This is a genomic window from Duganella kummerowiae, assembly GCF_053572355.1.
Genome location: NZ_JBKFEH010000005.1, coordinates 112,529 through 170,199, shown reverse-complemented (window position 1 = coordinate 170,199; position 57,671 = coordinate 112,529). Strand labels below are relative to the sequence as shown.

43 protein-coding genes (2 of these 43 running past the window's edge) are annotated in these 57,671 nt (G+C 66.9%); 15 read left to right on the top strand and 28 right to left on the bottom strand.

Annotation, left to right across the window (positions count from 1 at the left end; all coding sequences use genetic code 11):
* The 3 genes from ACLB1G_RS05400 to ACLB1G_RS05390 form a co-directional block, all read left to right on the top strand.
* Positions 1-466 carry the 3' portion of an S-(hydroxymethyl)glutathione dehydrogenase/class III alcohol dehydrogenase gene (locus ACLB1G_RS05400; RefSeq protein WP_491626164.1) on the top strand. Its footprint begins 641 nt before the window's first position, so only the last 466 of its 1,107 coding nucleotides appear in the window; its start codon lies beyond the left edge, outside the window; it ends in the stop codon at positions 464-466.
* A 166-nt stretch (positions 467-632) separates the two neighbouring features.
* Entirely contained in the window at positions 633-2,357 is a 1,725-nt protein-coding gene (locus ACLB1G_RS05395; protein WP_491626163.1) for a rhamnogalacturonan lyase B N-terminal domain-containing protein, read from the top strand.
* Between the two features lie 49 nt (positions 2,358-2,406).
* The gene (locus tag ACLB1G_RS05390; protein ID WP_491626162.1) at positions 2,407-3,078 is read left to right on the top strand and encodes a PEP-CTERM sorting domain-containing protein; all 672 of its coding nucleotides are present in this window, start codon (positions 2,407-2,409) and stop codon (positions 3,076-3,078) included.
* Between the two features lie 10 nt (positions 3,079-3,088).
* On the opposite strand, the gene ACLB1G_RS05385 is transcribed toward ACLB1G_RS05390, so the two are convergent.
* Complete coding sequence (locus tag ACLB1G_RS05385) at positions 3,089-4,501, bottom strand: MDR family MFS transporter (protein WP_491626161.1); 1,413 nt, start codon at positions 4,499-4,501, stop codon at positions 3,089-3,091.
* 256 nt (positions 4,502-4,757) lie between these two features.
* Between ACLB1G_RS05385 and bcaP the strand changes: the two genes are divergently transcribed.
* On the top strand, positions 4,758-6,155 hold the full coding sequence (bcaP, locus tag ACLB1G_RS05380; RefSeq protein ID WP_491626160.1) for a branched-chain amino acid transporter BcaP: 1,398 nt from the start codon (positions 4,758-4,760) through the stop codon (positions 6,153-6,155).
* A gap of 430 nt (positions 6,156-6,585) precedes the next feature.
* Here the strand turns inward: bcaP and ACLB1G_RS05375 are convergent, their stop codons facing one another.
* The 9 genes from ACLB1G_RS05375 to ACLB1G_RS05335 all read right to left on the bottom strand — a co-directional run bounded on the left by ACLB1G_RS05375 (position 6,586) and on the right by ACLB1G_RS05335 (position 22,845).
* Positions 6,586-8,265, bottom strand: a complete 1,680-nt coding sequence (locus tag ACLB1G_RS05375) for a methyl-accepting chemotaxis protein (protein ID WP_491626159.1) — start codon at positions 8,263-8,265, stop codon at positions 6,586-6,588.
* 226 nt (positions 8,266-8,491) lie between these two features.
* Complete coding sequence (locus tag ACLB1G_RS05370) at positions 8,492-11,350, bottom strand: glycoside hydrolase family 31 protein (RefSeq protein WP_491626158.1); 2,859 nt, start codon at positions 11,348-11,350, stop codon at positions 8,492-8,494.
* A 46-nt stretch (positions 11,351-11,396) separates the two neighbouring features.
* Positions 11,397-13,073 (bottom strand): GH35 family beta-galactosidase, encoded by a 1,677-nt coding sequence (locus tag ACLB1G_RS05365; protein ID WP_491626157.1) that lies wholly within the window; start codon positions 13,071-13,073, stop codon positions 11,397-11,399.
* A gap of 11 nt (positions 13,074-13,084) precedes the next feature.
* The gene (locus tag ACLB1G_RS05360; RefSeq protein ID WP_491626156.1) at positions 13,085-16,102 is read right to left on the bottom strand and encodes a TonB-dependent receptor; all 3,018 of its coding nucleotides are present in this window, start codon (positions 16,100-16,102) and stop codon (positions 13,085-13,087) included.
* 92 nt (positions 16,103-16,194) lie between these two features.
* Positions 16,195-18,390 carry an exo-alpha-sialidase gene (locus tag ACLB1G_RS05355; RefSeq protein WP_491626155.1) on the bottom strand — a complete coding sequence of 732 codons (2,196 nt, stop codon included), beginning with the start codon at positions 18,388-18,390 and terminating at the stop codon, positions 16,195-16,197.
* 73 nt (positions 18,391-18,463) lie between these two features.
* Entirely contained in the window at positions 18,464-19,429 is a 966-nt protein-coding gene (gene xylF / locus ACLB1G_RS05350; RefSeq protein WP_491626186.1) for a D-xylose ABC transporter substrate-binding protein, read from the bottom strand.
* Positions 19,430-19,582: 153 nt separating this feature from the next.
* Positions 19,583-20,626 carry an aldose epimerase family protein gene (locus tag ACLB1G_RS05345; RefSeq protein ID WP_491626154.1) on the bottom strand — a complete coding sequence of 348 codons (1,044 nt, stop codon included), beginning with the start codon at positions 20,624-20,626 and terminating at the stop codon, positions 19,583-19,585.
* Complete coding sequence (locus ACLB1G_RS05340; protein WP_491626153.1) at positions 20,623-21,828, bottom strand: XylR family transcriptional regulator; 1,206 nt, start codon at positions 21,826-21,828, stop codon at positions 20,623-20,625. Before ACLB1G_RS05340 ends, ACLB1G_RS05345 begins: the two co-directional genes overlap by 4 nt.
* 147 nt (positions 21,829-21,975) lie before the next feature.
* Complete coding sequence (locus ACLB1G_RS05335; protein ID WP_491626152.1) at positions 21,976-22,845, bottom strand: LysR family transcriptional regulator; 870 nt, start codon at positions 22,843-22,845, stop codon at positions 21,976-21,978.
* 100 nt (positions 22,846-22,945) lie between these two features.
* On the opposite strand from ACLB1G_RS05335, the gene lldD reads away from it, so the two are divergent.
* Positions 22,946-24,097, top strand: a complete 1,152-nt coding sequence (gene lldD / locus ACLB1G_RS05330; protein WP_491626151.1) for an FMN-dependent L-lactate dehydrogenase LldD — start codon at positions 22,946-22,948, stop codon at positions 24,095-24,097.
* On the opposite strand, the gene ACLB1G_RS05325 is transcribed toward lldD, so the two are convergent.
* The 5 genes from ACLB1G_RS05325 to ACLB1G_RS05305 all read right to left on the bottom strand — a co-directional run bounded on the left by ACLB1G_RS05325 (position 24,080) and on the right by ACLB1G_RS05305 (position 31,379).
* The gene (locus tag ACLB1G_RS05325) at positions 24,080-24,877 is read right to left on the bottom strand and encodes a DeoR/GlpR family DNA-binding transcription regulator (RefSeq protein WP_491626150.1); all 798 of its coding nucleotides are present in this window, start codon (positions 24,875-24,877) and stop codon (positions 24,080-24,082) included. The two genes, lldD and ACLB1G_RS05325, sit on opposite strands and share 18 nt — an antisense overlap.
* Before the next feature lie 216 nt (positions 24,878-25,093).
* Positions 25,094-25,900: a DeoR/GlpR family DNA-binding transcription regulator gene (locus ACLB1G_RS05320; protein WP_491626149.1), complete on the bottom strand. Its 807-nt coding sequence runs from the start codon at positions 25,898-25,900 to the stop codon at positions 25,094-25,096.
* A 61-nt stretch (positions 25,901-25,961) separates the two neighbouring features.
* Complete coding sequence (locus ACLB1G_RS05315) at positions 25,962-29,663, bottom strand: TonB-dependent receptor (RefSeq protein ID WP_491626148.1); 3,702 nt, start codon at positions 29,661-29,663, stop codon at positions 25,962-25,964.
* 358 nt (positions 29,664-30,021) lie between these two features.
* Positions 30,022-30,936, bottom strand: coding sequence for a DUF2145 domain-containing protein (locus ACLB1G_RS05310; protein WP_491626147.1), 915 nt, complete (start codon positions 30,934-30,936; stop codon positions 30,022-30,024).
* Positions 30,933-31,379, bottom strand: coding sequence for a hypothetical protein (locus ACLB1G_RS05305; RefSeq protein WP_491626146.1), 447 nt, complete (start codon positions 31,377-31,379; stop codon positions 30,933-30,935). The genes ACLB1G_RS05310 and ACLB1G_RS05305 overlap by 4 nt, the downstream gene beginning before the upstream one ends.
* 140 nt (positions 31,380-31,519) lie before the next feature.
* Between ACLB1G_RS05305 and ACLB1G_RS05300 the strand changes: the two genes are divergently transcribed.
* The 3 genes from ACLB1G_RS05300 (at position 31,520) to ACLB1G_RS05290 (ending at position 35,662) form a co-directional block, all read left to right on the top strand.
* Complete coding sequence (locus tag ACLB1G_RS05300; RefSeq protein ID WP_491626145.1) at positions 31,520-31,915, top strand: hypothetical protein; 396 nt, start codon at positions 31,520-31,522, stop codon at positions 31,913-31,915.
* Between the two features lie 70 nt (positions 31,916-31,985).
* The gene (locus ACLB1G_RS05295; RefSeq protein ID WP_491626144.1) at positions 31,986-32,837 is read left to right on the top strand and encodes a phosphate/phosphite/phosphonate ABC transporter substrate-binding protein; all 852 of its coding nucleotides are present in this window, start codon (positions 31,986-31,988) and stop codon (positions 32,835-32,837) included.
* Complete coding sequence (locus ACLB1G_RS05290; protein ID WP_491626143.1) at positions 32,834-35,662, top strand: putative bifunctional diguanylate cyclase/phosphodiesterase; 2,829 nt, start codon at positions 32,834-32,836, stop codon at positions 35,660-35,662. Before ACLB1G_RS05295 ends, ACLB1G_RS05290 begins: the two co-directional genes overlap by 4 nt.
* 50 nt (positions 35,663-35,712) lie before the next feature.
* Here the strand turns inward: ACLB1G_RS05290 and ACLB1G_RS05285 are convergent, their stop codons facing one another.
* The 9 genes from ACLB1G_RS05285 to ACLB1G_RS05245 all read right to left on the bottom strand — a co-directional run bounded on the left by ACLB1G_RS05285 (position 35,713) and on the right by ACLB1G_RS05245 (position 44,718).
* Positions 35,713-36,393, bottom strand: a complete 681-nt coding sequence (locus ACLB1G_RS05285) for a TetR/AcrR family transcriptional regulator (protein ID WP_491626142.1) — start codon at positions 36,391-36,393, stop codon at positions 35,713-35,715.
* A 31-nt stretch (positions 36,394-36,424) separates the two neighbouring features.
* Positions 36,425-37,858: an efflux transporter outer membrane subunit gene (locus tag ACLB1G_RS05280; protein WP_491626141.1), complete on the bottom strand. Its 1,434-nt coding sequence runs from the start codon at positions 37,856-37,858 to the stop codon at positions 36,425-36,427.
* Between the two features lie 10 nt (positions 37,859-37,868).
* Positions 37,869-39,437, bottom strand: coding sequence for an MDR family MFS transporter (locus ACLB1G_RS05275; RefSeq protein ID WP_491626185.1), 1,569 nt, complete (start codon positions 39,435-39,437; stop codon positions 37,869-37,871).
* 146 nt (positions 39,438-39,583) lie between these two features.
* The gene (locus ACLB1G_RS05270) at positions 39,584-40,711 is read right to left on the bottom strand and encodes an HlyD family secretion protein (RefSeq protein ID WP_491626140.1); all 1,128 of its coding nucleotides are present in this window, start codon (positions 40,709-40,711) and stop codon (positions 39,584-39,586) included.
* A gap of 81 nt (positions 40,712-40,792) precedes the next feature.
* A complete protein-coding gene (locus ACLB1G_RS05265) occupies positions 40,793-41,284 on the bottom strand; it encodes a hypothetical protein (protein ID WP_491626139.1) in 492 nt (163 codons plus the stop codon).
* Between the two features lie 35 nt (positions 41,285-41,319).
* Positions 41,320-41,898 carry a hypothetical protein gene (locus ACLB1G_RS05260; RefSeq protein WP_491626138.1) on the bottom strand — a complete coding sequence of 193 codons (579 nt, stop codon included), beginning with the start codon at positions 41,896-41,898 and terminating at the stop codon, positions 41,320-41,322.
* Positions 41,899-41,956: 58 nt separating this feature from the next.
* Positions 41,957-42,649, bottom strand: a complete 693-nt coding sequence (locus ACLB1G_RS05255; protein ID WP_491626137.1) for a pentapeptide repeat-containing protein — start codon at positions 42,647-42,649, stop codon at positions 41,957-41,959.
* A gap of 33 nt (positions 42,650-42,682) precedes the next feature.
* On the bottom strand, positions 42,683-43,027 hold the full coding sequence (locus ACLB1G_RS05250) for a hypothetical protein (protein WP_491626136.1): 345 nt from the start codon (positions 43,025-43,027) through the stop codon (positions 42,683-42,685).
* A gap of 113 nt (positions 43,028-43,140) precedes the next feature.
* Complete coding sequence (locus ACLB1G_RS05245; protein WP_491626135.1) at positions 43,141-44,718, bottom strand: methyl-accepting chemotaxis protein; 1,578 nt, start codon at positions 44,716-44,718, stop codon at positions 43,141-43,143.
* Between the two features lie 365 nt (positions 44,719-45,083).
* Between ACLB1G_RS05245 and ACLB1G_RS05240 the strand changes: the two genes are divergently transcribed.
* The 4 genes from ACLB1G_RS05240 (at position 45,084) to ACLB1G_RS05225 (ending at position 51,992) form a co-directional block, all read left to right on the top strand.
* The gene (locus ACLB1G_RS05240; protein ID WP_491626134.1) at positions 45,084-46,001 is read left to right on the top strand and encodes a TauD/TfdA family dioxygenase; all 918 of its coding nucleotides are present in this window, start codon (positions 45,084-45,086) and stop codon (positions 45,999-46,001) included.
* 3 nt (positions 46,002-46,004) lie between these two features.
* Positions 46,005-47,396, top strand: a complete 1,392-nt coding sequence (locus ACLB1G_RS05235) for an MFS transporter (RefSeq protein WP_491626133.1) — start codon at positions 46,005-46,007, stop codon at positions 47,394-47,396.
* Between the two features lie 65 nt (positions 47,397-47,461).
* Positions 47,462-49,576 carry a TonB-dependent siderophore receptor gene (locus ACLB1G_RS05230; protein WP_491626132.1) on the top strand — a complete coding sequence of 705 codons (2,115 nt, stop codon included), beginning with the start codon at positions 47,462-47,464 and terminating at the stop codon, positions 49,574-49,576.
* A gap of 91 nt (positions 49,577-49,667) precedes the next feature.
* Positions 49,668-51,992 (top strand): TonB-dependent receptor domain-containing protein, encoded by a 2,325-nt coding sequence (locus tag ACLB1G_RS05225; RefSeq protein WP_491626131.1) that lies wholly within the window; start codon positions 49,668-49,670, stop codon positions 51,990-51,992.
* A 58-nt stretch (positions 51,993-52,050) separates the two neighbouring features.
* On the opposite strand, the gene ACLB1G_RS05220 is transcribed toward ACLB1G_RS05225, so the two are convergent.
* Positions 52,051-52,347 carry a BrnA antitoxin family protein gene (locus ACLB1G_RS05220; protein WP_491626130.1) on the bottom strand — a complete coding sequence of 99 codons (297 nt, stop codon included), beginning with the start codon at positions 52,345-52,347 and terminating at the stop codon, positions 52,051-52,053.
* Positions 52,307-52,600 (bottom strand): BrnT family toxin, encoded by a 294-nt coding sequence (locus ACLB1G_RS05215; RefSeq protein ID WP_491626129.1) that lies wholly within the window; start codon positions 52,598-52,600, stop codon positions 52,307-52,309. The genes ACLB1G_RS05220 and ACLB1G_RS05215 overlap by 41 nt, the downstream gene beginning before the upstream one ends.
* Positions 52,601-52,719: 119 nt before the next feature.
* Here ACLB1G_RS05215 and ACLB1G_RS05210 point away from each other — a divergent pair, with 119 nt between their 5' ends.
* On the top strand, positions 52,720-53,127 hold the full coding sequence (locus ACLB1G_RS05210; RefSeq protein WP_491626128.1) for a GFA family protein: 408 nt from the start codon (positions 52,720-52,722) through the stop codon (positions 53,125-53,127).
* Here ACLB1G_RS05210 and ACLB1G_RS05205 read toward each other — a convergent pair.
* Both ACLB1G_RS05205 and ACLB1G_RS05200 read right to left on the bottom strand, forming a co-directional pair.
* Positions 53,124-53,303, bottom strand: coding sequence for a hypothetical protein (locus ACLB1G_RS05205; RefSeq protein WP_491626127.1), 180 nt, complete (start codon positions 53,301-53,303; stop codon positions 53,124-53,126). The genes ACLB1G_RS05210 and ACLB1G_RS05205 overlap by 4 nt on opposite strands.
* 64 nt (positions 53,304-53,367) lie before the next feature.
* The gene (locus ACLB1G_RS05200) at positions 53,368-55,257 is read right to left on the bottom strand and encodes a hybrid sensor histidine kinase/response regulator (RefSeq protein ID WP_491626126.1); all 1,890 of its coding nucleotides are present in this window, start codon (positions 55,255-55,257) and stop codon (positions 53,368-53,370) included.
* Between the two features lie 157 nt (positions 55,258-55,414).
* Here ACLB1G_RS05200 and ACLB1G_RS05195 point away from each other — a divergent pair, with 157 nt between their 5' ends.
* Positions 55,415-57,472, top strand: coding sequence for a putative bifunctional diguanylate cyclase/phosphodiesterase (locus tag ACLB1G_RS05195; protein ID WP_491626125.1), 2,058 nt, complete (start codon positions 55,415-55,417; stop codon positions 57,470-57,472).
* Positions 57,473-57,560: 88 nt separating this feature from the next.
* On the top strand, positions 57,561-57,671 hold the 5' portion of the coding sequence (locus ACLB1G_RS05190; protein WP_491626124.1) for a sensor histidine kinase. The gene runs 2,877 nt beyond the window's last position; only the first 111 of its 2,988 coding nucleotides appear in the window; the start codon lies at positions 57,561-57,563; the stop codon falls past the right edge of the window.

The window sequence follows — 57,671 nt, the reverse complement described above, 5'->3', positions numbered from 1 at the left end:
CATCGGGGTCGATATCAACCCGGCCCGCGAAGCCATGGCGCGCCAGTTCGGCATGACCCACTTCATCAATCCCAAGGAGGTGGAAAACGTGGTCGACACCATCATCGGACTGACCGATGGCGGCGCCGACTACAGCTTCGAGTGCATAGGCAACACCACCACCATGCGCCAGTCGCTGGAGTGCTGCCATAAGGGCTGGGGCCGTTCGATCATCATCGGCGTGGCGGCGGCCGGGCAGGAAATCTCCACCCGCCCGTTCCAGCTGGTCACCGGACGCAAGTGGGAAGGCTCGGCCTTCGGCGGCGCGCGCGGCCGCACCGACGTGCCGAAAATCGTCGATTGGTACATGGAGGGCAAGCTCAATATCGACGACCTGATCACCCACCGCCTGCCGCTGGAGCGCATCAACGAAGGCTTCGACCTGATGAAAACCGGGGAATCGATACGCTCCGTGGTCCTATACTGATTTTGATATCGGTCGGCGCGCGGCCGCAACGCGCGCTGCTCAACTCCGTGATTTATTGGCCATTGTTGCAGGTAGCCGGTTGACCGCCCGGGCTGGAAATATCAATACTGGCCTGGCGTTATCGAACGCACAAAAAAACATACCAATAAATCACGGAGACGACAACATGACCTCATGGACTCTGCGCGCCCTGTGCCTGGGCGCGGCGGGCACCCTATTGCTCGCCGGTTGCGGCGGCAACCTCGACGCCAACACTTCCTCCACTTCCGCCAAGCTGCTGGCCACCACGGCCGACACCAGCACCTTCGGGCTCAGCTCCGATACCAACTTCTACACGGTGGACACGGGCGCCGGCCTGGTGTTCAAGATACGCCGCACCGACAATGGCGTGAGCACCCAGTCGGCCGGCGACATCGCCTCGCTGGTGTACAACGGCGTGCAGTACCAGGACCAGTCGCGCGGCAGCCAGCTCAACTCCGGCTTCGACTACCTGTACAGCGGCGTCTCGGCCGTCACCGTGACCGCCGCCACCGTGGGCACCGACTATATCAAGGTCACGGTACAGGCCGGGAACCTGACCCACTACTACATGGCCAAGAAGGGCGAGCCCAGGATCTACATGGGCACCTACTTCACCACCGAGCCGGACACACTGAACCTGGCCCGCTTCATCGTGCGGGTGCCGATCGCCGCCCTGCCCAACGGCCCCACCCCGTCCGACATCCGCAACAATACGGGCGCCATCGAATCGAGCGACATCTTTGGCCTGGCCAACGGCCAGACCCGCTCCAAGCACTATTCCAACCAGCGCCTGAAGGACTGGAGCTATATCGGCGCCACCAGCAGCACCGCCGGCCTGTGGATAGTCCGCGACAACAACGAGGGCAACTCGGGCGGCCCGTTCTACCGCAGCCTGCTCAACCAGGGCACCGACACCAACCAGGAAATCACCTACATCATCAACTATGGCGAGGGCCAGACCGAGGCCCTGCGCACCGGCATCCTCAATACCTACACCATGGTGTTTACCAATGGCGCCGCGCCCGGCGCGGTGGACACGTCCTGGTTCTCCGGCATGGGCCTGACCGGCTACGTGGCGCCGAATGCGCGCGGCGCCGTGGCCGGCGTGGGCATCAACGGCCGCGACACCAACTACACCTACACGGTGGGACTGTCCAACAGCAAGGCCCAATACTGGACCACGGCGGCCGCCAGCAACGGCTATTTCAACCTGGGCGGCGTCATCCCCGGCACCTACACCATGACGATCTACAAGAACGAGCTGGCGGTGGACACCCGCAGCGTCACCATCTCCGCCGGCGGCACCACCGCGCTCAACACCATCACCATCACGGGCGACCCCAGCGCCACCGCCGCACAGTGGCGCATCGGCAACTGGGATGGTTCGCCGGCAGAGTTCCTGAACGGCGACAAGGTCACCAGCATGCATCCGTCCGACGTGCGCATGGCGTCCTGGACCCCGGGCGACTTCATCGTCGGCAGCTCGTCCGCCGCCACCGGCTTCCCTGCCTACCAGTGGAAGGATATCAACGGCAACATCGTGATCCGCTTCAACCTGACTGCCGCCCAGGTCAAGGCCTACACCCTGCGCGCCGGCATCACCACCGCCTATGCCGGCGGCCGGCCCAAGCTGACCGTCAACAGCTGGACCTCGTCCAATCCGTCGCCATCGACCCAGCCCAGCACGCGCAGCCTGACGGTGGGCACCTACCGTGGCAACAACACCACCTACAGCTTTGCCGTGCCGGCCAGCGCCTTCGTGGCCGGCACCAACGTCGTGACCCTGACCGCCATCAGCGGCAGCGGCGCGTCGCAATACCTCAGCGCCGGCTATGCGTATGACGCGGTCGACCTGATCCCCACCCCTTGATGCAACCCGGGCCGGCGCCCCGCCGGCCCATCCCACCGATAGGAATAAAATGAAACACGCACTGACCCGATGCGCCCTGGCCATCGCCGCCGCCGGCGCCCTGCTGGACGCCAGCGCCGCCGTGAACGTCACCACCGGCACCACGCCCCTGGCCGCCTACAGCAACCGCGCCGATTTCGAACTCAACAGCACGGTTGCGACCAGCTACACGGAAAACGGCCTGCTGTTCAACATCGTCAACGGCGTCGCCGCCGACAGCACCAACGGCTGCGGCTTTGGCGGCCTCGATTGCTACGACAACGTCAGCAGCGAGATCAGCTCCGCCTTTGCCGGCAATTACTTCGCCGCCTCCGGCAACAACGCCTACATCAGCATCGCGCTGGCCAGCGGCCGCGACTTCCAGGCCATCCAGTTCGCGGTGGCTTCCGGCTACCTGACCGCAAACGGCTACTGGCAGACCTATAACGACGGCGTGCTGACCGGCAGCGGCAACCTCACCGGCGGCAACGGCACCCTGCTCAGCCTGGCGGACGCCAGCGGCATCGACGAAGTGCGCTACTACTCCTTCGCCACCGCCAACAAGAGCAGCGGGTGGAGCGCGCCCGACATCGACGCCGTGCGCGTCTCGGCCGTGCCGGAACCGTCCACCTGGGGCATGCTGGCCGCCGGCCTGGGCTTGCTGGGCTGGATGCGCCGCCGCGGCGGCTCACGCCAGGCTTGAGGCGGCAAGCCTAGGCCGCCGGCCTGCGGGCGACATGGTCGCCCGCGCCATCGGCCAGCTTCCAGGCATCCCACAGGCCCGCAAGACTGGCGGCCGCCACCAGCACGAAGGCCAGCCGGAATTCCAGCGCCGGCACCGCCTCCCATCCGGCCTGCGCCGTCAGCCACTGCCCCAGCCTCACCCCCACCGCGCCCAGCGCCACGCCCAGTCCCATGGCCACCTGGAAGGCGGTGCTGAACAGGGTATTGGCGGCCGCCATGCGCGCCTGCGGCATGTCGGCAAAGGCGATGGTGTTCAAGGCCGTGAACTGCATGGAGCGGGTCAGCCCGCCCACAAACAGGACCAGCACGATCACCCACAGCGGCGTGGCCGGGGTCAGCAGGCAGCATGCAAACAGCGCAGCCACGTTCACCAGGCCGTTCACCAGCAGCACGCGCTTGAAGCCGTAGCGGCGCAGGATGGGCGTGGTGGCCGGCTTCATGCCCAGGTTGCCGGCAAAGACGGCGATCACCAGCAGGCCGGAATGAAAGGCGTCCAGGCCGAAGCCGACCTGGAACATCAGCGGCAGCAGGAAGGGCACGGCGCCGATGGCCATGCGGAACAGCGAACCGCCATGGATGGTTACGGCAAAGGTGGGGATGGCCAGCGTATCCAGGTCGATCAGCGGGTGGGCGGCGCGCCGCCAGTGGCGCACGGCGCATGCCAGCAGCGCCAGTCCGATGGCCAGCAGCGCGAGCGCCACGCTCCACGGCGCCTGCGGGTGGCTGAGCAGCTCGGACGCCCAGGTCAGGCCCAGCACCGCGCCACCACCCAGCGCGAAGCCGGGCCAGTCGAACGGACGGCGTTCGGCTTTCATCCCTGGCGGCACCAGCCACCAGGCCAGCGCGAAAGCGATTACGCCCAGCGGCAGGTTGAGGTAGAAGATCCAGCGCCACGAGGCATGGCTGGCGATGTAGCCGCCGATGGGCGGCCCCAGCACCGGCGCCACCAGGGCCGGCCAGGTCAGGGTGGCGATCACCGCCATCAGCCTGTCCTTGGGCGTGTTGTTGAGCACCACCAGCCGCCCGACAGGCACCATCATGGCCCCGCCCGCGCCCTGCAGGGCGCGCAGCAGCACGAATTCGGCCAGGCCGTCCGCCATCCCGCACAGCACCGAGGCGATGGTGAACACGGCCAGCGCGGCCGCGAACACCTGGCGCGCACCGTAGCGCTGCGCCACCCAACCGCTGACGGGGATGAACACGCCCAGGGTCAGCAGGTAGGCGCTCACGCCCACGCCCAGGTCCAGCGGCAGCACGCCAAAGGAGCGCGCGATATCGGGTACCGCCGTGGTGATCACGGTGCCGTCCAGGTTTTCCATGAAGAAGGCGGCGGCCACCAGCAGGGCCAGCCACAGGCTGCGGCGCGAGGGGGAAGCGGTCATGGTTTCGGCATAAGAGGACGTTTCAACATGGGCGTGGCCAGGCGCAGCTCCGAACACAGTGCACTTGCACGGCGAGGAGCTGCAACGACACCATGGTCATGTTGAAACGTCCTCTGATTGCAACGGAAGCAAGCCTGACATTATAGAACGGTGCCACCAGCCACGCTGGCCGTGCTAGTATCCCGCAGCGCCCGGCTACCGCCAGGTCTGGTTGCTAAAAATTTATTACAACGTCAACTCGTGGAGAAGAACTGAAGTGGGTATTTTCAGAACAAAAAATCTGGATGAGATGGTCGCCGCCAGCCACAAGCCGGGCGGACTGGCCAAGGTCCTGGGACCATTCGACCTGGTCCTGATGGGCATAGGCGCCATTGTCGGCACCGGCATCTTCGTGTTGACGGGCACCGGCGCCGTGACGGCCGGGCCGGCCCTGACCCTGTCCTTCGTGGTGGCGGCCATCGCCTGCTGCTTCGCGGCCCTGTGCTACGCCGAATTCGCCTCCACCGTGCCGGTGGCGGGCTCCATCTACACCTATACCTACGCCACCCTGGGCGAGCTGGCGGCCTGGATGATAGGCTGGGACTTGCTGCTGGAATACGGCCTGGCCACCTCGGCGGTGTCGGTGGGCTGGTCCGGCTACTTCCAGTCGCTGATCGCCGGCTTCGGCGTCAAGCTGCCCGTGGTGCTGACGGCGGCGCCCGGCGCCATCCCCGGCGTCACGACCTGGATCAACCTCCCGGCGCTGTGCATCATGCTGGTGCTGACCGCCATGCTGAGCTGGGGCGTGCGTGAATCGGCGCGCCTGAACAACATCATGGTGGCCATCAAGATCGGCGTGGTGCTGCTGTTCATCGTGGTGGGCGCGCGCCATGTGCAGCCGGCCAACTGGCAGCCCTTCATGCCCTATGGCACCCACGGCATGCTGAGCGCGGCAGCGCTGGTGTTCTTCGCCTTCATCGGCTTCGACGCCGTGACCTCGGCGGCGGAGGAAGTCAAGCGTCCGGCGCGCGACCTGCCGATCGGCATCATCGGCTCACTGGCCGCCTGCGCCGTGCTGTACGTGGTGGTGTCGGCCATCATGACCGGTATCGTGCCGTACAAGCAATTCCTCGGCATCGACCATCCCGTCACCCTGGCCCTGCAATACGCGGGCGAGAACTGGGTGGCCGGCTTTGTCGACCTGGGCGCCATACTCGGCATGACCACCGTGATCCTGGTAATGGCCTATGGCCAGACCCGCGTGATCTTCGCCATGTCGCGCGACGGCCTGCTGCCCAAGCGCCTGTCGTCGGTGCACCCGCGCTTCCAGACCCCGTTCTTCGCCACCTGGATGGTCGGCATCGTGTTCGGCCTGATCGGCGCCGTGGTGCCGCTCAACGTGCTGACCGAGCTGATCAACATTGGCACCCTGGCCGCGTTCTGCCTGGTGTCGGTGGCGGTGGTCATCATGCGCAAGAAGCGCCCCGACTTGAAGCGCGCCTTCCGCTGCCCCGGCGTGCCGGTGATCCCGGCGCTGGCGGTGGTGTTCTGCGTGGTGCTGATGGCCTACCTGACCCTGACCACCTGGATCGCCTTCGCCATCTGGCTGGTGATCGGCCTGGCCGTCTACTTCGGCTACTCGCGCCACCGCTCGGTGCTGGGCCAGCAGGGCTGACCCCTCCTGGCGTCCAGCCCGCCGGTGTCTGACCTCCCCTGGTGTCCCCCGGTGTCCGCCCCCCGGTGTCAGATCTGCCATTGGTACATGAGTCCGCTTTTCCAGACGAGGTCATGTACTATTGGCAGACCTGACACCCGTGGTGGCAAGACGAGGTCATGTACTATTGGCAGACCTGACACCCGTGGTGGCACGGTGCTGGGCCAGCAGGGCTGATACTCCCGGCGCCCAGCCCCCCGGCCTGTCGCGCCCCACCCGGTGTCCACCCACCCGGTGTCAGATCTGCCATTAGTACATGGGTCCGCCTTCAGAGGCGAGCTCATGTACCATTGGCAGACCTGACACCGGGGTGACACCTGACACCGGGGTGACACCCCGGGGTGACACCGGGGTAGATACCGACGCCAGGGTTATTGGCCTGGCTGCGGCGTCAGAACTCTTCCCACTCCTGGCTGCGCGCTGCGGCCGGGGCCAGGCGCGGCGCGGACTTGCCGGGCAACGCGGCGCGGGCCGGCGCCGCTGGCAGTGCCACCGGCAGCGCCTGGCCGGTACGGAATGCGCCAACCGCCTGGTTCAGGTTGTTGACCTGCACCTGCATCGCCTGCGCCGCGGCCGCCGCTTCCTCCACCAGCGCCGCGTTCTGCTGGGTCACATCATCCATTTGCATCACCGCCTGGTTGATCTGCTCGATCCCGGCCGACTGCTCGCGGCTGGCCATCATGATCTCGGCCATGATGTCCGTCACCCGCCGCACGCTGCCCACCACGTCCTGCATGGTGGCCCCGGCCTGCTCCACCAGCCGGTTGCCGATCTGGACCTGGTTGACGGAATTGCCGATCAATTCCTTGATTTCCTTGGCTGCCGCCGCGCTGCGCTGCGCCAGCGTGCGCACCTCCGAAGCCACCACGGCGAAGCCGCGCCCCTGCTCTCCGGCGCGGGCCGCTTCCACCGCCGCGTTCAGCGCCAGGATATTGGTCTGGAAGGCGATGCCATCGATCACGGCAATGATGTCGACGATCTTGTGCGCCGAGGTATCGATGGCGGCCATGGTATGCACCACCTCGGCCACTACCGCGCCCCCCTTGGCGGCCACGTTGGAGGCGGATTCCGCCAGGCCGTTGGCCTGGCTGGCCCGGTCCGAATTGAGGCGCACGGTGCTGGTCAGCTCTTCCATCGACGAGGCCGTCTCCTCCAGCGTGCTGGCCTGCTGCTCGGTGCGCGCCGACAGGTCCAGGTTGCCGGCCGCGATCTGCTGGGCCGCACTGGAAATGGTGGCGCTGCTCTCCTGCACCTGGCTGACTATGCGCAGCAAGCCCTCACGCATGGCGTGCATCGCGTACAGCAGGCTGCCACGGTCGTCCGGCCCAACGCTGATGGGCACCACCAGGTTGCCACCCGAGATCTCGGCGGCGATGGCCGCCGCGTCGCCCGGCTCGCAGCCGAGCTGGCGCACCACGCCGCGCGTGATCAGCCACGCCGATACGGCGCTGCACAGCAGCGCCAGCGCTCCCACCAGCAGCATCAGGCGGCGCGCCGACTCGTAGGCTTCATCGGCATTCTGCACCGCCTCGCTGTTCTGCTGCTCCTCCAGCGCCACCAGCTTGCGTATCAGTTCCCACCACTGCTTCTGCACCGGCCGGAATTCAAAGCGCAGCAGCTTGTAGGCCTCGTCCTGCTGCTGATTGAGCGCCATGTCCTGGGCGCGCTGTATGTAGGGCGCGGCCAGTTCGCCCTGCTTGCGGATGGCGTCCAGCAGGCCGCGCTCCTCATCCGTGGTACCCTGGGTCTCGCGAAACATCCGCGCCAGCTTGTCGAGCGCGTCGCCGTACTTGGCGCTCTGGTCGCCGATGCGCTTGGTTTCGATCTGGATTTCCTTGGCGTCCTTCAGCAGGATCAGGTTGCGCAGCGCCAGGGCGCGCTCGGTGACGGTCAGGTCCATGGTCTGCGCGAGGCGCGTCTCGACCCCGTTGACCTTGGTGATTTCCACCATCCGCCCCTGGATCTGGCGCATGCTGCTCAAACCCAGCGCTATCACCACCAGCAACAGCAGCGACACCAATCCAAACCCTATGCCCAGCCGTTTGGCCACGCTTAAATTACTCAGTTTCATACTTTCCCCCGCTTCAGGCATCCATGGACATGAAATCGTTATCGACTTCCATGGTAGCGGGTGAAAACACGGGAATAGTCACCAATAATCACGATTTGCGCAGCTGCAACACGCCAAATAAACTTGACGCAAGGCATGACATGCGCTGCGGGCGCCATTGTCCCGGCAAGCAGCGCCGGCGCGGCGGCCGCCGGCTTGCGGACTGCAAGCCAGCGCTACCGTTGCGTCAGCGCTTCACCACCACGGCGTGGCCGTCGTAGCGCACCTCGCGGCCGCCCTGGTCCAGTTGCGCGGCAGGGGCCTGGCCGGGGCCGATGAACTGCACCCGGAACACCCGCCGCTCGGGCATGCCACGGTAGGCGCCGCTGCGCGCACCGATGGTCAGGGTGCCGCTGGCCTCCTGGTAGCGGAACGGGATGCGGCTCGCTTCGCCCTTGAGGTAGGCATTGCTGACGCCGTCGTCCTCGTACAGGCTGGCCTGGCCGTCGGCGCCAGTGTAGACCTGCAGGGTCAGCGGCGCGTCCGGCTGCTCATCGACGTACTGCATGACCGGCCCCAGCGGGACAATGGCGCCGGCCCGCACCAGCAGCGGCATGCGCGCCAGCGGCGCCGGTATGGTCACGGTGGCGCCGCCCGCGTAGCGCCGTCCGCTATGGAAGTCGTACCAGGACGCGCCCTTGGGCAGATACACGCTGCGCTCGCGCGCGCCGTACACATACACCGGCGCCACCAGCAGGTCATGCCCGAACAAATACTGGTCCTTGATGTCCTTGGCCTTGTCGTCGCCCGGGAAGTCCATCACCAGGCCGCGCATGATGGTGCCGGAGTCGTAGTGCGTCGCGGCCGCCGCCGTGTAAATATAGGGCATCAGGCGGTAGCGCAGCTGGTCGTACCACACCATGGTGTCGCGCATCTCCGAGCCTTCCGGCGAAATCTTGTGGATCTCGCGCTTGACCACTTCCCCATGCGAGCGGAACAGGGGCGAGAAGGCGCCGAACTGGAACCAGCGCACATTCATCTCCTGCCATTCCTTCACGTCGGCCGGATTGACCACCTTGGCGCCCGTGCCGCGGTTCTCCTGCGCGCTGCCCACCTCGCCGAACTGGAAGCGCTCCTCCTGCGCATAGCCGCCGATATCGTGTGTCCAGTTCGGAATCCCCGACATGGAGAACGACACGCCCGCCGAAATCTGGTCGTACAGGTTGTTCCAGCGCGCCACCGTGTCGCCGCTCCACACCGCCGCCGCATTGCGCTGTATGCCGGCAAAGCCGGAGCGCGACAGGATGAACTGGCGCGTGTCCGGCTGGTCGCGCTTCAAGCCGTCATACATGGCTTGCGTGTGCACCAGGCTGTAGGGATTGAAGGTGATTTCGCCGGCGCCATACACGGTGGGCCCGATCAGCTTCTTGAAATCCTCAGGGCGCGAGTTGGACAGCACATCAGGCTCGCTGTTGTCCATCCACCAGGCGTCAAAGCCCAGGTCGACCAGCTTGGTCTTCATCTGGCGGTAGTAGATGTCGCGCGCCTCCTGGGTGTAGGGATCGTAGTGGCTGTTCCTGTAGCCCGGCCCGACCCAGTCCAGCGCCCCATCCTCCACGTTCCTTGTCCACATATGGCCCTTGGCAAGCAGTTCCTTGTAGTTGGCGGTACTGTCGTAGAACTTGCCCCAGACCGACAGCATGATGCGCGCATGGTTGCGGTGCACCTCGTCCACCATGCCTTTCGGATCGGGGAAGCGCTTCTGGTCGAAGTCATGCGAACCCCAGGCGTTTTCCGGCCAGTAGAACCAGTCCTGCACGATGTTATCGAGCGGCCAGCCGCGCTTGCGGTATTCGCGCACCGTCTCCAGCAACTGCTCCTGGGTCTCGTAGCGCTGGCGCGACTGCCAGAAGCCGTAGGCCCACTTCGGCATCATGGGCGCCTGGCCGGTCAGCAGGCGGTAGCCGGCGATCACCTGGTCCATGCTGGGCGCCGAAATCACGTAGTAATTGATGGCTTCCGCGATCTCGGACGACATGGTCAGCGAATGGCGCTCCGGCGCCGGCAGCGGGTTGTTGTGGGTGATGGCCACCATGCCGCCGGCCGGCTTCCATTCCAGGTGCAGCCGGACCGGCTTGTCCTTCTCGAACTTCACCTCAAAATTGTGGTACCAGGGATTCCAGCCCTGACGCCATACGTCCAGCACCTGCTTGCCATCGATGCTGAGGGTCGCGTAGTCGGAAGAATACAGCTGCAGCTTGTGCTCGCCCGGCTGGTCCGAACTGAGAGTGGCGTCCCATACCACCTTCACATCCTTGAGCTGCTTGATGTCGCCCAGTTCCTTGGCCGGCCAGTTCTCGGCCACGTCCTTCAGGTACTGGTAGGCGATATCCTTCTCGTGGCGCGTCAGCATCAGCTTGCCACCCACGTAGTAGCGCGCGGTCAGGCCGCCTTCCCTGCCCTCGCTGTCCACCACCTTCAGGTCGCGCACCAGCGGGCCGTAGGGTTTGGGGTCGCCAAAGCGCGAGATCGAGTTGTTATCCCACAGCAGGCCGTAGTTCTTGTCCGAGACCAGGAAGGGCACCGCCACGTCCATGTTGTGCTGGGCCAGCAGCACATCCTCGCCGTTCAAGTTCATCTGCCCGTTCTGGTGCTGACCCAGGCCGTAGTACGCATCGCGGGTGCCGTGGTTGAAGCCCTCTTTGATGGCCAGGAAGGGCTTGCCGCCGACGTCGACCGGCGCCAGGCTTTCCGACGCCTGCCGCAGGAACACCTTGCCGCCGGCGTCGCGGAACTGCAGCTGTCCGTCCGCCAGCGCCACCGTGGCAGAGATGGCGCCGGCCTTCAGGGTCACCGCGCCGGCCGCCTTCTCCACCGTGAACCGGCAGGCGCAGGGCTGGGCGATGGTCATCAGCGAGGGCGTCAGCTGCTTGCCGGCGCGGTCGGTCTTGACCACGTGGATGATGTTATCGGCCATCAGCTCCAGCCGTACTTCCTTCACCGCGCCCTGGTCGGGCTGCACCACCACACCGCTGGCGGTTTTTTCCACGCTGGACGCCAGCGCCAGGCTGGATGCGGCCAGGGCCAAACAGGTCACCGCGGACATAGGGATGTATCGCACTTGCTGTCTCCGTTCTTGTGTGATGGCGGGCTTACCAGGTGCCTACCTTGACCTTCAATACCGTGGGCTGCGCGGGCAGGTTGAGGCCATAATCGGTCTGGTCGCCATTCCAGTTGCGCTCCATGACCCATTTCCCCTGGGCGTTGAATTGCCCCTCCTCCACCCGCGCCCACAGCACTTCCTTGCCGCCGTTGGCGCCCAGACCCTCGATGCGCACGCGCGCATTCTGGCCGGCGATGATGAATTCATTGTCGGCGATCTGCGCGATGGCCACGCCGCCGTTGGGCGACTCGGTCCCGGCCTGCATTTCCTTGACATCCTTGAACCAGGAGCGGTCGCCGAACTGCCATTCGCGGAAAGTGACGTTGGCTTTCCAGTTCTTCATCTCCACGCTCTGCGCGGCGCGGTCGTCGCCCTCGGCCACGCCGTAGGTGCGGCCTTCCGCCACCCAGCGCGCCCACTGCCGCTCCATGGGCCGGAACACGGCAAAGATTTTGCCGAACGGTTCCACCATGCTCTTGTCCTTGGCCTTGGAGCCGAGCGGGAAATTGCTGTAGTCGGCGTAGTCGATGCCGAACGGCGCGAAACCCAGCGCACCGCGTCCCAGCACCAGCCAGCTGTAGCGTACATAGTCGGCGCCATTGCTCATTTCCGGCACCACCAGCGGATTGTCGGGGCGCTGGAACTTGTCCAGCGTGGCGTGGAACTTCTTCGAGTCCGGGCTGTAGACGTCCGGACCGGCGAAATCGATGTGGGGCGCGGCCGCCTTGTAGATGTCGATCACGTCATAGGTCGGGCCGCCGCTGGAAAAATCGTTGTTCCACGGGGCCATGGGCGTGAGCGGATTGCGCAGCGAGTTGTTGACGTACATGGGCAGGTCGTACACGGCGCGTCCCGCCTTGGCGATCTCCTCGATGTAACTGGCGATGGCCCAGGTGTGGAAGTACTGGTCGGCATAGTCGCCATACACCTGGGACCAGCTGCCCGACGCCGCCAGCGGCACCGGCGATTTTTTATGGTCCAGCACCGCCTGCGGCACCGGCTGCTGGAAGGCCGCCTGCGCCTTCGGACTGAAGTCGCGCACCCAGCCATAGGTGCCGACCTCGTTCTCGACCTGCATCATGATCACCGTGCGCTGCGCCTCGTCGATCTTCTTGATGTGCTTCATCAGCTCGACAAACGCCTTGCGGTCGGCCTTGAGCGTTTCCTCGCCATGCGGCGACAGGCAGTAGATAGGCTTGCCGTCCTTGTCCAGCATGCGCGGGAAGCGCGCATTGTCGAACTTGACCCATTCCGGGGTGTAGGACGGCCCGGTGTTCTTCCAGGTGCCGAACCACAGCAGCACCAGGCGCACCTTGTTCTCGCGCGCCTCCTTGACCAGGGTATCGACAAAGCTGAAGTCAAACTTGCCCTCCACCGGCTCGATCTGCTCCCACGCGACCGGCACCTCCACCGTGTTGGCGTGCATGTCCTTCACGGCCGGCCACACCTTCTTCAGCGCGGCCGGATAATTGCTGGAGTTGTGCACCTGGGCGCCCAGCATCACGAACGGCGCGCCATCGACCATGAAGGCGTAGCGCCCGTCCTGCTTGACGATGCGTGGAAGTTCGGACGCGCCCGCGGCGGCGGCGCCGGCAGCGGCCAGCGCCGCCAGGGTCAGGGTGGCCAGGGTCAGGATCGACAGCCTGCGGCCGGTGGACTGCTTCATGTGTGCGCCTTTCAGAAGGTGTATCGGAGCTGGGCAGTATAGCGCGGGCCGGACACGAACCAGGCCCGTCCCTTGGTGCCGATATGCTGGTCCATCAGCTGGGTGTAGCGGGCGTCGGTCAGGTTCTGTCCCTCCAGGCCAATCGACAGATTGTCGTTGATCTGGTAGAAAATGGATGCGTCCAGCTGGCCGTAGGAACCGGCGTAGGTCGGCAAGCCCCAGGTGACCACGTGCTGGCCGTAAGTGGGGCTGGCCGGATTGGTGTCGGTGCCGTCGCTGCCCTGGGTGCCGTTGACGTTGACCGCCTGCAGGCTCTTGGAGCGCCAGTTGTAGGCCACGCGGGCCGACAGCTTGCCCTTGTCGTACATCAGCGCCAGGTTGTAGGCGTTGCGCGACAGGCCTTGCAGCGGCAGGTTGCCGAAGGTCTGGCCGTTGGTGTCGCAGCCGTTCAGATTCAGGTTCAGGTTGGCCGCCGTGTTGGAACCGGTGCAGTAAGCCTGGTACACCGGGTTGTACAGGTCCTGCTTGCTGTCCACGAAGGTGTAGTTGGCCTGCACGCCAAAGCCGGACAGCCAGCCCGGCAGCTTGTCGAAATACTGCTGGTAGGCCAGCTCCACGCCGCGCGCGCGGCCACGGGCGCCGTTCACCGGGCCGGTGATGGTGAAATTCTGGGCATTGCCGTTCACGTCCGGCAGCTGGTAGTTATAGGTCTGGTTGATGATGATGTCCTTCAGCTGCTTGTTGAACACCGCCATCGTGATCGCCCCGGCCGGCGCGAAATACCATTCCGTGCTCAGGTCCATCTGCCGCGAAGTGGTGGGGCGCAGCAGCGGGTTGCCGGACGCCGTGCCGGACCGCGAGACGCTGTTGACCACCACGCTGTTGTTGGCGGCGTTGACCGTGGCGTCCACCGTCTGCGACATGGTGGTGTAGGCCTGCAGCTGCGAGAAATCAGGCCGCGACAGCGCGCCGGCAAAGGCGAAGCGGAATTGCAGCCTGTCGCTGGCCTTCAGGCGCAGGTTCAGGCTGGGCAGCACGTTGTGGTAGCTGTTCTCGAAGTCCTGCGACTTGGAAAACGGCAGGATGCTGGTCCAGGTCGGGCCGGTCACGTTGGCGCCGGCCGGTATCGCCGGGATGGTCTGGGTAAACACCACGTAGCCGTGGGCCGTGGTATCGGTCTTCACGTAGCGCACGCCGATGTTGCCGTCGACCGGGTAGGCCAGGTTGTCGAAGCCGAAGCGCAGCTGGCCGTACAGGGCCTTGGTCTTTTCATCCTGCTCGTTGCGGCCGGCCGGGTCGGTGCCGAAGGTGGCGGCCGCCCACGGGGTGCAGTTGGGCGCGCGGTTCTGCTGCGCCGCCAGTTCCTGGCACAGGATGTCGTGGTACTTGTGCAGGGCGGCGTAGCTGCCCGGGAAGCCGTTGGCCAGCGACACGTCCGGGAACACCACCGAGGGCACCGACACGCCACCGTTGAAGAAGTTGTCGAAGCTGTGCAGATTGGTGTTGCCGGAGAAGCGGGGATCGCCCAGCGAGGCGAGCTTGCTGATGTCCCAGCCCAGCTGCCAGGTCTGGCTGATGGGCGACCAGTTGTAGCTGGGATTGGAGTTTTCCGTGACCGAGTCGCGCTGGGTCAGGCGCGCGCCGAAGCGCACGTCGCGCAGCACCGGATGGTCGAAGTCATACTTGACGTCGCCCTTCCAGGCCTTCTCCGTGGCCTTGCTGCGGTCCATGTGCTCCATGGTGAAGGCCCAGTAGTAGTTGTTCGGATTGGCCAGGTAGGCCAGGTCGGATGCGTCGAAATTCAGGCGCGGCACGGTGCCGCGCAAATCGATATTCTCCTTGGGCAGCTGGACCCCGGTGGCCACGGTGGAATCGAGGCTGTTGGTGTGGGCCCGTATGCTTTGCAGGTCGGAAGTCACGGTCCACTGGCTGGCCGGCTTCCAGCGCACATTCCACGAGATATCGGTGGTGTCCGACTTGCGGGTGGCGGTGCGGGTGTCGTCGCCGAAGTTGATGCCGCCGTCGGCCGGATCGGTCAGGGTGCCGGTCAGCAGCGCGCCATAGGCGTCATAGGTGGCGTCCTTGCTGACCTGGATGTTGTAGGGGCTGGACTGGGCGAAAATGGCTTGCTCGTCCCACTTCATGCGGTAGCGCGACTTGAAGTAGGTCAGCGAGGTATTGAGCTCGGTGCTGGGACGCCATTGCAGCGCGCCGTAGGCGCCCTCGCGCTTGCGGTCGAATTCCAGCGTGCGCCACTGCGCGCCTTTCGGTATCCACACCGTCTTGCCGCTGACGATGTCGGTGCGCGGGTAGTAGGGTTCGACCTGGAAGGCGTCGGTACGCACCGCGCTTTCCGAATACGCCAGGTCCAGCAGCGCACCCACTTCGCCGATCGGGGTCTTCCAGCGGTTGGAGATCATGCCGGAGGCGGAGGGCGATGCCTTGCCCTTCTTCAGGGTGGCGTAGCTGTCCTGGATGGAAATCACCGACTTGAAGCCCTTGAAGTCGAACGGCATGGCGGTGCGCAGGTTGACCAGGCCGCCCACGGCGCCCTCGATCTGTTCGGCGGACGGGTTCTTGTAGATGTCCACCCCGGCCATCAGCTCGGGCGGGACGTCCTCGAAGTTCAGCGAGCGGCCGCCGTTGGCCGAGAACGAATCGCGCCCGTTCAACTCCGAGCGCACGTAGTTCAGGCCGCGGATGGTCACGCCCGAGCCTTCCACCGAGTAGTGCTCCGGATCGCCCTTGGCCATGGTGCGGTCGATGGACACGCCCACCACGCGCTGCAGCACCTCGGTCACCGAGCGGTCCGGCAGCTTGCCGATATCGTCGGCCACGATGGAGTCGACGATTTCATCGGCATCCTGCTTGATCTTCTGGGCCGAGTTCAGCGCCGCGCGCTGGCCGGTCACCACCACCACCGCGCCCTGTCCGGCGGCGGCGCTATCCTGCGCGGTGGCGCTGTTGGCAAGCATCAGCGTGGCCTGGGCCACGGCGATGGCAATGGCGGTCTTGTTGAGTTGTTTCACTTGGTCTCCCCTTCTCTTTTTTATGCGTGGCACCCCCACGCGGTGGATACGGTCCTGCGATGGCGCCGTGGCGCCGTGAAATCGTTGTCATGTCAGTGCGGCACAGTGCGCTCCGGCGCGGCGGCCTGCTGTGCGGGCCGTCCCACCACCACGCCACGGCCGGCCGTGCTCATGTAGACCACGCCATAGCTGTTCATGTCGCCCAGGATGAAATGGCCGTCGCCGGGGCCGCCGTAGGCGTGGGCGTCGTCGTTGACGCGCACCCAGCTGGCGCCCGTGTCGGTGGAGCGGAACACGCCGCGCACCCCGCCCACCGTGCCCCAGATGTAGATGGCGGGATAGCTGGCGCCGGGGGCCGCCTTGCCGAAGCCGACCGCGCCGCAATCCTGCACCGCCGCCAGCAGCGCGAAGCTGGCGCCGGCATCCGTGGAACGCGCCAGGCCGCCGGCGCGCAAGGCCACCCACACATCGCCTTCGTGGCCGGGCGCGGCGCGCACCAGGTCCGAGCCGCCGGGCGCCAGCCGCGCGCGCGGCGCGAACGAGACGCCGCCGTCGCTGCTGGCCAGCAGCACGCCGTCCTGGTAGGCGTAGAAGCGGCGCGGATTGACGCTATCGGCCACGGCGCGCATCCGCCGGCCTTCCAGCCCGCGCACCACGCTCCAGCTGGCGCCCATATCGTCCGAGCGGTAGCTGAGCGTAGCGTCCTCGGGGCTGTGCAGGATGACGGCGCCGTCGGCCGACAAGGCCACCTGTCCCTTGGCGCCGCGCATGGCAGGAGTCCTGCGCCAGCTGCGGCCCATGTCGCTGGAGGTGTACATGGCCGCGCCCACCCGCACCAGCACCGACGGCCTGGCGGCGGCGTAATCGAGGCCGGTGGTGGTGCCCATTTCGGGCTGGTGGATGGGCGCGTAGCGCCTCACTTCCGTGTGCAGGAAGCCGTCGTAGTCGCCAATGGCGGTGACCAGCGGCCCGCCCGGCAGGCTGGCCATGGCCAGCGGCACGGTTTCCTCCAGCCCCGCCACGGTGAAGGTCCAGGTGGTGGGCACGGCGCCGAGATCGGCGCTGCGGAACACGCCATTGCCCGAGGTGACCCAGGCCGCCCTGCAGTCGGCCGGATCGAATACGATGCTGCTGGCCCAATGGATGGCGTGGCGGCCGGCGATCCAGGGCACGCCGCCGGCATCCTTGGCAAAGCCGCGCGCCACCAGGTCGGTCCAGCTGGCGCCGCCATCGCTGGACAGGAACAGGCGGTCGCCCCGGCCACTGCCCTGCGGCAGGTAGGCGCTGATGGTCGATGCCAGCAGGCGCTGCGGATTGCGCGGATCGGCGGCGATGCCGCTGAAGGCCGCCTTGACACCCGGCGGCGTGACATTGCGCCAGGCCCCGTCCGCGATGCGGTACTGCCACAGCGCGCCATCGTCCATGGGTTCCGGCGGCGACTGGCTGGGATGCGGTCCGGCGCCATTGGCATAACTGAGGTAGAGGTGGCCGGCGCCATCGAGGGCCGCACGCTGCGGCATCAGCCGGGGCGCACCGGCGACGGGCGCGAAACTGGCGCCGCCGTCGTCGCTGCGGTACAGGTTGGGGCCCACGGCGGCGTCGCGCGACACGCCCACATACAGCCGCTGGGCCCTGTCGTGCGCCACGCTGGCCGGATCGGGCAGCACGAAGCTGATGCCGGCGCCGTTGGGCGTGGCGGTCACGTCCAGTCCCGGCAGGCGCTGCCAGGTCAGACCGGCGTCCACGCTGCGGAACAAACCGTTCCAGCGCGTGCCCGCGTACAGCACCTCGCCGGCGCCGGGATCGACGGCCAGCTTCTCGCCATTGCCGCGCCCCATGCCATTGCCGTGGGTCTTGAACTGCGCCGTCACGTCGGTGACGGCGAAGCTGCGGCCGTAGTCCGAGGAGCGCAGGATGGCCGTCTTGCCACCGTTCAGGTAGCCGGTCCCGGCCAGTAGGTAGACCCGGGCGGCATCGTGCGGATCGACGGCCAGCGCATCGATGCCCAGGTAGCCGGTGCTGTCGTCCGGCAGCCAGTCCAGCAAGGGCTGCCAGCGCGCCGCCGCTGCGTCCCAGCGGTAGGCGCCGCCCACGTCGGTGCGTGCATACAGCACGCCGGACCCGTCGCGCGCAGGGATGATAGCCGAGACAAAACCGCCGCCGCCGATGGCCACGCTGTCCCACACATAGCGTTGGCCCAGGTCCAGCGATGGTAGACCCGGCGCGGCGGCGGCAGCGCCGGCAAGCACCGCGCACAGCATGGTCACGGACAAAAAACGGTATCTCATTTATGAAAAGGTTTTCATGAGCTGGCGAAAAAAATCGGGACAGGCCCCCCTGCCCCGATAACCCCGCAGGAGACTACTTGCCGCTCAACTGAGCATTCGTGTAAAAGCCGTCGGCCACCAGCAGGTCGACATTGGCCTTGGTCAGCGGGGTGGGCTTGAGCAATACGGTGCTGACCTTCTTGTAGCCGTTGTCGTACTGCGCGTTGTAGGCCGGCTTCTCGTTGCGCACCAGTTGCACCGACAGCTTGGCGGCCTCGCTGGCGATCAGTTTCAGGGGCTTGTACACGGTCATGGCCTGGGTGCCGGACAGCACCCGCCGCACCGCCGCGATATCGGCGTCCTGGCCCGAGACCGGCACCTTGCCGGCCAGCTTCTGCGCCGCCAGCGCCTGGATCGCGCCGCCGGCCGTGGCGTCGTTGGAGGCCACCACCGCATCTATCTTGTTGCCGTTCGCGGTCAGGGCGTTTTCCACGATGGCCATGGCCTCGGACGCGCTCCACTCCTTGACCCATTGCTTGCCGACCACCTTGATGTCGCCTTTGTCGATCAGCGGCTGCAGCACGGCCAGCTGGCCTTCGCGCAGCATCTTGGCGTTGTTGTCGGTGGGCGCGCCGCCCAGCAGGTAGTAATTGCCCTTGGGCTTGATCTGCACCAGGCTCTGGGCCTGCATCTCGCCCACCGCCTTGTTGTCGAAGGAGATGTAGGCGTCGATGTCGGCGTTGAGCGCCAGGCGGTCATAGGAAATCACCTTGATGTTGGCCTTCTTGGCCTCGCGGATGGCGTTGCTCAACACGGTCGCGTTGAAGGGCACGATCACCAGCGCGTCTACCCCGCGCGAGATCAGGTTCTCGATCTGCGACAGCTGCTTCTGCTCGCTGCCGTCGGCCGACTGCACGTACACCTTGGCGCCCAGCTGCGAGGCGGCCGCCACGAAGTAGTCGCGGTCGCGCGCCCAGCGCTCCAGGCGCAGGTCGTCGATGGAAAAGCCGATCTTGGGATTCCTGGCGTCGGCGCTGGCGCTGCCGCAGGCAGCCAGCATCAGCGTGGCGGCTATCAGTTTCTTCATGCTTCAGTCTCCGTTGTGGTGGGCCGCTGTGGGCGCGGCCTGCTATGTTCCTGTCATGGTGCCGCGCCCCGGCCTGCGGCGCAATTGCGAAACTCACCAAGCACGATCATGATTCCACGCAGCGCCTCACGCCTGCAGCGACAGGCGGTACACCGTGACCTGGCGGTGCACGCGGCCCGGCTGCAGCAGCACTCCGGCCGGCCCGGCGCCGGCCTGGGCCTCGAGGCAGAAGCCGTCGTGCCGCACATAGGGCCGCGCGGCGCGTCCCTGCACCCCTTCCAGCACATTGCCGCTGTAGAACTGCAGCCCGGCCCCGGTGGTGGACACCTGCAGCCGCCGTCCCGAGCCGGGATCGACCACCCGCGCCACCTCGCGCGGTACCGTGCAAGCGCCCCCGCCCCCACCTTCTTCCTGCGGCAGATCCACGCAATAGCAGTGGTCGAAGCCGCCCGCCAGCCGCAGTTGCGGATCGGGCCAGCCCAGGCGCGCGCCGATCGCGGCCGGCTCGCGGAAATCGAAGGGCGTGCCGCTGACCGGCGCCCGTCCCACCGGCAGCCCGCCGGCATCGATGCGCAAATAGTGGTCGGCGGCGATCTGCAGCATGTGGTCGCCCACGTCGGCGCTGCCGCCATTGAGGTTGAAATACGGATGGACGCTCAGGTGGATGGTGGTGGCCACGTCCGCCACCGCCTCGCAGGCGACGGTCAGGCTGCCGTCATCGTCGAGCCGGTAGCGTACCTGCACCTGCAGCCGGCCGGGCAAGCCGTCCGCGCCGCTGTCGCCATGCGCCGTTTCCAGCCGCAGCACCAGGCCGTCCTGGTCGGCCGCAGCCTGCCAGCGCGCCCCGCGCAGCCCGGCCCCGCCCAGCGTCGGTCCGCCGTCCGCGCCCACCTGCAGCGTGGCGCCGTCCAGCGTGTAGCGGCCCTGGGCGATGCGGCTGGCCCAGGCGCCGACGGCGGCGCCCCGGGTTCCGCCCTGGCTTGCAACCTGGCCGCCGCCGGCATAGCCGAGCAGCACGTCGGCCATGCGGCCGTAGCGGTCCGGCGCCCACCATGACACCAGCGCCGCCCCCTGCTCGCTGATGGTCAGCCGCATGCCGCGCGCATTGCGCAGGGTATGCAGCCGGCCCGAGGACAGGGGATAGCCGGCGCTGACGTCGTCGGCCATCATGAGAGGTGGCCGGCGGCGTCCGGCTCGCGGGCGCGGGCCTGGTCCTGGTAGGCGCGCGGCGTGCAGCCCAGCTCGCGCTTGAACACGGAATGCATGTACTGGCTGGACGTGAAGCCGCAGCTGGCCGCCACGTCGGACAGGTTGCAATCGCCGCGCCGCAGCCTGGCAATGGCGGCGTCCAGGCGGAAGCGCAGGATTTCGTCATGCACGCTGCAGCCCAGCTCCTGGCGGAAATGGAATTCCAGCGAGGAACGCGAAATGCCCACGTAATCGGCCACCTGGTCGGTCTTGATGCCCTGGCAGGCATACTGGCGGATGAAGTGGCGCGCCCGCATCACGTGCGGATGCTTGGCCGGCTCGTGCATGCTGGAGGCCAGCACGTTGATGCCGGCCGGCGGCACCAGGATGCGGTGGTCGGCCAGGCGCACGCCGTGCAGCATCTGGTCCAGCAGGTGGGCCGCCGTGCGTCCCATCTCCTGGGCGCCCTGGATCACGGAACTGAGCGGGATGCGGGTCAGCACCCGGGCCAGCGGGTCGTTGTCGATGCCGATCAGGGCCACCTGCTCCGGCACCGCGATGCCGGCGATCATGCAGGCCTGCATCAGCTGGCGCGCGCGGGCGTCGGTCACGGCTATCACGCCCACCGGCTTGGGCAGGCTGCGCAGCCAGGCGATCTGCTGCTGCACCGCCTCGTCCCAGGCCGGGGCGCTGGTGCAGTGGCCCCGGTAGACTTCGGCCGCCAGGTTGTCGCGCTGCATCAGGGTACGGAAGGCTTTCTCGCGTTCCTGGGCCCAGCGGTTTTCCTGCGATTCCGGCAGGCTGAACATGGCGAAGTTGCGCAGCCCGGTTTCGATCAGGTGGTCATAGGCCAGCTTGACCAGCTTGAAATTGTCGGTCGCCACATAGGGCACGCCGGATGGATAATCGCCCGTGTCCTGGTAGGAGCCGCCCACCGCCACCACCGGCACCCGGCTGCGCGCCAGGGCGGCGGCCACGGCCGGGTCGTCGTAGTCGGCGATCACGCCGTCGCCCTGCCAGGCCTCGATGCCGGGCAGGCGCAAGCGGAAATCCTCCTCCAGGAACAGGTCCCAGGAGGTGCGGGTGCTGGACAGGTAGGCGGCAATGCCGGTGATGACCTCGCGGTCGAACATCTTGTTGGCGTTGAACAGCAGGGCGATACGATGCGTCTTGGGCATCAGCATGGTGTTTGTCTCCTTGGCGGTTCTCAAGACGCGGTCTGTGCCGCGCTGTTGCTTCCAATGTTTTCCAATTGTAATGCCAAAGTTTTATGTATTTTGCATTCCTGCCGAGTTCGCTTCAATTATGAAAATCACCAAGCATGACTGCGATTATGCGGAAGCGAGCTCCAGCCAGGCCCTGGCGGCCGGCGACAAATGGGCCGCGCGCCGCCAGGCCAGCGCCAAATGCCAGTCTGTGCCCGGCTCGTCCAGGGGCACCTGGGCCACGTCCGGACGGGCGTGCATGCCGGCCAGCAGGCGTGGAAAGAAAGCAACACCCACCCCGGCCGCCACCAGGTCGGCAATGAAGTCGAGCTGGGCGCTGCGCGCCGTCACGTGCGGCCGCACGCCACGGCGCTCGCAGGCGTCCAGGATGATGCGGTTAAGCGCGAAACCGGCTTCGAACAGGATGAAGGAGGAGCCGGCCAGGGCGGCGAAATCGACCCTGGCGCTGCCGGCCAGCGGATGGCCGGACGCCATCAGCGCCACCAGCGGCTCGATGCGCACATCCTGGCTGTCGAACTCGGGGCCGACCGGCGCCAGCAGGGCCGCCAGCTCGATTTCGCCGGCCGCCAGCAGCTCGTACAGGCGCTGGCTGCCGTGCTCGACCAGCTCGATCTCGATGCCCGGATGGCGGCGCCGGTACTCGGCAAACAGGCGCGCAAACAGGGCCCCGCTGCCCACCGGCGGAATGCCGATGCGCAGCACGCCCTGGGTCAGGCCGCGCAGCCCGTCCAGCTCGGCTGCCATGCCGGCCCGCTCGCCCAGCATGGCCAGGGCGCGCCGGTAGACGATCTGGCCGGCCGCCGTCAGTTCCACCTTGTTGCTTGCGCGCTGCAGCAGCGGCGTGTCCAGCTCCTGCTCCAGGGTGCGCACCGACTTGCTGATCGAGGACTGGGTGACGCTGACCACCTCGGCGGCCTGGGTGAAACCGCCCTGCCTCACCACTTCGACAAAGGCGCGCAGGGTACGCAAATTCATGGGTATTCCATTTCGGACTGGGAAGGAAGTAAAAAAGTTGTTTCCATCATAGCGCAAACGGGATTATCCTAGCGGGCAACTTTCATCTCAACTCACGCCCATGATCATTTCGTCCGCATCCGACTACCGCGAAGCGGCGCGCCGCAAGCTGCCGCGCTTCCTGTTCGACTACATCGACGGCGGCGCCTATGCAGAGCATACGCTGCGCGCCAACGTGGCCGACCTGTCGGGCGTCAGCCTGCGCCAGCGCATCCTGAAGAATGTCTCCGACCTCAACCTGGAAACCGAGCTGTTCGGCCAGAAGCAGGCCATGCCGGTGGTGCTGAGCCCGGTCGGACTGACCGGCATGTACGCCCGCCGCGGCGAGGTGCAGGCGGCCAAGGCGGCGGCCAGCCGCGGCATCCCGTTCGCCCTGTCCACCGTGTCGGTGTGCCCGATCGAGGAAGTGGCCAGCCAGAGCCCGCAGCCGATCTGGTTCCAACTGTACGTGCTGCGCGACCGCGGCTTCATGAAGAATGTGCTGGAACGGGCCCAGGCGGCCGGCGTGCGCAACCTGCTGTTCACGGTCGACATGCCGACCCCGGGCGCGCGCTACCGCGACGCCCATTCCGGCATGTCGGGCGCCAGCGGCCCGCGGCGCCGCCTGCTGCAATCGATGTTCAAGCCGCAATGGGCCTGGGACGTGGGCGTGATGGGCCGTCCGCACGACCTGGGCAATATCTCGGCCTACCGTGGCCAGCCGACCGAACTGGCCGACTACATCGCCTGGCTGGCCAACAACTTCGACCCCTCCATCAGCTGGAAGGACCTGGAGTGGATACGCGATTTCTGGAAGGGCCCCATGATCATCAAGGGCATCCTGGACCCGGAAGACGCGAAGGACGCGGTCAGCTTCGGCGCCGACGGCATCGTGGTGTCCAACCACGGCGGCCGCCAGCTGGACGGCGTGCTGTCCAGCGCGCGCGCCCTGCCCGACATCGCCCAGGCGGTGGGCAGCGACCTGACCGTGCTGGCCGACTCCGGCGTGCGCTCCGGCCTGGACGTAGTGCGCATGCTGGCCCTGGGCGCGCGCGGCGTGCTGCTGGGCCGCTCGCCTTCCTACGCGCTGGCGGCGGACGGCCAGCGCGGGGTGGAAAACATGCTGGACATCTTTGCCAAGGAAATGAAGGTGGCCATGACCCTGACCGGCGTGACCCGCATCGCCCAGATCGACGGCAGCATCCTCAGCCGCCCCTCAGTGCACGCCGCTTGACGGTCCCGGCGCCACCACCTGCACCTGCACGCCGTGGCGCTCCAGCATCTGCACCGCGCGCTCCGGCACGTCGGTGTCGGTGATCACGGTGTGGACCCGGTTCAGGGCGCACAGCAGCAGGCCGGCCTTGCGCTCGAACTTGGAGCTGTCGGCCAGCACCACCAACTGGTCGGCCTGCTTGATCAGGCGCTGCTCGGACTGTATCAGCAGCGGATCGACCTCGACCAGCCCCTGCTCGGAAAAACCGTAGATGCCCATGAACATGCGGCTGGCGTAATGGTGTTCGGTGACCTCGTTCTGGAACGGGCTGAGGATGACGTTCTGTTCGCGGTGCACGGTGCCGCCCGGCAGGAACACCTCGCAGTCGGTGCTGCGCATCAGCTCGCGCGCGCCCAGGAAGGAATTGGTCAGGATGCGCAGCTGCCTGTCGGCCAGGAACTCGGCCATCATGTAGGTGGTGGTGCCGCCGTTGATGATGATGGTTTCGCCATCCTGGCACATGGCGGCCGCCGCCGCCGCGATGGCGCGCTTGGGCGCGGCCCGGCTGGCGGCCTGCAGGCGGAACGCCTGGCTGGGCAGCTCCTGCTCCACCGCCGACGGCGCGCGCCGCTCCACCCCGCCGCGCGTGCGCGACACCAGGTTTTGCGACGCCAGCCAGGCGATGTCGCGCCGCACCGAGGCTTGCGACACGTTCAGCATGCTGGTCAATTCCTTGACGCTGATGTGCTGGTGACTGGCAAGTATCCGCATCAGATGCTTGCGTCTGTCGTGGTTGAGCATGACCGTCTCCGATTCCTTAATTATTGCTATCGATATTGATTTGGTTATAGCTGGGCGCTTTAACGCCAGTTAAAACCAGCTTGTGCGCTGCGTCAATCGTTCGATGTGGCAAAAGCTTGTCTTGCCTGCAATAAATCAAGAATTTGATCGAAATCAGGCCGCCCGTGGCAAGGATCGCAGCAGCGGACGCCATCCGGCCGGACGGCGTCCGCGCGCCTAGTGCATGCCGGACAGTGGCGCATCCGGCGCCAGCGGCGCCACCGTGCGCACCGCGACCCCGTGCCGCTCCAGCATCTGCACGGCGCGCTCGGGCGCCTCGGTATCGGTGATCACCGTGTGCACCCGGTTCAGGGCGCACAGCAGCAAGCCGGCCCTGCGCTCGAACTTGCTGCTGTCGGCCAGCACCACCAGCTGCTCGGCCTGCTTCATCAGGCGCTGCTCGGACTGCACCAGCAGCGCATCGGCCTCCACCAGCCCCTGCTCCGACAGGCCATGGATGCCCATGAACATGCGGCTGGCATAGTGGTGGTCGGTGACGTCGTTCTCGAAAGGGCTGAGGATGACGTTCTGCTGGCGGTGCACGGTGCCGCCCGGCAGGAACACCTCGCTGGCGCCGGTACGCATCAATTCCCTGGCGCCGATAAAGGAATTGGTCAGGATGCGCAGCAGCTTGTCGGCCAGGAACTCCGCCATCATGAAGGTGGTCGTGCCGCCATTGATGATGATGGTGTCGCCGTTCTCGCACATGGCGGCGGCGGCTGCCGCGATGGCGCGCTTGTGCGCCGCGCGCTGGCCGGCCTGGCGCGCGAAGGCCTGGTCGGCCAGGGCCTGGGCCGCCGCCGGGCGCAGGCGCTCGACGCCGCCGCGCGTGCGCGCCACCAGGTGCTGCGCCGCCAGCCAGGCGATGTCGCGCCGTATCGATGCTTCCGATACGTTCAGCATGCTGGTCAGTTCATGCACGCTGAGATGGTCGTGACTGGCAAGTATCTTCATCAGATGCTTGCGTCTGTGATGGTTAAGCATGTCTGCCCTCACCCATGGTCGCTGCGATGGAGGCGGCGCCGGGGCCGGCGCCGCCCATTCATCAATTGCGGTAGGTCAGGCCGACCGTGATGCGGCGGCCGGAATACGCCAGGTCCTGCAGCGCCGGGGTGCCGTCGGCGAACGGCGTGAAGCTGCCCATGCTGTCCGAGGTGGTGGCATTGCCCAGGTTGCGGCCCTCGATGAAGAACTCCAGGCCGTTCTTCATGCGGTAGGCGATCTTGGCGTCGACGAAGCGGGTGGTGTCCTTGAAGTACGGCGAACCGGGGTTGTACGGCACCACGGTGGTACGGCCGCCGGCCACGTTGGGGTAGTTGTTCACCGTGGTGCCGCCGCAGGCGGCGATGCAGGTGAAGGACTGCGCCACCGCCTGCAGCGCCACGCGGGCCGAGAGGGCGCCATCGTCATACCACAGCGACAGGTTGTAGGTATATTTCGATTCGCGCTGCGGCGGCAGCGGGGTGCCGGTCAGCAGGTCGACCACGTTGACGGCCGAGGTGGCCGAGCGCAGGCGGGTGTAGTTGGCGTCCAGCCCGGTGTAGCGCAAATACCAGGGCAGGAAGGTGAACGCCGTCTTGGATGAGTACTCGATGCCCTTGCGGGTGGTGGCGGCGCCATTGATCCAGGTGGTGTAATCGAAGTTCAGGTCGCCCAGCGCGATACCGGTTTGCGGATCGACGACGGTCGAGCCGTCGAATACCTTGACGCCGCTCACGCCCTGGGTGATGGCCGGGCCGACGATGCCGCGCTGCTTGAAGGCGCTGACCGTGAACATGGAGTCGCGGTTCGGATACCATTCCAGGCTCAGGTTGTCGTTCCAGTTGACCTGGGGACGCAGGGCCGGATTGCCCACCGCGGTGGTGCTGCAGGACTGGGACAGGCCGGCATCGGCCAGGCGCTGGTCATAGGTGCAGGTGCCGGACGGCAGCAGCGAGGTGATGGGCGGACGGGCGATGGTCTTGGCATGGTTATAGCGCAGCACCAGCTGGTCAGGCAGTATCCAGGTGGCCAGGTTCAGCGAGGGCATGTAGTCGTTGGTGCTGGCGTCCAGGCTGGTGTTCTGGCGGTAGGTGCTGGTCACGATGCCGGCAGCGGCGGTCGGGTTGGCCGGATCGAAGGCGGCGGTCTTGGTGATCGAGGTGAACGACATGAAGCCAGTGCCGTTGACATCGGTGTGCACCATGCGCACGCCGACGTTGCCGTCGATGCTGAGGCCGAACGGCAGGGCGCGGTTGGTGAACGGCAGATGGTCGATGTCGAAATCGGTCATCAGGTAGCCGGCCATGGTGCGCTCTTTCCACTTGGTGACCGGCTGCTGGTACACCTTGCCGTCGCTGGCAGTGCAGCTTTTCAGGCAATCGGTATTCACGTTCGGCGTGCCCACCATGGCGAACACTTTTTCCACATCGATCTGGTTCCAGCCGTTGATCAGGCCTGCCGGCCGGTCCGAGGCGCCGGTGAAGAACGGCGTGTTGGGCTGGGTCATGGATTGCGCGATGATGTTCTGGAACTGCTGCTGGGTCACCACCGTGGTGCCCGACAGCGCGGCGCGCGGGTCGGTGCTGGGGTTGTAGCCGTATTTGCAGTTGGCGCCGCCGGCGCCCAGCGAACCGGCCGTGTCGGTACAGCCGATCAGGGTGCTGCGCACATTGGCGGCCGGCAGGTAGATGCCGGGCTGGTAGGTGGCGGTGCCATAGGTGCCGACGTCGTCCGCAATGATGGCGCCGCCGCCGCCCCAGTAGCTGCCGGTGTACTGGCGGAAGTTGAAGCCGGTCTTGAAGTGGGTCAGGAACGGGATCTTGTCGCTGAGGGCAATGGTCAGGTCGGCCTTGGCGGTCTTTTCGTCGGTCTCGCGCGCCTGCGGCGAGTACGACAAGGCCACCGCCTGGGTCTGCAACGGCTGCTGGGCGATGGTGTAGGCCGGAGTCGCCTTGGTGACGTAGCGCGAGGCGGCCACGGCGGCAGCGGCGGCGGTGGCCGGGCGCACTTGCGAGTACTGGGTGGGATCGGCCTGGTTGAAGGTGCTGCCGGCCGGGAAGCTGTAGGTCCACAGGCCATCGGGCAGCACGCTCATGGTGGCCGGACCGTAGTTGGTGCTCCAGCTGACCCGCTTGTCGCCGCGGCTCCAGTCGGCCTTGGCGTCGCCCGCCATGAACTCCAGCGTCACCGGGCCATTCTTGTAGGTGCCGCCCAGCTGCAGGTAGCGGCTGCTGGTTTCGATGATGTTGTGGATCTGGTCGGTGGTGGCGGTGCCATCGGTGATGGTGTACTTGGTGACGTGGTGGTTGGCGTCCACCGTCACCGAGGCCGGATTGATGTTGACCGCCGACTGCGCCAGCGGATACACATTGGCCAGGTAGGACGGCGTGTTGTACAGGTAGTAGCCGGAGCCCGGGGTGATGGTGCGCACTCCGTTGACGTCGGTGAAGGCGGTGCCGTAGTAGCCGGGCTGGGTGGTTGTGGCCGGGTTGACGTTCATGCCGCCCAGGGTATAGGTCTGCTGGTTGTCGTCGATGTGGCGCTTGTTGTAGTCGACCTTGCCGTAAATGGTCAGGTTGTTGTTGACCTTGAAGTCGGCCCGCAGGTCGATGGCGTTCTTGGCGTCGATCTGCTTTTTCTCGAAGTAGCGCACCAGCGACGGGGTGTAGTCGTTCCACTGGTTGAGGCAGCTGATCAGCTCATTGCCGCGCTCCTGGATGGCGGCGTTGCGCTGGTTCGACACCATCAGGTTGGTCTGCGCCGTGGTCAGGGCCGGGAAGGCCGAATAGCAGTCCGCCTTGCTCTGGGCGGCGGCCGACTTGGTCAGGATCTCGGTCGGGGTGGCGGAATTGAAGTAGCCGCCGGCCGTCAGCAGCGAGCGCACGATGGGCGTGTTGACGGTCGGGTCGGCCGTGTTCAGGGTGCTGGGCTGGTAGCTGAAGGTCTTGTTGGGCGAGTTGTCGAAGTCGATCGCGCGCGCATAGCCCTGGGTGCCGCTGGTGTTGTTCTGAATCGAGTGGGCCTCGTTGTACACGGTCGACTTGGAAGCGTTCAGCACCACGCCCAGGCGGCCATCGAGGTATTTGTCGGCCGCGACCAGGTTCAGGTCCGGCCCCCACTGCTTGTTGAGCGAGTTCTGGGTGCCGGCCACGCGCACCGAGACGAAGGGCTTGTTGAAGTCCAGGCCGGTACGGGTCTTGATCAGGATGCCGCCGCCCAGCGAGCCTTCGGTCTGGTCGGCGGTCGAGCCTTTCACCACGTCGACGCTCTTGATCAAGTCGGCAGGCAGTTCGCGGAATTCCACGCCGCGCCCGCTGCCGCCGTTATTCAGGTCGGTGCCGCCGCCGGCCTGCACGCCCTGCCCGTCGATCTCGACGCGGGTCAGGTCGGCCGAGTTGCCGCGCACCGCCACGCTGACGCCCTCGCCATAATCGCCCCGGTCCAGGCCGATGCCGGCAATGCGCGAGATGGCTTCACCGACGTTACGGTCGGGGAAGGAACCGACGTCCTCGGCCACGATGGAATCCATGGCGGTGGCGGCGTTTTTCTTGCGTTCTATGCTGGACTGCTGGGATTTGCGGGTGGCCACCACGGTGACCTTCTGGATCTCGCCGCTGGGCTGGGAATCCGCCTGGGCGGCATCCTGCTTGGCGGGCTGGGCTTCCTGCGCGATGGCCAGGTTGCCGCTGATCAGGGTGGCCAGGGCGGCCGAGACGGCATAGCTCAAATACTTCGGACGTAACTGGTCCTTCCGGGGGGAATGCATGATCCAACTCTCCTCTATTCACCAATAAAATTTTTGATACTGCGTTTCTTGTTCTGCGCGGCTATGAAACTTGCTGTCTGGGCAGCCCGCGTCAGGTGTTAAAAATTTTAAAGTTGAACTTTTGGCGCCGGAGCAGGGGGAAGTGAAATAGTCAACTTGTTGATTGCGCAGCTATTGCGCCGCGAACGGGTCTTGTGAGTCAAAAACCACGCTTTTTGGGCAGTTTCAGTCAGATCCATGAAAAAAGCGCAAAGCTACATTTTGATACTTGACTCTGAATGCCTGTCTTTACAGAAATTTACGATAACTAACGTTTATTGACATCCGCAATTTGGTTATACCCCTGTTTCGGGCCCGCTCAATCGAGCGGGATGACGCGGTCGCCCTCGCCGGGCAGGCAGCCGTCCGCCACCGCATCCCAGCCCTGGTGCACCACCACCTGGCGCGCGTTATGGCAGATTTCCACCCGGCTGCTGGCCGGCAGGCGCTGGCGGGTGAATTGCTCGATGGCGGGCGGCAGGCTGACGCGCAAGCGCATGGCTTGCCGGTCTTCGGCAGGATGGTCGTCCAGGTGCAGCAGCGGCACGAAATACGCGGCCAGCATCAGCCAGCGTGATCCGACCTCGACCGGCTCGGGATCGTAGCCGGCGCCGCGCAGCCAGGCTTGCGCCCGCTCGCGCAAGCCGTCGCCGTCGTCCAGCCCGCCCCAGGCGGAAGCCAGCAATTCGATCAGCCACTGGTTGCAGTTCTGGTAGCGCGTGCCATAGGCATAGGCATTGGCGCTGTAGCGGGCCGCCAGCAGGTGCAGCACGCGCGGGGTGTCGAGCGCGGCGGCCTTGAGCACCGCGCCCGCGCCGGCGGGCAGGCTGACGATGGAGATATAGCCGGTGTCGGCATTGTCCATGCCCATGGCGAAGCCGGCCATGCCCTGGTCATAGATGCGCGGGCGGCCTTCGTCGCAGGCATAGTAGAGCTGGCGCGCCGACCACGCGCCCTGCGCGCTGCGCCAGGCGATGGCGCCATGCGAATAGCGCAGGCCGAAGCGGGACAGGTCCAGGCCGGAGCGGCTGACCAGCGCCACCTCGCCCGCCACGGCGGCCAGCTGCTCGCGCACCACGGCGGCAAAGCGCAGCACCCGGTCCTGCTCGGCGGCGCTCAGCTCATGGTGGCGCTCGCAGAATTGCGAAGCGGCGGAGGAATGTCCGGAACTGGTGGCCTGGGCCGCGCCGGCCAGCGCCAGCAGGCCGGCGGCCCAGGCCTGGCGCGCGGTCAAATGGCGACCGGACGGGCGCCCAGTTCGCCGTACCACTCGTCCTTGAGCACCAGGAAGAAGGCGGCGCCATTGTCGGCGCGGGCGAATTCGATGCCGTAGGCGCGGTTCTGGGCCCGCACCCGGTCGCCGCTGGCCAGGGCCTGGCGCGCCAGGGTCTGGGCCGGCAAGTCCAGTTCCACCCGGTCCTCGGGCTGGCCGGCCACCATGGTCACCCGCGCGTAGCCGGGCCGCCCGGGCGCGTCGGCCACCTGGATGATGCGGTACTCGGCGTCCGCCACGCGGTCGCGCCGGCTGGAAGAATTGCTGGAACCGTTCAGCGAATCGGAAATGCTGCCGCTGGAAGCCGAGCCGGCGCTGGAGGCGGACGAGACAAAGCTGTCGGCGTGGGCGTTCAGGCTAAGGCCCAGGGCCGCCATGCCCAGGAGGTGGAGTGATGTCTTCATGGCTGCTAGCTTAGCGAAAGCGCTATGGCTCAGGTAGAGGAAAAAATCTATCGATTTAATAGTATCAATAAAATTTAACTATAGGGCCGCCGGGATTATGCTGGGCCATTCACCTTTCCACCTTACCAAGGAAGACCGCCATGTCCCAACAACCCACCCCTCTCCCTGCCAGCGCCGTGCTGATGGCACTGGCCACGGCCGCCGGCATGCTGTCCGCCACTGCCGCCGGCTGGATACTGTTCAGCCTGGGCGCCGCCCTGTGGATGCTGCATGACGGGCGCCAGCTGCGCCGCCTGGCCCATGCCGGAGCGCAGGGGGCCCGGCCGGCGGCCTACGCGCGGGCCGGGTACGCCGTGGCGCCGCTGCTGGCGGCGCCGGCCTACCTGCTGCTATCCGGCCCACTAGCCTCGGTCACGGTGGCGGCCGCCTTCGGGCTGCACGCCGCAGTCATGCTGGGCGCGCTGGCCGGGCTGGCGCGGGCCGCCGCGCCGGCCAAGCCCTCTGCCGAAATACCCATCTTACTCGGGAAAAACTAGGATAAAATTGCTCCTTGGTCAAGGCAGCCCGCCGACTATGTAGCCATCGATATTGCCACTCAGCCCGCGCATGCACCCAGTTTATTTTTTCGCCCGGTGGCGCCTGCCGGCGGCCGCCATGCTGGCCCTGGCCGCCCCGCATGCGGGCGCCGCGCCGGTCTACCAGTTTTCACCCGTTAACCAGTACAACCTGCAGCTGACGGCCGCCTACTGGAATCCCATCATGCAATATGTGTCGGAAAAGAGCGGCGTGCGCCTGCAGCTCAAGGTCGGGCGCACCTCGGCCGACACCACCAGCTACGTGCTGGCGCAGGAAGTCGATTTCGCCTTCACCAACCATTTGTTCAGCCCGGACCGGATGCGCATGGGCTGGCGCGTGCTGGCGCGCCGCGACGCGGCGCCGGTACGCGCCCAGATCGTCACCCTGGCCGACGGCCCCATCCGTGAGCTGCGCGACTTGGCCGGGGCCGACGTCGCCTTCCCCGGTCCGGAAGCGCTGGTCGCCTACAAGGTCAATTACGCCGAGCTGCTGCGCCAGAACGTGCCGGTGGACGTCATCTACGCCGGCAACATGGACGGCGCCTTCGCCCAGCTGGCCAGCGGCAAGGTCAAGGCGGTGGGCGCCAACTCCCAGCTGGCGGCGGCCGTCGCCGCCCGCAACGGCCTGCGCCTGCGGGTGCTGTGGCAGTCGGCGCCGTTTGCCGACCTGGCGCTGATGGTGTCGCCACGGGTGCCGGCGGCCCAGGCCGAGGCGGTGGCGCGCGCCTTCATCGGCATGGCCGGCGACGAACGCGGCAAGCGGGTGCTGGCCGAAGCGGCGGCCGCCGTGAAAACCCCGCCGTTCAGCTTCGTGCCGGTGCGCGAGGGCGACTACGACGCCTACCATGACTTCTACAGCCGGGCCCCGGCGAAGCTGCGGTGAGCTGGTCCGGCAATCCGCTGCGGCGCTTGACGCCGCGCTCGCTGTGGGGCCGGGTGCTGGCCCTGTACAGCCTGACCGTGCTGTGTTTCCTGGCGCTGGGTCTGGGCACCTACTACCGCCTGCAATTCCTGCGCGAGATCGAGGAAGTGCAGGACATGGCCGGCATGCTGGTGGAAGTGGCCTCGCAGACGGTGGAGGACAGCGTGGTGATCGGCGACTACGACACGGTGCAGCGCACCCTGTCCAAGGTGCTGCACAATTCGCCGTTCGACAGCGCCAGCTTCATCGACCGCGACGGCCACGTGCTGCGCGTGCAGCACAATGGCCGCCAGGTGGCCAGCTCACCGGCTTTCATCCGCGAACTGGTGGACGGCCGCCTGTACGACGTCAACCGCCCGATTTCCGTGGGCGGACGCGACTACGGCGTGCTGCGCCTGAGCTTTAACGAAAACGCCATCGCCGAACGCCTGTGGCTGATGGTGCGCGACGCCGCCTTCCTGGCGGCGGTGTGCCTGATCATCAGCGTGGCCGTGCTGCAGCGCCTGCTGGGACGCTGGCTGGGCCAGTTGAGCGGCCTGCAGCGCTACCAGCAGGACCTGAGCGCCGGCCGCACCGACGCCGCCGCCCCGCGCGCCGACGGCGCCCCGCTGGAGATCCAACAGGCCATCGCCGCCGTGGACCGTATCGCCAGCAGCATCCGCAGCCAGTTCGACCAGCGCATCGATACCTTGATCGATTCCCTGGTGCAGCACAAGAGCGCACTGGACCAGGCCTGCAATGTGTGCGAACTCGATCCGTCCGGACGCCTGATCGCCGCCAACGAACGCTATGTCAGCGCCTCCGGCTACAGCCGCGAGGAGTTGCTGACCATGTCGCTGACGCAGCTGGGCGAGGTGCAGGCCCCGGCCGGCGGCGCCGACGACAGCGTGGCGGCCCTGACCGGCGAAGTGCGCCTGCTGGACCGCGACGGCCGCCAGCGCTGGCGGCGCCGCACCGTGGTGCCCATCTTCGACGCCAGCCGCCAGGTCGAAAAATTCATTTGCATCGAGATCGACATCACCGACCGCAAGCGCAGCGAGCAGGCCGCGCTGGCGCACGCCCGCATGCACGAACAATCGGCCGCCTTCGCGCGCGACGCCCAGGGCGCCACCAGCGACAGCGCCCTGGCCGCGCTGCTGGTGTCCGCCGCCGCCGCCGGCCTGCAGGCCGAGGGCGCCGTGCTGCTGTGCCAGGGGCCCGATGGCGGCGCCACCTGCCTGGCGGCCTGGCGTCCGGGCCTGCCGGAACAGGATGGCCCGGCCTGCGCCGCGGCCCTGCTGGCGATGGCGGACGGCGAAGGCGCGCACCAGGCGCTGGAGTCGGAACTGCCGTGGGGCGAGCAGCGCGCGCGGCTGGTGGTCCATCCGGCCCAGGGCCAGGAGTGGTCCGAGGACGACCGCCATTTCCTGGACAGCCTGGGCGCGGCCTGCGCCAACGCCGCCGAGCGCCAGCGCAGCGGCAAGCGCCTGCACTACCTGGCCACGCACGACCCGCTGACCGCCTTGCCCAACCGCGCCGCGTTCGGCGAGCGGCTGGCGGCCAGCATCGCCGCCGCGCGCAGCCGCAGCCAGCGGGTGCCGCTGCTGGTGATCGACCTCGACCACTTCAAGAATGTCAACGACACCCTGGGCCACGCGGCCGGCGACATGCTGCTGCTGGAGGCGGCGCGCCGCCTGCGCGCAGCCCTGCCGTCCGGCTGCTTCGTGGCGCGCCTGGGCGGCGATGAATTCTCCGTGATCGGCCCGCCCGGGCTGGCCGGCGCCGCCATCGACGAGTGCGCGCACGCCGTGGTGGAGGCGCTGCGCGCGCCGTTCCGCATCGACGGCCATGAAGTGTTCATCGCGGCCAGCGTGGGCATCGCCCTCTATCCGCGCGACGGCGCCGGCGGCGACGAGCTGGTGCGCAACGCCGACACCGCCATGTACAGCGCCAAGCAGCAGGGCCGCAACCGCGCCTGCCGTTTCGAGCCGGCCATGAACGCGCGCCTGGCGCGCCGCGCCATGCTGGAGACGGGCTTGCGCAACGCGCTGGAAAGACATGAGTTCAGCCTGGTGTACCAGCCCAAGCAGGACCTGGGCAACGGCCGCCTGACCGGCTTCGAGGCCCTGCTGCGCTGGACTCTGCAGGGCGAGCCTGTGCCGCCCACGGAATTCATCCCGGTGCTGGAGGAATGCGGCCTGATCGTCGCGGTCGGAGCCTGGGTGATCGACACCGTCAGCACCCAGATCCGGGTCTGGCGCGAACTGGGCATGCCGGCGGTGCCGGTGGCGATCAACCTGTCGGCGCGCCAGTTCCAGCAGGAGAACCTGGTCGAGACCATCCTGGCCGCCACCCGGGCGGCCGGCATCGCGCCGTCCATGCTGGAGTTCGAACTGACCGAGACCATGCTGATGAGCGACCCGGACGCCGCCCAGGCCACCATGGTACGCCTGAAGGCGGCCGGCATCGGCCTGTCCATCGACGATTTCGGCACCGGCTATTCCAGCCTGGCCTACCTGAAGCGCTTCCCGCTGGACGCGCTCAAGATCGACCGCGCCTTCGTGCGCGACCTGCCCGGCGATGGCGACGACCTGGCCATCACCTGTGCCGTGATCGCGCTGGCGCACAGCCTGGACCTGCGCGTGATCGCCGAGGGCGTGGAGCACGCGGCGCAGATGGACGCCCTGCGCCTGCACGGCTGCGACGAGATCCAGGGCTATTACTACGGCCGCCCGATGGCGCCGGCCGACTGCGCCGCACGCTACATCCCGGCCCCGCCCCTGCTGGCCGAATCCGGCGTGGCCTGACGTTAACAATGTCAATTGGCGCTGGTGCGGCGCGCACGCGGCTGCAGGGTTCAGTTGCCAGGAGATGGCGGCGCCCGCCGGCGCGCCCTTTCCTGCTCCACCATGGCGCAGGCATAGGAAGCCAGGCGTGTCACCCAGCCTTCCAGCGCTTCCGGGCTGTCGAACAGGTCGGCGCCGGTCTTGCACAGGTGGTCGCGGCCCAGGTAGACATAGGCGGTCAGGCCGCGCAGGGAAAACAGCAGCGACTGGAACTCGCGGTCCGGCTGTTCGATAGCAAGCGCGCGCATCACGGTGTTGGCGAAGCGCTGCTCCAGCTCGGCCTTGAAACGTTGGCCATCCTCCAGCAGTCCGGTGGGTTCGAAACTCTCGCGCATGCGCAGGCGCACGCTGAGCAGGATATCCTCGCCGCCCGCCAGCGGCAGCAAGCGCTTGCGGGTGTAGCGCCGCAGCGCTTCCTCCAGCGCCAGGCCCGGCTCGTCGAACGGCTCGCTGTCGTCCTCGAAGTGATGCTGCACCGGCTCGTACAGCGCGGCCTTGTACAGGCCGGCCTTGTCGCCGAAGTAGTAGCGGATCGCGGCGCTATTGACGCCGGCCTCGGTGGCGATATCGCGCACCGAGGCCACGTGGTAACCCTGGGCCACAAACAGCTTCAGCGCGGCCGACAGTATGCGCTCGCGCGCCTGCGCGCCATCGGTGCGCAGCTTGCGCTCGGCAGTGGCTTCATCCCCCATCTTCTTTATTTCGCAGTCAGTGAAGCCGCTATTATAAAGAAGCGCTCCAGCCCAGTCCCAGGGCCTTCTGCAGGGCGATGAAATCGCTGGTCAGCGCGGCCTGGGCCTGGGCCAGGCTCTGTTCGGCGCCCAGCTGCTGGCGTTCGCTGTCCAGCACATCGATCAGGCTGGCCGTGCCGGCCCGCTGGCGGGCCGCAGTCAGGGTGGCGGCGCGGTCGGCGCTGGCCTTGGCGCGGGCGATGGCGGCCACTGTCGCGCGCTGCTGGCGGAAGCGCGACAGGGCGTCCTCCGCATCGCGCAATGCCCCCAGCACGGCGATGCGGTACTGGGCCTCGGCCTCGTCGCGCGCGCCCTCGCTCTTCGCGACATTGGCCTTGACGCGGCCGAAGTCCAGCATGTTCCAGCTCAGCTGGGGCGCCGCCACGGCGGTGAAATCGTCCAGGTGGGTCAGGTCGCTGACCCGCGTGCCGCCTATGCCTATCAATCCCAGCAAGGACAGCTTGGGAAAGCGCGCCGCCTCGGCCTGGCCGATCTGGGCCTGGCGCTGGGCCAGGGTGCGCTCGGCGGCGCGGATATCGGGACGGCGGCGCAGCATGGCGGCCGGATCGCCGGCCGCCACCTGCGCCGGCGGCAACGGCACGGCGGCGGCCGCGCTGGCGGCCTGGCCCAGTTCCGCGTCAAGGGCGCCGGGCGCCTGGCCCACCAGCGTAGCCAGCTCGTCGCGGTAGGCGTCGACCTGCGCCAGCAGCGGCTCGGACTGGGAGCGCGTCGTTTCCAGCTGGCCCTGCAGGCGCGCCAGGTCCAGCTGAGAGGCGGTGCCGGCCTGGGAGCGCCGTGCGGCCAGGTCCAGCGCGCGCTGCTGCCGCTCCAGGGCAGACTGGCTCAGGGCCAGCTGGGCCTGGGCCGAGCGCAGGTTGACGTAAGCCTGCGCGACTTCCGCCACCAGGCTCAGTTGCGCATCGGCCAGGCGCGCTTCGGCCGCCTCGGCGGCGGCGCCGGCGGCCTCGGTGGCGCGCCGCTGGCCGCCGAACAAATCGATTTCCCAGCTGGCGTCGAAGCCCACGCTGTACAGGTTGAGCGAGGACGGCAGCGACAAGCCCTCGCCGTCGCCGCTGCTGTCGCCCAGGGTAGGCAGGCGCGCGTGCGCGGCCAGCGCGGTGGCGCCGCCCTTGGGCCTGGCGTTGGCCTGTTCGATGCGCAGCCCGGCGCGCGCCTGGCGCAGGCGCGCCGAGGCCAGCGCCAGGTTGGGATTGGCATCCAGCGCGCGCTGCTCCAGCCGGTCCAGCAAGGGATCGTTGAGGGCGGTCCACCATTGCGCCAGCACCTTGCCGCCGGCGGCGCCGGCATCGGCGCGGGCGAATTGGGTACCCTGCGGCATGGCCGGCGGCCCGGCGTAATCCTGGCCTACCGTGGCGCAGCCGCCCAATGCGGCCAGCAGCGCCAGCGGGATCATTCGTAACTTCATCTTCTTCTCCTTAGTGGCCGGCTTCCAGCTTGGCATTCCTGTTGAGTGGACGCAGGAACAGCACCAGCGGTATCACGCAGCAGATGCCGGCCGTCAGTATCCAGAACAGATCGATATAGGTCATGGTCAGGGCCTGCACCTGTATGGTGGCGGCTAGGCTGCGCAAGGCTTGCGGCACGCCGCCCAGCGCATGGGCCTGGTCGGCCAGGTAGTCCTGCACCCCGCCGCGGTTGGCGTTCAGGGTTTCCTCCAGGCGGCGCTGGTGCAACCACAGGCGCTGGTCCTGCACCACGGCCACGCCGGCCAGCGCCAGCGAGCCGCCCAGGTTGCGGGCCGCGTTGAACAAGCCGGAGGCGTCGGCCGCGAATTCCCGGCTCACCGACTGGATCGCGGCCTGGCTCAGGAACATCATGGCGAAAATGGTGCCCAGGCCGCGCAGCAGCTGCGAGGGTATGAACTCGGCGCCACCGGACAGCGCCGTGAGACTGGTTTCCATCCACGCGCTCAAGGCCAGCACCGACAGGCCGAAGCCCACCGCCACCCGGATATCGAAGGTGCGGAACAGGATGGGAATGAAGGGCATGAGCAGCAGGCTGGGCACGCCGGACAGGGCCACGATCTGGCCGGCCTGGATGGAGTTGTAACCGGCCACCGTGGCCAGGAATTGCGGGATCACATAGGAGGTGCCGTACACCACCATGCCTATCATGGTGCCCATCACCACCACGCTGCCGAATTGGCGGCTGAGCAGCAGCTTGAGGCGTATCACGGGGCGCTTGGCCGTCATCTGCCCGGCCAGCAGCAGAACCAGGCCGGTCAAGGACAGCAGCGACAGCCAGATGATCAGCGGCGAGGAAAACCACTGCTCGCGCTGGCCCTCCTCCAGCACCACGGTCAGGCCGCCCAGGAAGGCCGCCAGTCCCCCGATGCCCAGCCAGTCGGCCTCGGACAGCTGGCGCATCTGCGGCTTTTCATAGGGCAGGCCGACCAGCAGCAGCACCACCAGCCCGATGCAGATCGGGATGTTGAGGAAGAAGGCGTAGTGCCAGCTCAGGTGCTCGGTCAGCCAGCCGCCGATCAGGGGGCCTATCACCGGTCCCAGGATGGCGGTGGCGCCGAACATGGCCGTGCCTATGGCCTGCTGGCTGCGCGGCAGGCGGGTGGCGATGATGGTCTGCGCGGTGGGGATCATGGCGCCGCCGGTGATGCCCTGCCCGACCCGGCCCACGATCATCATGGCCAGCGAGGTCGACACGCCGCACAACACCGAGAAGCCGGTGAACAGCGCGGCCGCCACCAGCAGGAAGGTGCGCAGGCCGAATACGCGCTCCAGCCAGCCGCACAGGGGGATAATGACAATTTCGGCCACCAGGTAGCCGGTCGCGATCCAGGTGCCCTCGGTGCCGCTGGCGCCGATCTCGCCCTGTATGGTGGGCAGCGAGGAATTGACGATGGAGATGTCCAGCGTCGCCATCAGCGCGCCCAGGGTGCCGGCGGCCACCGCCAGCCAGGCGGCGGCGTCGGCCCGCTCAGGCGCCTGGGCCGGCGGCGCGGCCGGCGCCGGCCCGCCGTGCGGCACGCCGTGCGCCGCGCCGGCTGCCGCCGCGGGCGGCACGCTTGCAGCCCCAATTGCCGAGGCGCGTTCCGGCCCGCCCGCCGGCGCGCCTCCTGGTCCGCTTACAGCCCCGCTGCTTGGCGCACTGTCCGCTCCGCTGACTGGCTCGCTCACGAGCGCGCCTCTTCACGGGCGCGTATCTGCTTGACGGCGTCCTTGGCGCTGGTGGTATCCACTTTCACTTTCAGGGACAGGCCGGGCACCAGCACCTGCCGCGTTTCCGGCGTGGCGTCGATGGCAATGCGCACCGGTACGCGCTGCACGATCTTGGTGAAGTTGCCGGTGGCGTTCTGTGGCGGCAGCAGCGAGAACTGGGCGCCGGTGCCGGGCGCCAGGCTTTCCACGTGGCCGTGCAGCTTCAGGCCCGGCAAGGCGTCGATGCGGATTTCTGCCGGCTGGCCGACACGCATGCGGCCGATCTGGGTTTCCTTGAAGTTGGCGGCGATGTACAGCGTACCCAGCGGCACAATGGACATCAGGCGCGCGCCCGGTTGCACGAACTGGCCCTGGCGCACGGTCAGGTCGCCGATGCGGCCGGCCACGCTGGCGGTCAGCTGGGTCGATTCCAGGTTGACGTCGGCCGCCTTCAGCTGGGCGCGCGCCGTGCCGGACTGCGCCTCGGCCTGGCGCACCTGGGCCTGCAGCGAGGCGATGCGCTTTTGCGCGTTGTCCAGCGCGGCCTGCTGGGAGGCCACCTGGCGCGCACTTTGCTCCGCCTGATTGCGTCGCGTGGCCAGCGCCTCGGCGTTTTCGGCGCCTATCTCCACCAACGGCGCATAGCGCTCCATCTCGCGTTTGGCGTAGGCCGCGCTGTCGCGGGCGGCGGCAAGCTGGGCGCGCATCTGGTCCACGGTGGACTGCTGTTCGGCGATCTGGGCCCGCACCGCGTCCGCATTGGCCTGCGCCACGGCGATCTGCGCCTGGTATTGCTCGGCCTGGGCGCTGTAGTCGCGCGGGTCGATGCGCGCCAGCGGCTGGCCGGCCTTCACGTCCTGGTTTTCCCTGACGAGCACCTGGGCCACATAGCCGTTGATCCTGGGCGCAACGGTGACGTCGTCGGCGCGCAGGTAGGCGTCGTCCGTGTCCTCGAAATACTGGCCGACCAGCTGGTGGTACAGGAAAGCGCCGCCGCCCAGCAGCACCGCCACCGCCGCCAGCGACATCATCACCACGCGCACCTTGCGCTTCTTCGCAGGCGCTTCCGCCTTGTTATTGCCATGTTGTTCAGGATCGCTCATGCCAGGCTTTCTTCCGGGGTTAGGTTACACAAACGTGTGAATTAACACGATTGTATAATCTTCCTGGATTTTTTGCATGCGCTATCGTTTGCAGCGGTCCGAACTGGATATCACGTTATAGACGTAGGATTTGCACAGGTAGACCGGACTGTGATTGTCGTGGCCGGCAAACACCTCGAATACCACGGTTTGCGCATCCACCTGGCGCGGCCACAGGGGCGCGCCGGGCAGGCGGGCCAGCCCGCGCACCGTGACCGTGCCGCCAGCGGCATGCTGCAACTCCAGCACGACACCCTGGTTGACGTCCATATGCGCCAGCCCCGAAAACACCAGCACGCGCCCGTCCAGATTGACGATCCCCAGGATGTTTTCCGCATATAGCTTGCTGGAGCGGCCGTCCCGGTCGCGAAAGACCAGCGCCCCGCCCCACTCGCCGCCATCGAGTCCATACAAGGTGCCGCCGAAGGCGGCCAGCTTGTGGGCCAGGCGGGAAGCCGGATAAAGATACTTGAAGGACTGCACCAGCTCGGCCTCGCTTTCCGCGCGGGCGCGTCCGGTACAGCCTGACGCCATGCATGCCGCGAGGATAAGGCACGATATCCTGGTTTTCATCGCGTGCCGTAAAACTGATTGATTTGCTGGCGCAGCGAAAGTTGCGCATCGCGCTTGGCCTGTTCCACGGTCTCCTGCAAGTCTATGGTCTTGCCGTGGCAATCCCTGAGCGTGATGCCGGCCTCACTGCCTGGCAGCCATTCGGGAAACCGCACTTGCGGGTCCTTGGCGTCGTACCACACCTTCATGAAGGTCGAAGTCTCCCAGCAATAGCCGAAGCGCGCGTACTGATGCTCGGCCTGCAGCAAAATCCGCCCGCTCTTGTCGAACAGGATCACGGCCGTGCCCGGCCATCCGCCGTTGGACAAGCCCACAAAACCTTGGCCGTTCGCGGAAGCGAAAAATGCATCGTAGGCCGCATCGCTGAGCTGCAGCACCAGCTCTTTTTTGTTGAACACCCGCACCGTGAACCGCGGGTTTTGCGGGTCCTTCATGGAATCGTGGGTCTGCGTGATGATGACGTCGCCAAAGGTGAAGGTCTTTTCCGACCGGGTTCTTTCCATTGGCAAGGTATCGGCATGTGCGCTTGCCATGCACAGAAACAGCAGGATACAGCGGGCCGCCAGCCATCTCATAGCCATTCCTCGTTGATGAAGATGGCTGACTATAAGCTATTTGACAACCCTTGTCAGCTTAGCCAACCTGCAGTCCCATTTCCTGCATCAGTGCGGCGGCCTGGCGCGGCGAGATGATGGCATCCTTGAACAGCTTGGCGTTCAGCAGCTTGAGGCCGGTGATGTCGGCGCCGCGCAGGTCGGCGCCGTCGAAGCGGGCGTCGCGGGTGTGGGCGTCGCGCAGGCTGCCGCCCTCGAACACGGCTTCGCGGAAGTCGCAGCCGGACAAATCGGCGTCGGAGAAGTCCAGCCCCACCAGGTGCGCCTTACGGAACGACATGCGGCGCAGGTCGGCGCCCACCAGCAGGGTGTCGGTAAAGCTCAGGCCCAGCTGCCCCACTTCCTCGAACGCGGCGCCGGTCAGCTTGCAGTCGCGGAAGGCGCCCGAGGCCAGGCGGGTGCGGCGCCAGCTGCTGTTGTTCAGGTCGCAGCCACGGAAGCTGGCGTCCACCAGCTCGGCCGATTCGAAATCGGCGCCGGCGCCACGGCAGCGTTCCCAGCTGGTGCGCGCCAGGTCGGCCGCGTAGAAGGAGGCTTGCGCCAGCTGGCAATGGCTGAAGCGGCTGTCGGCCAGCTTGAGGCGCGACAGGTCGGAGTCCTGCAAGTCGCAATATGTAAAGTGGTAGCTGCGGCCGCTGTCAGCCAGCAGCGCCTCCAGCGCGGCGCGGTCCAGGCGCTGGTGTTCGATGACGATGGTTTCGGTGCGCATCATGGGCGGCAAAAGCCCTCATTGTAGTGGATGGCTTCATGCCTCCTCCAGCGCATAGCGCGACCAGTCCGGCCAGCCGCCGGCTTGCGACTGCAAGCGGGCGAAGGCCTGCCGCACGTGGCGGCTCAGCGATGGACGGCTGCGTGTGCCGCGCCAGAATTCATAACGGCCGCGATACACGTAGCCGTCGATGAAGGTCACCTCGAAATCGAACTCGAAGTAGTCGCTGGCGCAATTGACCCAGGCCGTCAGCAGCCGGTCCGCCTCGCGGAAGGCGCCCAGCTTGGCAATTTGCTGCTGCGCCTGCTGTATGCGGATATGGGCCACCTCGATCTTTTCCTCGCCCGCCTGCGACGCCGCGCTCGTGCTCGTGCTCATCATGGCTGTGCTCTCCTGGTCCGTGCCAGTCCCTATTGAACCAAAAAGCCCGCAGCCCGTCGCATGCCAAGGGGTGGCCTCTGGCATATGCGAAATGGGAGAGATGACAGCAGCGATCAGCGCAGCGCCAGCATGGTCCGCTTGGGCGCGGCGGCCTCGCTGTGGCCGAGGCGGAAGATGCTCACCAACTGCTCCAGCGCGGCCGCCTGGTCCTGCAGCGATTGCGCCGTCGATGCCGCCTGCTGCACCAGGTCGGCGTTCTGCTGCGTGACCGTGTCCATCTGCGAGATCGCGGTGTTGATCTGCTGGATGCCGGAAGTCTGCTCCTGCCCCGCATGGGTGATCTCGGCCATGATGCCGGTCACGTGCTGCACGCTGGCCATCACCTCATGCATGGTGGCGCCGGCTTCCTCCACCAGCTTGCTGCCATTGGCCACCTCGGCCACCGAGGCGCCGATCAGCTCCTTGATCTCCCTGGCCGCCGCCGCCGAGCGCTGCGCCAGGTTGCGCACCTCGGAGGCCACCACGGCGAAGCCGCGTCCCTGCTCGCCGGCGCGGGCCGCTTCCACCGCCGCATTCAAGGCGAGAATATTGGTCTGGAAAGCGATGCCGTCGATCACGCCGATGATGTCGGCGATCTTGCGCGATGCTTCGTTGATCGCCCCCATGGTATGCACCACCTGGTCCACCACCGCGCTGCCCTTGCGCGCCACGTCCACCGCCGATCCGGCCAGGCGGTTGGCCTGTTCCGTGTGTTCGGAATTCTGGCGCACGGTGGACGTCAGTTCCTCCATCGAGGCGGCGGTCTCCTGCAGCGAGCTGGCCTGCTGCTCGGTGCGCGAGGACAAATCCACATTGCTGACCGCGATCTGGCTGGAGGCGCTGGCTATGGTGCCGGTGGCGCCGCGCACGTCGCCCACGATGCGGGCCAGGCTGTCGCGCATGGACTTCATGGCAAACAGCAGGCTGGCGCGGTCGCCTTCGCGGGTGCGCACATCCACGGACAAATCGCCGGCCGCGATCCGGGCCACGATGTCGGCCGCGTATTCCGGCTCGCCGCCCAGGCCGCGCATCAGCGAACGGGTGATCAGGAAGGCGCCCAGCGCGCCCAGCCCCACGCTGCCCACGATCAGCGACAATATCCAGACCTTGGACGACTCGTAGCTGTCGTGGCCTTGCGCAGCCGCGGCGCGGCCACCCGCGCTGTACAGGTCGACCTGCTTGTCGACAAGGGCGCGCATGTCCACGATCAGCTTGTTGGACTGGCCCCGTATCAGCGCCTTGGCCTTGTCGTCGTCGTCCACCCGGGCGGCGGCGCGGATCTTGGCGTCCTCCTCCATGTAGCGGCCCCACAGTTCCAGCAGCTGGGCGTACATCTGCTTTTCCTCGGGCGACTCCAGCAGCTGGACGTATTCATCCTGCATTTTTTTCAAGTCTTCCAGGTCCTTGGCAATCACCTTGTCGTATTTATCCATTTCCGCCGCGTCATTGGAAATAATATATTGAAACTCTCGCGTGCGTATTCGCGCTATTTGCGACTTGATATCCTCAATAACTCTCACACTGGGCATCCAGTGCGACGACAGGCGCTTGGATATATCATTAATCTGTGACAATTCCCAAATCGAAAATACACCAACTATCACCGTCAGGGCGAGCACGGCACTAAATGAGATACCGAGTTTGCTTGCCATCCTGAGATTTCTTAGTGCGTTCATCATTAGTCCTTTTTTGCTAGTCCATGCCGCCAAATCACAGCCGAGGCAAGCATGATACCGCAAGGAAACCCGCCGCAAAGCAAGCATAGACGCGGGCTGTTGGGCTTGCGCCACAGTCAAAAAGCCAATCTTTGCATTCAAAACAAGGCAACCCTGTCCATACAAAATATCATTCCACAAAACAACAAACCGCAAATAAAACTGTTTTAGAATTTGCTCGATTGAAAAACCAACGTGATTTTTCACATAACCGGAGCATGATTATGCTGGTAACGAATTCCTATCGCGGAAAAATAGTAATCGCCAATGCGGATTTCTCTTGGGGAAATGATCTGAACACCATGTTTGACATTATGTCGCGGCGCTTCGAGCATTTTAATGGCAATGGCTTTTATGTCCATCCGGATGAGGTGGCGCTGCGCGACGAGCTGCGCGAAGTGCGCCAGCTGCGCCGCCTGGCCGAGCACCTGCGCGCCCTCGATGCCAACGGCGTGGTGCTGTCCAACCTGGGCCTGGCCGGCCTGCCCGAGGAGCGTCGCAACGCCGCCCTGTATGCCATTACCCTGATGCTGGGCTACCCCACCTCCACCGACCAGCGCACCGGCCGCGTGGCCTGGGACGTGAAGGCCCGCCCCGTCACCGACGAAAACGCCCGCTACACCACCTTTTCGGAGCGCGTGGGCAGCGCCGACATGCACACCGATTCCTCCTTCTATCCGATGCCGGAGGAGCAGTTCATCCTGTACGTGGTGGAGTGCGCCCGCTGCGACGGCGGCCACTCGCTGCTGATCGACGGCGAAGACATCTACCAATGCCTGCAAGCGAGCGCCGAAGGCCGCGCCGCCTACGACGTGCTGCGCAGCACCCCGGTGCCATTCCGGGTGCCGGCCGTGTACGCGGCCGGCGACGCCGCCCTGGAGCACCTGGTGGCCCCGGTGTTTGGCGCTCCGGTGCGTCCGGGCGAGCGCTTCACGCTGCGCTGGCGTTACGACTCGATCCAGAAAGGCCTGGCGCTGCGCCCCGACCTGGCCGCGCCGGCGGTGCTGGACGCCCTGGCCGTGATGAACGACGTAGCCGAACACCGCGCCGCGCGCTACAAGGAGCAGCTGCCGGCCGACACCCTGATGCTGGCCGATAACCACCGCATGCTGCACGGCCGCACCACCTACGAGGACGAGCGCCGCCACCTGATCCGCATCCGCATCTCGGACCTGCCGAACGCCCGGCGCATCGGCCCTTCGGGCGTGGTACGGGACTGAGCAATGGCCGCCACCTGTGCCTCCCCGGCGCCAGCGCTAAGCGACGGCCTGTCCGGCGCGCCGCGCCTGTGGGCGCTGCTGTCGCTGATGGCCGGCGTGGCCATGGCCTCGCTGGACACGGCCATCGCCAACACCGCGCTGCCGGCCATGGCGCGCCAGCTGCAGGCCACCCCGGCCGACTCGGTGTGGATCGTCAACGCCTACCAGCTGGCCATGGTGGCCACCCTGCTGCCGTTCGCGGCGCTCGGGGAAACCCTGGGCTACCGGCGCGTGTTCAGCGCCGGACTGGCCCTGTTCACGGCCGCCTCGCTGGCTTGCGCCCTGGCCTGGGATTTGAATACGCTGGTGGCCGCGCGCCTGTGCCAGGGCGTGGGCGCGGCCGCCGTCATGGCCGTCAACACGGCCCTGCTGCGCGCCATCTTCCCGGCCCGGCTGCAGGGACGCGGCTTCGGCGCCAACGCGGTGGTGGTGGCGCTGGCCTTCGCGCTGGGGCCGACCATGGCCTCGCTGATCCTGTCGCTGTCGTCCTGGCCCTGGCTGTTCGCCATCAATGTGCCGCTGGGCCTGGCCGCCCTGCTGCTGGCGCGGCGCGCCCTGCCGGACACGCTGCGCGCCGCGCACCGCATCGACCCGCTGGCGGCCGGCTACAACGTGGGCGCCTTCGGCCTGCTGGTGCTGGCCCTGGGCGACGCCGCCCACGGCGTGGGGTCGGCGCGCCTGCTGCCGGAACTGTGCGGCGCCGCCCTGTGCCTGGTGCTGCTGCTGCGACGCCAGCGCGGCCACGGCGCCCCGCTGCTGCCGGTGGACCTGTTCCGCAGCCGCATGTTCACCCTGTCGGCGCTGACCTCGGTGTGCACCTTCGCCGTGCAAAGCCTGGCCTTCGTGGCCCTGCCCTTCCATTTCGAGCACACCCTGGGCCGCTCGCCGGTGGAAACCGGCTTTTTGCTCACGCCCTGGCCGGTGCTGGTCGCCATCATGGGACCGGTGGCCGGCCGCCTGTGCGAGCGCCATCCGCCGGCCCTGCTGGGCGGGGCCGGGCTGCTGGTCCTGTGCGCCGGCATGCTGGCGCTGATCTGGCTGCCGGACGCGCCGTCCGCCATCGACATAAGCTGGCGCATGGCCATGTGCGGCATCGGCTTCGGCCTGTTCCAGGCGCCCAACATGAAAGCCATCATGGGCAGCGCGCCGCCCGCGCGCGCCGGCGGCGCCAGCGGCATCGTCGCCACCTCGCGCCTGGCCGGGCAGGCCACCGGCGCCGCCCTGGTGGCCTGGTGCCTGCTGCTGTCGGCGCGCGACGGCACCACCTATGCGCTGGCGGCGGCGGCCGTGTTCGCGGTCCTGGGCGCCGCCGCCAGCCTGGCGCGGCTGCGGCCGGAACGGGCGCCTACGTACTAGCCGACATTGATAATAGTTCTCATTTGCATTAACATCATGGGTTTTCCGCCTATCCCGAGCAGCCCATGACCAGCAAACACCCGCGCCATTTTTATCTGTACTTCGCCCTGCCCCTGGCCTGCGCTCCCCTGCCGGTCCAGGCCCAGGCGCAAAATGACGACCAGGTGCTGGAGGCGGTCAAGGTCACGGCCGTCAAGGCCCAGGGTTTCGCGCCCAGCACGGTGGAAGCAGGCAGCTTCCGTGGTTCGGACGTGATGGACGTGCCCTCCACCGTCAACGTCATCACGCGCGAAGTGCTGGACCTGCAGGCCGCGTCCGGACTATATGACGCCGTGCGCAACATGGCCGGCGTCACCCGCCAGCAGAACGGCGGCGAGACCTGGGACCAGCTGGTGATACGCGGCATCACGGTAGAAAACCGCACCAACTATCGCCTCAACGGCAGCGTGCCCGTGATGAACTTCGGCCAGATCGCGCTGGAGAACAAGGAACGGGTCGAAGTGCTGAAAGGCGCCTCGGCCCTGTATTACGGCTTCACGGCGCCGTCCGGCATCGTCAACTACGTGACCAAGCGGGCCGGCGCCACGCCCGTCAGCACCGTGGGCGTAGTGCTGGACGACCAGGGCACGGCCATCGCCAGCGTGGACGTGGGCCGCCGCTACGGCGAGCGGGGCGAATTCGGGGTACGCGTCAACGCCGCCGGCGGCGCGCTGGGCAGCTATCTCGACGGCGTGGGCGACGGCAACCGCCAGTTCGGCTCGGCCGCGCTGGACTGGCGCGTCAACAGCCGTTTGCTGCTCAAGGCTGACCTCGAATACGATCACCGCAAGACCACCGAGCAGGCCGGCATCGCCCTGCCCAGCGCCGCCAACGGCGTGATCCCGCTGCCGGTGGCCGTCGATCCCACCCGGCTGGTGGGACCGGACATGGCGCGCTTCGAGACCACCAGCAAGACCGCCGCCCTGCGCGCCGACTATGCGCTGGCCGACGGCTGGGCCCTGACCGTGGAAGGCGGCCACTCGGAGACGGCGCGCGACCGCAACCTGGCCATCTTCCGCTTCACCAGCAATGCCGCCATCGCCACCGGCGCCGGCCGCATCACCGGCACCTCGCAGCATTCGGAGGTGGGTTCGGACGCCGTGCGCGCCGAACTGTTCGGCGCCTTCGGCACTGGCGCCATCCGGCACGAACTGACCGTGGGCGCCAGCCGCACCGAAAAGACCCAGGACCCGATCTACCAGAGCAGCTATGCGGTGGCATCGCAGAATCTGTATCACCCGCTCCCCATCACCACCATCACTTATACCGCAGCGCCGGCCACGCCCACCACGGCCGGCCTGGAGACCAGCGACCAGGGCCTGTACGCGCTGGACCGCCTGACCTTCTCGCCGCAGTGGCAAGTGATCGCCGGCCTGCGCCGCGTCAGCTACACCAGCGACCAGGGCGCCAACCACTACGACGCCAGCAAGACCACGCCCATGGCGGCCGCCATCTACAAGCCGCGCGCCGACGTGCAGCTGTACGCCTCGGCCGCCCAGGGCCTGGAGGAAGGCGACACCGCGCCCACCGGCAGCGCCAACGTCGGCACCCGGCTGGCGCCTGGCGTCAGCCGCCAGAAGGAACTGGGCGCGCGCTGGCGCGCTCCCAACGGGACGCTGGTGTCGGCCGCGCTGTTCGACATCAGCCGCCCCGGCTACTACACCAACACGGCCAATATCTACACCGCCGACGGCGAGCAGCGCTACCGCGGCCTGGAGCTGTCCACCCAGGGCCAGCTGACGCGCGCGCTGGCCTGGCAAACCTCGGCCCAGTGGCTGCATCCGGAATTGCGCAACATCAACGCCAGCTACAACGGCAAGCTGCCCGAGAATGCGTCCAAACAGACCGCCAGCGCCTTCCTGTCCTATGGGCTGGAGCAGTGGCTGCCCGGCCTGTCGCTGAACGGCGGGGCCTACTACACGGGCCGCCGTCCCGTGAACGATCTGAACCAGGCCTGGCTGGGCGGGGTGACCGTGTACACAGCCGGCGGCCGCTACATCACACAGCTGGCCGGCAAGCGCACCAGCTGGCAGCTCAATGTGGAGAACGCGGCCGATAAGCAGTACTGGGCTGCAGGCGGCACCCGCCTGGGCGCCGGCGCGCCGCGCACCGTGAAGTTGACAATGAAAGTGGATTTGTGAGCGCCGCCATGTAAATCCACGTAAAAGCGGCGCAAACAGCGGGGTCGTGACCATAAAATTCTGGCAAATTGACTATCGCCATTGATTCTTCATGCAACGTACCCTGCTGACCTGCCTCACCTGCGGCGCCCTGCTGTGCGCCGCCGACGCCGCCCTGGCCCAAGCGGCCACACCAGCCACCACAGCCTCTGCCAGCGCCGCCACCGGCACCGATAGCGCCAACACCGGCGCGGCCACCAGCGCCGCCAGCGCCGCCAAGCCAGCAGCGGCCAGCAAGGAGGCCAAGCCTGCCGCCGGCGCCACGCCCTCGGTCACCGTGGCCGGCGAGCGTCCCACCGGCCGCATCGACCGCCAGGTGTACGACGTCAAATCCGACCTCGGCAGCAGCAACGGCACCGCCGCCGACGCCCTCAACAACGTGCCTTCGGTGAACGTGGACCCGGACGGCACCATCATCCTGCGCGGCAACAGCAATGTGCAGGTCATGGTGGACGGCAAGCCGTCCGCCATGCTGCAGGGCGACAACCGCGGCCCGGCGCTGCAATCCATGCCGGCCGAGGATATCGAATCGGTGGAAGTGATCAACAATCCCGGCGCCCAGTTCGGCAACGAGGCCGGCGGCGGCCCCATCCTCAACCTGGTGATGCGCCGCAACCGCAAGCCGGGCGGCTACGGCAGCGTCAGCGCCAACGGCGGCACGGCGGGCCGCTACAACAGCGCCGTCAATGGCAGCTACAACGAAGGCGCCTGGGGCTTCCAGGGCGGCCTCAACGTGCGCCACGACGGCCGCAACTCGACCGGCTCCACCGAGCGCGACCAGCTCAACGCAGCCACCGGCAAGTTCGCCCACACCAGCCAGTCCTCCACCGCCAGCGGCCTGAACGACATGGCCGGCGCCAACGGCACGATCAGCTACAACCTCGGCCCCAGCGACCAGCTGGCGGCCAGCCTGAACTACAACAGCCGCACCGACGACCAGCGCGGCGCCGACCGCTACACGGAATACGCGGCCGGCAACGGCAGCGCCGCCACCAGCGACTACCTGCGCAGCACCACCCGCACGGGCGACAACAAGAGCTATGCCTGGGGCGCGCGCTGGGACCACAAGGGCGAACTGCCGGGTGAAACCCTGAAGGTGAACCTGCGCGTCTCGACCTCCGACAACGACAACACCAGCACCTACGCCAACGTGTATGCGGTGCTGCCGGCCGGCGCCTCCAACAGCCGCGCCTGGCAAACCAGCGGCCGCCATAACCGCATCATCGACTTCACCGGCGACTACGAGCGCCCGCTGGCCGGCGGCGTGTTCAAGGCCGGCTACAAGGCATCCAGCAACGACAGCAGCAGCGACACGGTCTACACCGACATCAACCCGCTGACCTTGGCCGAGACCCTGAACACGGCGCGCAGCAACGCCTTCAAGCTGAACGAAAAAGTGTATGCGCTGTATGGGACCTACCGGATGCGTTTGACCGAGCGCTGGGGCGCCCTGGCCGGCCTGCGCGCCGAGGTCACCGACATGGACATCGAGCAGGTGACCAACCATGTCCAGGCGCAGAGCCACTACCTGAACACTATCCCCAGCGCCTACGCCACCTACAAGGTCGACGACAACGCCAACCTGCGCTTCGCCTACGCGCGCCGCCTGCGCCGTCCGAACCAGATGGACTTGAACCCCTACGTGATGTACCGCGACGAGCTGAACGTGGTGTCCGGCAATCCCAGGCTCAAGCCGACCAAGACCGATTCCTTCGAAGTCGGCTATGAAGCCAAGGTATGGGGCCTGGAAACGGCGCTGCGCGGCTACTACCGCCGCGACACCGACGCCATTGTCGACCGCCGGTACTTCATCGCCAACAACGTGCTGCTGACCACCCGGGAAAACGGCGCCGGCAGCCACTCGGGCGGCCTGGAATTCACGGCCAGCGGCAAGCTCACGCCCGACCTCACCATCAACGCCAGCGGCAACCTGATGCGCATGAACCAGACCGTGCAGGATACGGCCGGCAAGGAACTGGAACGCAGCGCCAACTCATTGAGCGGCCGGGTGCGCCTCAACTACAAGCTGGACAGCGCCAACCAGGTCCAGGCCATGCTCATGGCCATGGGCAAGATGCTGTCCGGCACCGGCTACCGCTCACCGAATTCCTCGCTCAACCTGAGCTACAACCACAGCGTGAACGGCCGCCTGAGCATGGTGATGAATGTGACCGATGTGTTCAACACCAACAAGATGCAAACCGTGGTCGATAGCGCCACGCTGCGCGAGACCAGCACCCGCCGCTTCGACGGCCGGGTGGTGTATCTGGGGCTGTCCTACCGCTTTGGCGGCCCCGGCGGCAACCAGCAGGAACCAGGCATGGAACGCATGGGCCCGCCGCCGGGCGGTCCCGGCGGCCCGCCCATGGGCGGCTGATACAGCGCTGGCGCCAGCGGCAGCGGCACGCGACGGCGCGCGCTTGCCAAAGGCAAAACTAACTGGACAGCGGCAGGTAGCCGCGCCGGATGGCCCACTCACGCAGCACCGCATTCATGCCCTGCTCCCAGCCCTGCCCAGTACGTCTGAACACTTCCACCAGATCGCAGTCGATTTCAATGGTCACTGGCATGCGCGGTGTATCCTTGGGCGACAAGCGCAACCGCCACGGCCGAAATTGCGCAAGTTGCTCTTCTGTCAATGGCAGCGCATCGGGGTCGGACAACGCGGCGGCGATAATCGCCTGGTCTTCCTCAGGGCTCACGCCTGAAAATTTGGGCAAATTCCCGTGCATATTTTTTCTCCTCAAGTTTTGTCGCTCGACGGAGCGAAATCACGCGCACCACCTCGGGCTGTTCAACAAAGCTAATGAAATGAAGTTGAACTCCAATGACACCAAGACCGCACTCGCGCAGTTCGTCATACTGAAATCGGTCATCCGGCCAAATCAGTGCGGACGACCAATCAAACCTTTTCGCAGCCGAGAGCGCAATACCATGCCTGCGCTTGTTCAACCTGTCCTTGGAGGGATCGTAGCGTATCTCCATATGTTATCCCCATCAATTGAAAGATCAATCGGCAGGGATAAGGTTAGCCGGATTAAAAGCGGGGCAATTGCGCTGGCACAGCGCAGGCTATAATGGCCGCAATTCCTATGGAGGCTCTCATGACCATGTCCGGCGGCTGTTTTTGCGGGGCCATACGCTACCAGTGTTCCGATGAGGTATTCAACGCCACCACCTGCCATTGCCCCAGCTGCCGCCGCACAGCCGGGGCGGCAGCCGTGTCGTGGTTCAGTGTGCCGGCCTCGGGCTTCCACCTGACCAGCGGCGAGCCGGCCGAGCTGCGCTCCAGTCCCGAGGTCACCCGCACCTTCTGCCGCTCCTGCGGCACCCAGCTGACCTACCAGCACGCCAACTACCCCGACGAGATCGACGTCACCATTTGCAGCCTGGACGATCCCGGCAGCGTGGCGCCGGACGACCATACCCAGACCAGCCACCGGCTGGACTGGAACCTGATCGCCGACGGCAAGCCGCAATATCCGCGCAGCCGCTCGGAAGGCCAGGCCTAGCCGCCGCCTATGCCTTCGGTGATCACGCCGGTGCCGCCGCAGTTCGGGCACGGCTGCTCTTCGCCCAGGGTGCCGCTGCCATGGCACACCGGGCACACGTCCTCGCCGCTGCCGGGCGTGCCCGGTTCGGCCTCGTCGCCGGGACTCAATGGTGGTGGGTTGTCGTTGTCGCTCATGCCTGCCTCCCTGGTTTGATGGAAGGCCGATTCTAGGCCGCCGCGCGCAAACGCGGCGCGCCTTTCAATGCAGCGCCTTGAGCTTGCGGATGATATCCGACAAACGGTAGGGCTTGTGCACCAGCTCGAACGGCATGTCGCCGCCATCCTGCGGCGGCGCGTAGCCGGAGGCCAGCAATATCTTCACCTGCGGCAGTTCGGCGCGCACGCGCCGCGCCAGCTCGACCCCGCTCATGTCCGGCATCACGATGTCGCTGAACAGGATGGCCACCTCGGGATGGCGGCGCAAGATGGCCAGCGCCTCCTTGCCATTGTTGGCCGCCAGGACTTCGTAGCCCAGGCTGCTGAACAGCTGGGCCGCCACGCTCAGCACGTCGGACTGGTCGTCCACCACCAGCACCTTTTCCGCAGCCGAGGGGCCGGCGGCGGCGCTGGGGGCCTGGGCCGGGAAGTACAGCGCGATTTCCGTGCCCTGCCCCGGCGCCGACCAGATGCGCAGATCGCCGCCGGCCTGCTGCACCAGGCCATACACCTGGCTCAGGCCCAGCCCGGTACCCTTGCCCACCGCCTTGGTGGTGAAGAAGGGTTCGACCGCGCGCGCCGCCACCTCGGGCGGCATGCCGCTACCGGTGTCGCGCACCGCCACCCGCACATAGGGGCCGGCCGCCAGCGCGCTGCCTTCGGGCGGCGCCGCCGCCAGCTCGGTGCTGATGGTAATGGCGCCGGATGGACCCACCGCGTCGCGCGCGTTGACCACCAGGTTCAGCAGCGCCGCCTCCAGCTGCGGACCGTCGGCCAGGATCTCGGGCAGGCCGGCGCCCAGGTGCAGCTCCAGCTGCACCGAACTCGGTATCGCGCGCCGCAGCACGGCTTCGAAGCCGGACAGCACGCTGTTGATCTGCAGACGCTCCGGCTTGAGCGGCTGCTGGCGGGCGAAGGCCAGCAGCTGCTGGGTCAGGCGCGCGCCGCGCTCGGCGGCGCGCTCCATGCTGTCGATGGTCTTGAGCTGGGCCGCGCGGTCGCCGCCCATGCGCAACAGATCGATGCCATTGATGATCACGCTCAGCAGGTTGTTGAAATCGTGCGCGATGCCGCCGGTGAGCTTGCCGATGGCTTCCAGCTTCTGCGACTGCAGCAGCGCCTCCTTGGCCTTGGCCAGCGAGTCCTCGGCCGTGCGGCGCTCGGTCTCGTCGCGCGTGACCTTGGCGTAGCCGATCAGCTCCCCGGCCTGGTCGCGGATGGGGTCGATCACCACATGGGCCCAGAAGCGGCTGCCATCCTTGCGCACGCGCCAGCCCTCGGTCTCGAAGCGGCCCTCGGTGCGGGCGATCTCCAGCGCCCGCATGGGCTTGCCGGCGGCCCGGTCCTCATCGGTATGGAAACGCGAGAAATGCGAACCGATCACCTCCTCCGACTGGTAGCCCTTGATGCGGCGCGCGCCCTCGTTCCAGTTGGTGACGTGGCCCTGGTCGGACAGCATGTAGATCGCGTAGTCGGTCACGCCCTGCACCAGCACCCGGAACTGCTCCTGGGTCGCATGCAGCGCCTCCTGGGCGCGGCGGCGTTCGGTGATGTCGCGCGTGATCTTGGTGTAGCCCAGCAGCGTGCCATCCTGGTCGCGGATGGGATCGATCACCACGCTGGCCCAGAACCGGCTGCCGTCCTGGCGCACCCGCCAGCCCTCGTCCTCGAAGCGGCCCTCCTCGGCGGCAATGCGCAGGGCGCGTGCCGGACGACCGTTGGCGCGGTCTTCCACGGTGTAGAAGAGGGAGAAGTGCCGGCCTATGATTTCCTCGGGCCGGTAGCCCTTGAAACGCTGGGCGCCGGCGTTCCAGCTGCCCACCGTGCCGTCCGGCGCCAGCATGTAGATGGCGTAGTCGGTGACGCTGGAAATGAACAGCCGCAAACGCTCGGCCTCGACGTGGTCGTTGTGATGGTGTGTTTGCTCGGTCATGGACGTGGGACGGGACAAGCATGCTGCAGCCGTAGTAGGGCGTATTGTACCCGCTGCCTGCACCGGCAAAGGTCAGCAGTGTGTCCAGGACAAGAGCTGTGCATGATCGCGGAACTCCGGCGCGGGCGGCCGGTCCAACGGGCCGGAGGGAACTGCCATGGATAATAGCGAGATCGAACCGGCCGATGGCGCACGAGGAACAATTCGCACAGCCAGCCTGGCGGCCGCCATCGGCGCCATGCCGGGTACGGTCTGCGTGGTGGACAGCAGGGGTGCCGTGGTCCTGTGGAGCCCCAGGCTAGAGCAGATGGCGGCCAGGCCGAACGGCATGCAGCTAGCCGAGCTGTTCGTCCCGGGCGACCGCCAGCGTATCGTCCACGCCATGCGCCGCCTGGTCGAACATGGCGAGGATGCGCTGCTGGAAACCCGGCTGCTTGGCGCCGGCCCGGGGCCGGACGCCGTATTGCTGGCCGGGGCCAGGCTATGCCTCGGCAGCGAGATCTACCTGTTCTGGACCGCCATCGATAGCGGCGGGCGCGAGCATATCCTGCGGCTGCGGGAGCGCGCACTGCACGCGGCCGGCCACGGTATCGTCATCACGCACTGCGCAGGAAGCGACAACCCGATCGAATACGTCAATCCGGCGTTCGAGCGCATCACCGGCTACAGCGCGCAAGAATCGCTGGGCCGCGATTCACGCTTCATGGCCGCGCCGGGACTGGATGGCAACGAGCGCGCCGCATTGCGGGCCGCCATCGCCGCACGCCGGCCCGCCAAGGTGGTGTTCCGCAACTTGCGCAAGGATGGGCGCATGTTCTGGAACGACCTGTCCGTCACCCCGGTGCCGGACCAGGATGGCGTGGTCACCCATTACGTCGGCGTCATCAGCGATGTCACCGCCGTGCGGCAGCACACCACCCACCTGGAAGAAAAGCTGAACCACGACATCTTGACCGGCCTGGCCAACCGCAATCTGCTGTGGGACCGTCTGCACCAGGCACTGTTGATCGCGCAGCGCAACAAGACCATGGTGGCGACCGTGCTGCTGGATGTGGACAAATTCAAGCACATCAACGATACCCGCGGGCACGACGCCGGCGACGCGGTATTGACCGCGATGGCGCGCCGCATGCAGGCCGCGGTGCGTGACAGCGACACCGTGGCCAGGCTGGGGGGCGATGAATTCGTGCTGGTGCTGGACGACCAGCCGTCGCTGCGCTATACCTTGCGCATGATAGACCGGTTGCGCGACAGCCTGGCGCAGCCGGTCGTGGTCAATGGCGAGGAACTGGCCGTGGCGTGCAGCATGGGAGTGAGCATCTATCCGCACGACGGCCACAGTCCGGACGAGCTGGTCAAGGCCGCGGACACCGCCATGTACCATGCCAAGTCCGGCGCCGCAGCCGGCCCGCACTTCTATTCGCCGGACATGAAATCGGCTGCCGAGGCCCGCCACAAGCTGATCACTGACTTGCATGCGGCGCTGGAGCGGGACGAGTTTTACCTCATGTTCCAGCCATGCCTGTCTGCTGGCCCGGGCCATGGCAGCATCGAGGCCCTGCTGCGCTGGCGCCATCCCGAGCTGGGCGTGCTGCGGCCGGCTGCGTTCCTGGGCGAGGCCGAGGAAAGCGGCCAGATACGCGCCATCGGCCGCCGCGTGCAGGACCTGGCGCTGGACTTCCTGGCGCAGGCGCAGGGCGAGCGGCATGGCCCCCTGCTGCTGTCCATCAACGTCAGCTACCGCGAGTTCAGCCATCCAGACTACGTGGACGAGCTGCGCCGCCGGCTGGACCGTGCCGGGTTGGCGCCATCCTGCCTGGAGCTGGAGGTGACCGAGCATAGCCTGCTGCACAATGCCCGGCTCAGCGGCGACCTGGCTCGCCAACTGCACGAGGCAGGGATAGGACTATCGCTGGACGAGTTCGGCTCCGGCTTGAGCAGTCTGGGCAGCCTGGACGAACTCAGGCCGGACCGCGTCAAGATCCATCGCGAGGCGGTACGCGGCATCAGCGGCCGGGACCGGGGCGAACTGGCGCGCATGCTGCTGGAACTGGGCCGCAGCGTGGGTGCGGGGGTGGTGGCGGCAGGGGTCGAAAATGAAGAACAGGCCGATTTCCTGCGCCGGCACGGCTGCGATGAGCTCCAGGGCAACCACATCTGCCAGCCGCTGGAACTGACCCGGCTGCGCAGGCGGCTGGACGCCGCGGCGCTTTGAACGCCCGGCGGGCTGAGGTAGAATCGGCGCTCCCTGGTCGCGCTGCTTCTCCATGTTACGATTCTCCGCCGCAGTGTCCCGACTGTCCATGGCATGCGCACTTGCCATCGCGCCGGCGGCGGTGTGCGCGCTCGACGCGCGGCTACCCTTGACAGCCTACCACCACACCATCTGGGGCGGCAAGGAAGGCGCGCCGGGC

Excerpts from the sequence above, each read along its gene's own strand:
- ACLB1G_RS05305 (WP_491626146.1), bottom strand. The coding sequence starts at position 31,379 with ATGAAGACATCACTCCACCTCCTGGGCATGGCGGCCCTGGGCCTTAGC.
- ACLB1G_RS05385 (WP_491626161.1), bottom strand. The coding sequence starts at position 4,501 with ATGACCGCTTCCCCCTCGCGCCGCAGCCTGTGGCTGGCCCTGCTGGTG.
- ACLB1G_RS05245 (WP_491626135.1), bottom strand. The coding sequence starts at position 44,718 with ATGGCAAGCAAACTCGGTATCTCATTTAGTGCCGTGCTCGCCCTGACG.
- ACLB1G_RS05320 (WP_491626149.1), bottom strand. The coding sequence starts at position 25,900 with ATGCTTAACCATCACAGACGCAAGCATCTGATGAAGATACTTGCCAGT.
- ACLB1G_RS05365 (WP_491626157.1), bottom strand. The coding sequence starts at position 13,073 with ATGAAGCAGTCCACCGGCCGCAGGCTGTCGATCCTGACCCTGGCCACC.
- ACLB1G_RS05280 (WP_491626141.1), bottom strand. The coding sequence starts at position 37,858 with ATGAAGTTACGAATGATCCCGCTGGCGCTGCTGGCCGCATTGGGCGGC.
- ACLB1G_RS05370 (WP_491626158.1), bottom strand. The coding sequence starts at position 11,350 with ATGTCCGCGGTGACCTGTTTGGCCCTGGCCGCATCCAGCCTGGCGCTG.
- ACLB1G_RS05210 (WP_491626128.1), top strand. The coding sequence starts at position 52,720 with ATGACCATGTCCGGCGGCTGTTTTTGCGGGGCCATACGCTACCAGTGT.
- ACLB1G_RS05230 (WP_491626132.1), top strand. The coding sequence starts at position 47,462 with ATGACCAGCAAACACCCGCGCCATTTTTATCTGTACTTCGCCCTGCCC.
- ACLB1G_RS05265 (WP_491626139.1), bottom strand. The coding sequence starts at position 41,284 with ATGGCGTCAGGCTGTACCGGACGCGCCCGCGCGGAAAGCGAGGCCGAG.
- ACLB1G_RS05325 (WP_491626150.1), bottom strand. The coding sequence starts at position 24,877 with ATGCTCAACCACGACAGACGCAAGCATCTGATGCGGATACTTGCCAGT.
- ACLB1G_RS05220 (WP_491626130.1), bottom strand. The coding sequence starts at position 52,347 with ATGCACGGGAATTTGCCCAAATTTTCAGGCGTGAGCCCTGAGGAAGAC.
- ACLB1G_RS05315 (WP_491626148.1), bottom strand. The coding sequence starts at position 29,663 with ATGCATTCCCCCCGGAAGGACCAGTTACGTCCGAAGTATTTGAGCTAT.
- ACLB1G_RS05375 (WP_491626159.1), bottom strand. The coding sequence starts at position 8,265 with ATGAAACTGAGTAATTTAAGCGTGGCCAAACGGCTGGGCATAGGGTTT.
- ACLB1G_RS05250 (WP_491626136.1), bottom strand. The coding sequence starts at position 43,027 with ATGATGAGCACGAGCACGAGCGCGGCGTCGCAGGCGGGCGAGGAAAAG.
- ACLB1G_RS05235 (WP_491626133.1), top strand. The coding sequence starts at position 46,005 with ATGGCCGCCACCTGTGCCTCCCCGGCGCCAGCGCTAAGCGACGGCCTG.
- ACLB1G_RS05295 (WP_491626144.1), top strand. The coding sequence starts at position 31,986 with ATGCACCCAGTTTATTTTTTCGCCCGGTGGCGCCTGCCGGCGGCCGCC.
- ACLB1G_RS05335 (WP_491626152.1), bottom strand. The coding sequence starts at position 22,845 with ATGAATTTGCGTACCCTGCGCGCCTTTGTCGAAGTGGTGAGGCAGGGC.
- ACLB1G_RS05200 (WP_491626126.1), bottom strand. The coding sequence starts at position 55,257 with ATGACCGAGCAAACACACCATCACAACGACCACGTCGAGGCCGAGCGT.
- xylF (WP_491626186.1), bottom strand. The coding sequence starts at position 19,429 with ATGCTGGCTGCCTGCGGCAGCGCCAGCGCCGACGCCAGGAATCCCAAG.
- ACLB1G_RS05205 (WP_491626127.1), bottom strand. The coding sequence starts at position 53,303 with ATGAGCGACAACGACAACCCACCACCATTGAGTCCCGGCGACGAGGCC.
- ACLB1G_RS05225 (WP_491626131.1), top strand. The coding sequence starts at position 49,668 with ATGCAACGTACCCTGCTGACCTGCCTCACCTGCGGCGCCCTGCTGTGC.
- lldD (WP_491626151.1), top strand. The coding sequence starts at position 22,946 with ATGATCATTTCGTCCGCATCCGACTACCGCGAAGCGGCGCGCCGCAAG.
- ACLB1G_RS05270 (WP_491626140.1), bottom strand. The coding sequence starts at position 40,711 with ATGAGCGATCCTGAACAACATGGCAATAACAAGGCGGAAGCGCCTGCG.
- ACLB1G_RS05215 (WP_491626129.1), bottom strand. The coding sequence starts at position 52,600 with ATGGAGATACGCTACGATCCCTCCAAGGACAGGTTGAACAAGCGCAGG.
- ACLB1G_RS05345 (WP_491626154.1), bottom strand. The coding sequence starts at position 20,626 with ATGATGGCCGACGACGTCAGCGCCGGCTATCCCCTGTCCTCGGGCCGG.
- ACLB1G_RS05255 (WP_491626137.1), bottom strand. The coding sequence starts at position 42,649 with ATGATGCGCACCGAAACCATCGTCATCGAACACCAGCGCCTGGACCGC.
- ACLB1G_RS05240 (WP_491626134.1), top strand. The coding sequence starts at position 45,084 with ATGTTTGACATTATGTCGCGGCGCTTCGAGCATTTTAATGGCAATGGC.
- ACLB1G_RS05340 (WP_491626153.1), bottom strand. The coding sequence starts at position 21,828 with ATGCTGATGCCCAAGACGCATCGTATCGCCCTGCTGTTCAACGCCAAC.
- ACLB1G_RS05260 (WP_491626138.1), bottom strand. The coding sequence starts at position 41,898 with ATGAGATGGCTGGCGGCCCGCTGTATCCTGCTGTTTCTGTGCATGGCA.
- ACLB1G_RS05395 (WP_491626163.1), top strand. The coding sequence starts at position 633 with ATGACCTCATGGACTCTGCGCGCCCTGTGCCTGGGCGCGGCGGGCACC.
- ACLB1G_RS05355 (WP_491626155.1), bottom strand. The coding sequence starts at position 18,390 with ATGAGATACCGTTTTTTGTCCGTGACCATGCTGTGCGCGGTGCTTGCC.
- ACLB1G_RS05390 (WP_491626162.1), top strand. The coding sequence starts at position 2,407 with ATGAAACACGCACTGACCCGATGCGCCCTGGCCATCGCCGCCGCCGGC.
- ACLB1G_RS05300 (WP_491626145.1), top strand. The coding sequence starts at position 31,520 with ATGTCCCAACAACCCACCCCTCTCCCTGCCAGCGCCGTGCTGATGGCA.
- ACLB1G_RS05195 (WP_491626125.1), top strand. The coding sequence starts at position 55,415 with ATGGATAATAGCGAGATCGAACCGGCCGATGGCGCACGAGGAACAATT.
- ACLB1G_RS05285 (WP_491626142.1), bottom strand. The coding sequence starts at position 36,393 with ATGGGGGATGAAGCCACTGCCGAGCGCAAGCTGCGCACCGATGGCGCG.